This window comes from Natrialba aegyptia DSM 13077, assembly GCF_000337535.1.
GTDB lineage: Archaea > Halobacteriota > Halobacteria > Halobacteriales > Natrialbaceae > Natrialba > Natrialba aegyptia.
In genome coordinates this window covers 1-57059 of the sequence record NZ_AOIP01000012.1, presented here as the reverse complement: position 1 = coordinate 57059, position 57059 = coordinate 1, and the positions used below count along the sequence as shown (strand labels likewise).

Sequence of the window (57059 nt, the reverse complement as noted above, 5' to 3'; positions counted from 1 at the left end):
CATCAACCCGTCGTGGTCGCCGTCGATCCCCGACCCGCGGACCGTTTCGAAGGCGAAGCGCGCGTCCGAATCGACGGTCGCGCTCGAGTAGTGGAACTCGTGGCCCCGGATCGTCTCGCCAGCGCGGGCGGTCAGCGTGTCGTCGACGGCCGCGAGTTCGACGTGATCGAGCGACTGGTAGCGATCGTGCATGGTGACGTCCGCGGGTAGGATGCCGGCCATTTCGTGGGTCGTCCCGGTCCCGGATTCTCGCTCGGCATCGTCTTCGCCAGTCGTGGTCAGCGACTGACTCATCGCCATCAGGCCACCGCACTCGCCGAAGACCGGGAGTCCCTCGCTCGCCCGCGTCCCGAGTTCGGCGAGCGTCCCCGCGGATTCGAGTTCGGCAGCGTACAGTTCGGGGTAGCCGCCGGGGAGGTAGACGCCGTCGCAGTCCGGCACGGGATCGCCGGCGACGGGCGAGAACGTCACGAGTTCGGCGCGCTCGCGGAGGCGTTCGATCGTCGCGGGGTACCGAAAGCAAAACGCCCGATCGCTGGCCACGGCGACCGTCGTCTCGACGGGGTCCGGAGCAGCGCGCTCGCGATCGGGTGCGGACGGTTCGCGGGCGGCCGCGAGCAACCGGTCGGTCTCCAGGGTCTCGGCGGCCTCCCGGAGCGCCGCGCGCGGGAGCGCCGACTCCGACCCCATCTCGAGCCCGAGGTGCCGATCGGGAATTTCGAGGGCCTCGTTCGGCGGAATCCGCCCGAAGAACTCGAGGTCGTCCGGCAGCGCCTCCCGGATCCCTCGTTCGTGACGGCCGCCGTGTGCGCGCTGGGCGATGATTCCCGCCACGTCGACGTCGCGGCCGATTTCCGCGGCGTACTCTCGAAAGCCGAGCGCGGTCGCCGCCACGCTCTCCATGCCCGCCTTGGCGTCGACGACGAGAACGACCGGCAGATCGAGTTCAGCGGCGACCATCGCCGAACTCGAGGCGTCGCCGTCGTACAGCCCCATTACGCCCTCGACGACGCAGATGTCCGGTTGCGCCGTCGAGGTGGTGGCGGCTGCGGTGCCGGCGCGTGCGCCGTCGGCGGTCCCGGCGCGAGCGTAGTTCCGTTCGAGTCCGTCGGCCCCGCAGAGCCACAGGTCGAGCGTTCGCGAGGGGCGACCCGCGATCGCCTCGTGGTGGCTCGGATCGATGAAGTCCGGCCCCGCCTTCGCCGGCTGCACCTCGCGGCCCGCATCCGAGAGCGCCTGTATCGTCGCCAGCGTCGCGACCGTCTTGCCGACGCCGGAGCTGACGCCGCCGAGCACGATTCCCTTCATCGAACTCGTCTCCGGCCCCGGTCCCGGCTCCGTCCTCGGTTCCGTCTTGCACGGGTGCTGCTGTACGCCACGTTTCCGCTCGGTCGCGAACGACGGTCTGCCATTGTGGTTGTCTTCGCGCAACTTCACTTGAACTCGTCGGTGGGAGGGGCGATTCGACGGCGATCGGTCGCTCAAGCGACGTGGCACGCCGGTACCGCCGACGAACTTAACGGCCTGAATCGGTTACAAGGTTGTCCGGGTGCGACTATGACAGACGACCACGACAGCGAGACCGCAACCGAGACCGAGATCGGCGATCACCTGCGCGAGGCGCTTCGCCACCTCGATGCGGCCCAGGAGGGCGACCTTCGGAAGACGAACGCCGTCGCGCTCGAAGAGGTCTCGCGGACGATCACGTCGGTGTTGCGAGAGTACGAACAGGACGGCCACCCCGACCGTTCCGATGACGGCGTCGAGTAGCTGCATCCATCTGATTAGTGACAACAATCGGTACGGCGAAGCGCGAACATCAACACGTCTTTGAGCGCGCTCGCGCGTTATCCGGTGAGTTCACGATGACGGGGGAAGACACAGCAGGGGGGAACGCGGGCGCGGACGACATCGAGTACGGTATCGACGACCAGCCGCCGTTCGGCGAGTCGGCCGTGCTCGGCGTCCAGCACTATCTGACGATGGTCGGCGCGAACATCGCCGTGCCGCTGTTTCTGGCGGATGCAATGGGGATGCCGGATCCACTGTGGCCGCAGTTCATCGGGACCTTCTTCGTCGTCTCGGGAATCGCGACGCTCGCCCAGACGACGTTCGGCAACCGGTACCCGATCGTCCAGGGCGCGCCGTTCTCGATGCTCGCACCCGCGCTCGCCATTATCGGCGTCGTCACCGCCGGCGGCGCGGGCGGGGACTGGCAGGCCGCACTGGTGCAGTTACAGGGGGCGATCATCCTCGCCGCGGTCGTCCAGGTCGCGATGGGGTACTTCGGCCTGGTCGGGAAACTCCAGCGGTACCTCTCGCCGGTCGCCATCGCGCCCACCATCGCCCTGATCGGGCTGGCGCTGTTCGATGCCGACCAGATCACGTCGCCGGAGCAGAGTTGGTGGCTCCTCGGGCTCACGCTCGGACTCATCCTGCTGTTCTCGCAGTACCTCGATCTCAAACACCGGGCGTTCAGACTGTATCCGGTCATCCTGGCAATCGGCATCTCCTGGATCGTCGCCGCGGTGCTGTCGGCGACAGGCGTCCTCAGCAGCGGCCACCCCGGCTTCGTCCCGCTGGGCGATGTTACCAATACGTCGCTCATCCTGCCGATCCGGCCGTTCCAGTGGGGCTCCCCGGAGGTCACGACCGCGTTCGTCGTCGGCATGTTCGCCGGCGTGCTCGCTTCGATCGTCGAAAGCATCGGCGACTACTACGCCGTCGCGAACCTGACCGGTGCCGCCGCCCCCAGCGAAAAGCGAATCAACCACGGCATCGGTATGGAAGGTCTGATGAACGTCTTCTCGGGCATCATGGGCACCGGCGGCTCGACCTCTTACTCCGAGAACATCGGCGCGATCGGATTGACCGGCGTCGCCTCGCGCTACGTCGTCCAGTTCGGGGCGGTTATCATGCTGCTCGTCGGCTTTATCGGCTACTTCGGCCAGCTCATCGCGACCATTCCCGACCCCATCATCGGCGGCCTCTTCATCGCCATGTTCGCCCAGATCGTCGCCGTCGGCATCGGGAACCTCAAACACGTCGACCTCGACTCCTCGCGCAACGTCTTCATCGTCGGCTTCGCCCTCTTCGTCGGCCTCGCGATTCCGTCGTACATGGGCAACTTCGAGAGCACGCTCGCCTTCCGCGAGGCCGTCGGCCTCGCCGGCGCGATCGACCCGCTGCTCGGCGCTGACGCCATCGCCGGCACCGTCCTCGTCCCCGTCATCGAGGGGGCGGCCATCGCCGTCGTCGATACGATCTACATTATCGGCTCGACCGGCATGGCCATCGGCGGCCTCGCCGCGCTCGTCCTCGACAACACGATTCCGGGAACCCGTACCGAACGCGGCCTCGCTGAACTCGATCGGCTGACCGAGGACGAAACCGAGTTCAACACGTTCTGGGACCGCTGGATCGGCGGCACTGAGTCGCAGACCGAAGGCTGACGCTGTTCTCGCGTGTCGCGGCTTCTGCTCGTCTCCGTGTCGACCTGTGCGTTCGACCCGGTCCCGTCCCGTCGTTTCGACGGGCGGGAAATGATGGTGGTGGTGGCGGCGAGACTGGTATTGACGAGGCCGGTATTGGTACGGATACCACGGCCGGTCGTGATCATCGCCGTCCGGGCGGAGACCGTCTCTCGGCACGGACTCGGCTCGCGCCGAGTGCTGTGCAGTGATCACCACATGGTAGTAACGATTCTACATGTTCTCGATTCGTGAGACAACTTCTAATCCATATATACTGTGTCGTAGTCGGTAGTATCATGACAGATGACATATTTGGGGCGGATGAGGATAATCGTGACCGTGGTATCGCGCTCTTGAATCGACGGACGGCCGTACTCGGTGCTGCGGGGATCGCAAGCGGCGGGTTGTTCGGCTACCGAACGTTCTTTGCCACGGACGAGCCAGCGTTCGCGTTCAGTGACCTGCAACTCACCGGTGAGGGAATCACGATTGCCACCGTCGACGGCAACGTTGCGTCCGTGGCTATCGACGGCAGCCAGACCGAAATCGCGTTCGAATACATCAATTTCCAGGAGAGCCAGGTCGGGGACGGCGTCGACGAGTTCGACGTTACCCTCGGGCTCGCCTCCGCAGACCTCGGCGCGAGCGAAGAGACGATTTTCGAAACCACGATCGATGCTGGTGCCCTCCCGAGCGACGAGATCGTCTCCTCGTTAGACGGCGATTTGGGCGTCTCCAGCATCCTGATCGACGACCACAGCCAGATCGAACTCGGGGACTTCGAGCCCGCCGACGGCGTCGGCGAGTCGGCGACGACGACGTTGGAGTTCACGTTAGCGGTCGCCGCGACCAGCTATGACACCGTTTCCAGCGAGGCCACCGTGCAACTCGATGTCACGGTGACGACCATCGACGAGGACGACATCGAAATCGCGGTTGGGGGGCACATCGTCCTCGGCGGTGAAGCCGAGAACGCCCCGCAGACGACCGACTGAGCCGCCATCACAGGATAGCGAACCAGCGTTCGAAATAGAATGACCGACAACACGCCGCCGACGGAGTACGACATCTCTCGCCGAGCGGCGCTTCTCGGGCTGCTCGGGATCGGCGCGACCGGGAGCGTTGGACTCGGGTACGTGCTGCACAGCCGCGGGAGCGAGGACGACCCTGCCGTTACCGTCGACGCGACCGTCTCTCCTGCCGACGTCGTCGCCACCACGCACGGAGGCGACAGCGAGCCGATACGCATTCCCGGTGAGACGATCGAGCTGCGGATCGCCTACGAGCGGTTCAATCGCGTCGCACGAAACGAAAGCGAGTTCGACGTTACGATCGGCGTGAGACCGACGTTCGCCGACGAGAGCGAGCCGCTGGCCTCGGGCACGATCAACGTCGGCGCGACGCCCAGCGGCGTCATCTCCCGAACCCTTCGTTCGGACGGGTTCGACCGGAGCGGGATCGATCTCGCCGACCATTCAGCGGTTTCCGCGGACTACGCGGAGTTCGCGCCGACCGAGCGGTACGAGCGAGCAGAAACGACCGTCGAGATCGCGGTGACGGTCGAATCACAGACGTACGGAACGGTTGCCACGGCGACCGACACGATCACCGTGATCGTCTCGCGGGACGCCGGCTTTACCGTCGCCGCCGAGACGCTTTCCGAGCAGTTCGTCGTCGACGGTGACGCCGGCGGGATCGACGCGATGTACTTCGCGGGCGGCGAGTTGCCGATCACGATCACGTACGACGACGGTGCTGACATCGAGACCGGCACGGAAATCTCCGTCTCGCTCCTCGTCCGACCCGAGTTCGCTTCCGACTTCGAACCGATCGCCGCGGGAACGATCGCCATCGAACCGACGCCGTCCAGATCCGCGACGGGACACATTCACGACGGACCGATGGCACTCGCTGAACACACTGCGATCTCGTCGTCGTATGCGGCGTTTGAACCGACCGGGAACGCCCAGGCGGTCACCGCCCTCGACGTGATCGTTCGCGCTGAACTCGACGACCGGCGAGCCGAGACGACACAGCACTTCGTCGTCGTTGTGACGCCGACGCGAAAGATCGTGCAAACACCCGACAAGCCGTCGGCTCCGTCAGACCCGTCAGACCCGGACTCCCCGTCAAAGCCGCCCGCCACCCGTGGCGTGTCCGCCGGTGGAACGATCGCACTCGACGGGGCAGCAACGACCGAACCGGAGTAACGCGACATGAACTCGACCGACCGACAACCGACCGTGACCGAACCGCTCTCGCGCCGAACGGCGATGGCCGGACTCCTTGGGACGGCCCTCGGGTCCGCGTTCGGATACGATCAGTTTCTCCGCATCGAGGAACCAGCGTTCGCCGCTTCGATCGAGTTCGACGCTGCGGACGTGACGATCGAGACGAACTGCGGCATCGTCACCGAGGCCGTCGTCGCCGAGGAATCGACGATCACCGTCGACTACGCCAACGTTCCCGATAGCGTCCTCACCGACGGGTACCAGTTCCAGTTCACGCTCGAGGCCAATCCACACGTCGATGGCCGGGCCGATCGCGCGTTCGCCGGCTGGAGCGAGCCAAACGACCACGCGCCGGCCGATCTCGGTGCCGTCCTCGACGGAATGGACGGAGACGGGTCCGCGAGCGATCCGTACGTCATCACGACCGATCACGAACTCCAGGCGATCGCTGCAGCCCTCGATGCGCATTACGAACTCGGCAATAACATCAATGCGACGCAGACGGGAGCCTGGAACGATGGAAGCGGATTCGATCCGCTCACCGATACCGACGCGGACGAGGCGTTCGAGGGGACGCTTACGGGCAACGGCCACCGAATCTGCGGGCTCACGATCGACGGGGACGACGACGGCGTCGGCTTGATCGGCGTCAACGCGGGTACCGTCGACCACGTCGGCCTCATACACGGCGACGTTCAGGGTCCCAACGCCGTCGGCACCATCGCCGGGCTAAACATCGGGACGATCGACCGCTCGTACGCGCTCGATTGTGCCGTCCAGGGCACCGAACTCGTCGGCGGACTCGTCGGGGCGAACGTGCGGGAAGAAGGCGAAACCGAACAGGGCCACATCGATCGCTCGTACGCGGAATGTTCCGTCACCGGCGACCGATTCACCGGCGGGTTCGTCGGCCTGAACGTCGCCGATACCCGCGACGCCTACGCACGGGGCACCATCGACGGCGACGCCGTCGTCGGCGGGTTCGCGGGAGCGAACGCACTCGGCGAAGGCGAAGACGCGGGGCTGATCGGCTCGCTGCTCGAACTCGTTATCGGCGTCCTCGACGGATTATTGTCGCTCGTCGGCCTCGGCGGAGACGACATCGAGGAAACCGGGGTCATCAGCGATGCCTACGCCACCGTCGCCGTCCCGGACCACGACAACGCAGCCGGCTTCGTCGCCGTCAACGAGACCGACCGGACGTGTCTCCTGTTTCTGTGCATCGGCGGTGATCCCGGCGATCTCGAACGCACTTACTGGGACACAGATGCCTCCGGAACGGCCGTCGGTCTCATCGAAGCGGACGGCGACGAGGACCTCGATGGACTGTCGACGGGCGAACTGCAAGGCGCTGCGGCGAGCGCAAATACGGCCCTCGACTTCACGGACACCTGGACGACCGTCACGGACCCCGACGACTACCCGCACCTTCTCGATACCCCCATCCCCCACGACCGCGGAACCACCCCCTCCGGCGGGAGCACGACGTTCGAACCGCTTGTCGACGCCCACACCGTTCCCGCGACCGACCTCCTGGACCCCGCCGACCTCCCACACGGGACGCTCACGCCGTCGTTCACCGACCTGAACATCGACACCGTTTCGCTGTCCTCTCACTCAGCTATCGACTCTGATTTCACCCACCTCGAACCCACCGCCGACGCCGCACGGATCGACACCACGATCGAGTTCACACTCACCGTCGAACTCGGCACTGCGACCGAGACGATAGCGACGGCGACCGCGGGACCGGCGACGGCCACGCTCACCGTCGACGTCGACTAACAGACCAATGAAACGCGAACTACTCATCGCCGGCGGCGGATTCGTGCTCATCTGCGGACTGCTGTACGGGCTCTCGCTGGTCGTTGCGATTCACCACGTCCCGACGGGCAGCATGGAGCCGACGATCGAGCGGGATTCCCGGATCGTGGTCTCCGAGTGGGGATCGCACGAGGACCTCGAGAGCGGCGAGATAATCGTCTTTCACGCGGACGGCAACGAATCGAACCGACTCGTGGTGCATCGGGCCGTGACGTACGTTTCGGAAGGAGACGATTGGGTCGCTGCGCTCGAGGGGAACACGACCGACTCGCTCACCTGTGCCGAGGCGGTTCACTGCCCCGCGCCGAACGAGGGCTACATCACGAAAGGAGATTCCAACCCGTCGTACGACCAAGAAACCGGCCTCTCGCGCCCGGTCGAGCCGCAGTGGATCACGGGCACGTACTGGCGGTAGGCGACCGCTCCCCGTTGTAGCGCCGGGACGACAGTGCGTTCGAGCCAGTGTGTCGTCCGAACGCTCCCTGTTTCGTTTGCTCCTTACCGCCGTGCACTGAACTCGATCTACGGAGTTCAGTGCAACGGTCGAGGTTCGCGAGGCGTTCGAGAGCACCGCCTCGCGTTACAACAGCGTCGAGCCGCGAGTTCGGTTCGGATTCCGCGCTGCGGTTTCGAATGGTGGTGGTGCGGTGGTTGTGATGGCTGTGGACAGCTACCCATCACACGCTGCGTGGAATCCGATGTCCCGCCGCGACCCGCTCCGTTCGGCAGACCCGTTGGATGGGTCTGTCCGCGGCTGTTAGGACTCGTCGGGTCGCTCAGGACGCTCGGGACAATCAGCCCGATCCCCCTGCGCTACGTCGTCGGGAACCGGCGGCGCAACGCGACAGCCACACGGCCCCGCAACCGCGTCCGTCGGCCCGATCACCGTCGTTCGGGTGATCGGCTCCCCGCACCGCGGGCACGTTCTGAACTCGTGGTCGGTCTCGCGATCGGGATTTTCGTGTGCGTCACCGGGGTGTTCGTGCGTCTCGCCCGGATTCTTGTGCGCGTCGTCGTTTTCGTTCGGTTCGGTATCCGACTCATTGTCGTCACGCAGCCCCATTGTCACACCCCGAAATTCCGGCGAATTCGACGGATAGCGACGATGCTACGCGGACAGTTCGACTCATCAATCGTGCGGGATGTTTATATCCCGTGAGAATGTACGCAAACATGGCTTGTGAACCCCGGGAGGGTTTGGAAGCCACGTCTCGGGTGTATCAGCACCCGGGGCACTTTCGTACCCGGCGTCGTGGCTTCCGTTCTAATTGTTAACTGGTAGTGACTTATATCTACCGTTGGCTATCGGGAAGGAGTACTGAAATCACTCTCCAGCCACGAAATAGAACGCAACCGCAATCCCGATCCCCGTTCCAAGAGCAGGAATAATCTCTTCTTGCCACGGGTCTCCGACTGCAAAAACTCCGGTTGCTAACCCTACCGTAGTTCCGATGAGAAATCCAATGATCGCCTTTCGATATGGTGACTGCCAACGCGTGGTCATACTGACGAATACTTGTTATGGGTCTTGTTTAGACGAGGTAAGTCAGCCAGATTCCTTGCGCTGGTAACGCTACGAATCAGGCGTTCAGTAAGCCTACGTATGTGTCGGTGGGTCGCTCAGTCAGACTGCATCGCGTTCGGTTCTGATATGCTCAACGTACGTCTCCACGACGTTCTGGATGATCACTTCTCCTGCCTCGGTGGTTGCCTTCGTTGGATCACCAAGGACGCCGTTTTCGGTAATGGATTTGAACCCTTCACTTAGCAGACGCGCTGGCGAGATTTCGCCTTCGGGCCCGAGCTCGACGTTCTCCGTCCTGACGAGACCCTCGTCGATGGCCAGCACCATCGCCGTCTCGGCGGCCCCAGCGTGGATCACGTCCTGTTCGTACTCGATGCCGGCTTCGCCAAGCCCCTCGTTCAGCAATTGCATGTGTTCGTCAAGATCGGCAAGTGCAATCACCGTGGCTTCGAGTTCGCGGGCAATGTCGGGAGCCACGGTCTTGACCGGCCCGAAGTTACCGCCGTGGGTCGGGACGAGGACGATGTACTCGAAGCCATGTTCGTCGAGGGATCGGCAGTACGATCGGATCACGTCCATCAGCGTCTCGGGTGGAACAGTGATCGTGCCGGGGAACTCCATGTGATGGCCCGAGCATCCGGGGCGAATCGTGGGGGCGGCGAGGGCATCGCCCAGCTCTATCGAAATTCGGCGTGAAAGCTCGTCTCCATCTAGAGTATCCATATTCAACGGCAAATGTGGGCCGTGTTGTTCAATCGAACCGACAGCCACGATTGCTGTCCGTGTTCCGTTTTCGAGGGCGGATTCAACCTCTGGCCATACCATCTCCTCAAGGCATACTGTTTTGCGAGAAGACATGCATTTGCATCTATCTTGTCGGAACAAAGAACCTTGTGATGATATATCACCGATCCACACGGAAACTGCTAACCACAGCCTCTATACCGGCCGAAGTCAGGAAGCAAGTTCGACATTTCTTACAGCCGCTTTCAGCACGAGTTCACGGAATTGCCCGAACCACGTCCGTGCCCGGAACGTGTCGCTGTACCGCTGCTTGAGTGCGAAAAACACTGCCTCAACGTTTGAACGTTGGTGATAGGTGTCGTCGTCTTGGCGGGTGTTGTGCGCCATATTTAACGAGGAGAACTCTCGGTGTTTGGTCACTGGTCGAACGTCTGAACCCCGAAGCTCTTTGCGGAGATTGTCCCAGTCATACCTTTGTCAGCGGTAACGGTCTGTAGCCGGTTGAGGTTCCGGGTGAGTACCTGCCATCCAACGGGTGTCATGTGGCTGCTTCATCGAACAGTGAATATCCAACACGGTGCTGGTATCACAGTCACCCAACGCTGTCGTTTTTACCGATCTGAACGTGTAGTTAGTCCGATTTGTGTAATGGCAACTGGCCGAATGGCGGTCAAAGCCAGTAGCATTGATAGCCTGTACGCCACCGGTTTCGTGGAGGTCTGCGGAGAGTCGAAGGAGGGTTCAACAGCGTCTAAACAAGGCCGATAGTTTGTAACCTGCACACCCATAGGGAACTGGTTCGCAGTCGATAGGTGAAATAGTGTGATGATCATAGCATTCGTCAGCAAACCAGACGTGCACGATCCCTGATACCACCCCTCAATACCGCTTATTGCTCGACCTCCGAAACGTCGGAGCCATGACACCGGCGATCCCCCAACTCACCGCGTTTCTCGACCAGGCCGGCACCGACGGCTACCTGATCGACGCCGACGGGAACGACAGCCACCAGTACTACCTCTCCGGCTACCACATGCTCGACGAGTTCGTCACGCTCTACGCCGACGAGCGCGTCACCCTCCTCCTGCCAGGCCCCGAATGTAGCCAGGCCGAACGCGACAGCAACGGCGACGAAATCCGCTCCCGCGCCGAGTTCAGGAACGCGGCTGAACTCGAGGACATGGACCCGCGAAAAGCCAGAAAACGCGTGACCGTGGACTTCCTCCACGCCGCCGGTATCGACTCGGTGTCGGTCCCCGTCTCGTTCCCGGTCGGCACCGCCGATCTGTTGCGCGAGCACGGCATCGAAGTCGTGCCGGAGTACGAGTATGTCCTCGACGAGATCCGCGCCGTCAAGCGCGACCACGAGATCGACCACATCAGGGAGACACAGCGAGCGGCCGAAGACGGGATGGCCACCGCCGAGGACCTGCTCGAACGCGCGACCGTCGCGGACGGCGTCTTGCACCTCGACGGCGATCCCCTCACGAGCGAGCGGGTGCGCGACCGCATCGAACGCGCGGTCCTAAACCGAGGCTGCGGGCTGGATCAGTGCATCGTCGCGTCCGGACCCGCGGGGGCCCGCGCCCACGATCCCGGCACCGGACCGCTGCAAGCGAACGTCCCGATCATCATCGATATCTTCCCCCGACACAAGCGGACGCGGTACTTCGGGGACATGACCCGCACCGTCGTGAAGGGCACCCCCAGCGATCGCACCCGGGAGTGGTACGCCCTCGTTTCCGAGGCCTCCGAGGCAGCACTGGACACCATCCGGGCGGGCGTCACCGGCGAGACCGTCCACGCCGCCGTCTGCGACGTGTTCGAGTCAGCGGGCTACCCCACGGGTCGCACGGCGGACAACCCTGACAGCGGCTTCCCCCACGCGACCGGCCACGGCGTCGGCCTCGACGTTCACGAAGCGCCGCATCTCGCACAGCAAGCCGGTGAACTCGAGGCCGGCCACGTCGTCACGGTCGAACCCGGTCTGTACGAACAGGGAACCGGCGGCGTCCGCCTCGAAGATCTCGTCGTCGTCACCGACGATGGGCACGAGAACATGACCGACTATCCGAGGGACCTTCGCGTCGTCTAACGTGTACCCTGACGCTATTCTCTAAGCGGCGTTCGATAGTGTCCAGAAGAAACCAGGCTTCTCAATTATACATGGTCAAATCGCTCCTCGCGAGTTCTTCTCTGGGGTTAGTTTCCAGTATACTGGATGAGATAGTACATCGCAACCCCGAAAACCAGCCCGCCGACGATCCCCTGGCTAATTGCGTTCGTCCAGTTACCATCAGCAAATACCGTCTCAAAGACGCCTGCTACGACTATCCAGGTGATTATCATGGTGAGGATATACAGTAGCGGGTTGTCCAGGTCGATACTGCGTATGTTGTTCATGCCTCACGCTCCATACTCGGCAGTAAATGTTTTTCCGACCTTCATCGAAAAAGTCACACATATTTTTGAATAACACCTGAATTTGTGTGCGCTATTACACAGTATCGACACTGAATATCCCCATATTACCAACAACAATCGAACTGTCCATCGGAAAGCCGTGAGCGATCACGAACGGCCGCCAAAGAACTCCTCGAGAGAAGACGGCTATTACGATAAAAGTGATCGGTCCTGTCGGTAGTCGCTCAGGCCCGCGTACCGACCATCTCCGTGGTTGTCCGGCGACTCTTGGCCCACGAGCCGATCGCGCCACCCAGTACACCGGGGATGGCGTAGAACGCGAGCATGAGCAAGCCCAGGACGACCATGCTGAACATCGGGACGACGCCCGCAAACAGGAGCGTCGTAAACGCTGCGATGACTAACAGGATGAGCGATCCGAAGACGGTCGCGATACCGCCGTGGAGCGCACCGCTGCCTATTCTTCCACCGACGAGGTAGCCGGCGGTGAGGCCGCCGAGGATACCGATGGTTCCCCAATGTAAGACCGCGACCGAGGCATCAGATCCCGCGTAGATCATCCCGCTGATGAACCCGAGCACGAGGGTCACGACGAATCCAGTTATGACTGCTGACCAATTAATTCTCATAGTCGATTATTAGTATGCTGTCACTGGATATAAGCTTCACTTCACGTGAAATGGAGAGTACTGTTGCCATGAGTAGACAGGTAATTGCGGCGCGAGGCGAGCGAACGGAATCTCTCTAAAAACTGAGACGAACTCTTTACATAATCACAACAACACTAATTGTCGTTGGCGGCCTACTACGCTTCGGGGAGAATCACGGTAATGGTATCCAGTAAATACGCCTCCAAAAATGGAGGGGCCGGCCGGCAGAACAGATCGAATCACGGCGGGTACGAGCCATGAGTTTCCTGGAAGTCCTCCCGTTAGCCATCGTGATGATCGCGGGCCCGCAGATACTCTCCCCGATCTTCCTCGCCACGAGCGACCAGTGGCGGGCGAACTCGACGGCCTACGTTCTCGGCGCGTCCCTCTCTATCAGTCTCGTCGTCGGTATCGCGTACCTCTTCGGGAACAGTTTCGGTGCTAGCGGCGGTCTGTTAGGGGCGAGCGCAAAGCAACTGCTCTATGTTCTCGTCCTCGTTTTTCTTCTTTACGCGGCCGTGGATACCTACCGGAAACGGGACGTGTCGAAGCCGCCGGCGTGGATGGGAAAACTGACCAACGCGACGCCACAACTCTCGTTGAAACTGGGTTTTCTCCTCCTCGGCGTCTTTCCGACCGATATCGTCACCTCGGTTAGCGTTGGAACCTACCTCGCGGCAAACGACGATCCGGTCACGGATGCGACCGGGTTCGTCCTGCTCACGCTGTTTCTCTTGGCGGTTCCATCGCTCAGCGTGTTCCTTCTCGGAGAGCGAGCAGAAGCTGCGCTCCCGCAGGTCCGCAACTGGATGGACGAGAACTCGTGGGTTATCTCCGAAGCGGTGATTCTGCTCTTCGTCGTCCTGACGCTCCAGAACCTCTTCGGATAGGCCCCACAGTGGTCACAGATCGAGTGATCGACCGACGACCACGGCGCAATCGTCACGCCGACCACCCCCGATTTGCGAAGAGAATCGCATGATGTGATGGAGCCGCAACCCGTTTCCTGTTGGGATCATATTTCGACCACCCTTGACAGACCACCAATACCAGCGAAAGTTCCCCCACTATCGCCTCTACAGTCGAATTAGTATTAGTTGAGAATCGAGTCGTCTGCGAGTGGGCGCTACAGGATTTGAACCACGGTCGCAGCACAGCTGCTCCCTGATTCAAATCGTTCGCGGACATGATTTGTTTCTCACGTCCGTTCGTCGCAAAATCATGGGCGCTACAGGATTTGAACCCGTGACAGCTTGGTCCGAAGCCAAGTACTCTGTCCAGACTGAGCTAAGCGCCCGCACCCCTTCGTATCCGGTGGTTCCGTATAAGTCACTCGATTTTCACCGGTTCCGACAGGCCCCACCACACCCCGCCATTCCCACCCACTGAAAACCACCTCGAAGGTCTTGACCTGGGCCCACCAACCTACGGGTAATGACAGCCGAGTTCACCGCGGCCGACGATCACGGTCCGCCAAGTCCCGACGAATCTGAACCCGAACTCGAGTTCAGAACGGACGAGACGGGGGCGGTGACGGTGGTGCCGGTGGACGCGACCGCGCTCGAGCGGGAGGAGGCGTGGCTGACGGTTTCATCTGGCTTGTGTTGTGAGCTTGGGGCTTGGCGGTAGCGGGTCCGATATCGGTGTTGGTGCCGGTGTCGGTGTCGATACCGATACCGGTGCCGACACCGACGATGGCGATACTAATTATGACAGGCGCGCACGGGAGACACACGCCGGCTGCGCCCGCGGATCGTACCGTTTAACCGGTCGGCCTGAGCAGTATCGCCAATGACAGCGGGGGAGACGATCCGCGGGCTGGCCGAGTTGACGCGGCCGGTGAACGTGCTCGCCGCGAGCGTGTTGACCTTCATCGGCGCGTTCGTCGCCGGTGGTGTCACGGCCGAGACGCCGGAGACAGTGACAGCGGTCGCGGCGACGGGACTTGCAGTCGGTGCAGGAAACGCGATCAACGACTACTTCGATCGGGAGATCGACCGGATCAACCAGCCCGAGCGGGCGATTCCACGCGGTGCGGTGAGCCCGCGCGGCGCGCTCGCGTTCAGCCTCGTTCTCTTCGTCGCGGCCGTGGCGCTCGCCCTGACGCTCCCGCGATCTGCGGTTGCCATCGCAGGAATCAACCTGGTGGCGCTGGTGGCCTACACCGAGTTCTTCAAGGGATTGCCCGGGCTGGGGAACGCGCTGGTGGCCTACCTCGTCGGGAGCACGTTTCTGTTCGGCGCGGCGGCGGTCGGCGAGATCGGGCCGGCGGTCGTCCTCTGTGCGCTGGCGGCCATCGCGACGCTCACCCGCGAGATCATCAAAGACGTCGAGGACGTGGAGGGCGACCGCGAGGAGGGGTTGAACACGCTGCCGATCGCGATCGGCGAGCGCCGCGCGCTCTACGTCGCCGCGGGGCTGCTCGCGATCGGCGTCCTCGCGAGTCCGCTGCCCTACGTCCTCGGGCACTTCGAACTCGCGTATCTGCTCGTGGTGATACCGGCGAACGCGATCATGATCGTCGCGGCCTACGAGAGTTTCGAGGACCCGACCGCGGGTCAGTCCCACCTCAAGTACGGAACCTTTCTCGCCGCACTCGCGTTCATCGTCGGCCGTGCGGCGCTCGAACTCGAGTTCGGCTGGTTCTAACGAGATAACGAGACGAGAGGCGGACGCCGAGCGAAAAGACGAAGCCATTCAACTGTCCGGAACTCGTAACCTCGTGTATGCCACTCGAATCGGACGCTGCGCTCCGGGAAATCCTCGGACTGGAGACGATTGCGGTGGTCGGCTGTTCGCGAACGCCGGGCAAGGCGGCCCACGACGTGCCGGCGTATCTCCGGGACCACGGCTACGACGTGATTCCGGTCAACCCCTTCGCGGACGAGATTTTCGGCAGAAAAGCCCTCGATACGCTCGCGGACGTGGAAGACGAGATCGATATCGTCTGTCTGTTCCGGCCGAGCGAGGAAGTCGCCGGAGTCGTCGAGACGGCGCTCGAACGGACGGACGCCGACGTGATCTGGACCCAGCAGGGCATTCGAGACGACGAAGCGGCCGCCCGTGCCGAGGAGGCGGGCCGGCAGGTCGTACAGGATCGCTGTATGAAAGTCGAACACCGGCGGCTGCACGCCGAATCGTCGCGCGTTTGAACACCGAGGGGTACCACCGACAGAGACTTACATACCAGTAGACTACACAAGAGACGTACCTATGTGTGACCGGTCCGGGAACTGCTCGAACGACGGGGTCTGTCAGCTCGTCCTCCGAAACCGGACGACGGGCATGGATGTCGTCGAACACCACTGCAAGGCACATCTCGTCCTTCGGGTGTGGGAGGTCGAACGCGACGACGAACTCGAGGTTGTCGACGCGACGACGCTCCAGCAGTCATCCGCGGCGGATGAGCCCGTCGGTCAGGAACTCCACTCCTCGAACGAGCGGTAGATCCCCTTCGAGAGATAGCGTTCGCTCGAATCCGGAAACACAGTAACGACCGTGTCGTGTGTCGCGTCGAGTTCACCGTCGGCGATCTCCTGGGCGACGTGTTTGGCGGCGACGCTTGCGGCTCCGGCGCTCGAGCCGACCAAATGACCTTCCTCACGCGCGAGTCGCTCGAGTTCGTCGTGGGCGTCGCGGTCGGAGATCGGGTAGACGGCGTCGACGAGTTCGGGATCGAACAGTTCGTTGGTTTCGACGTTGTGGGTGCCGATGCCTTCGATTTTGTACTCGCCTTCCTCGCGGTCGTCGCCGAGGAGTTCGCCGTAGACGGAGCCCTCGGGTTCGACGGCACCGACGACGGTGTCCGGGTCCTGTTCTAACGCGTAGCGGGCGATGCCCATGAGCGTGCCCGCGGTGCCACAGCCGGCGACGACGGCACCGACCTCGCCGTCGAGGGCGTCGTAGATTTCGGGGCCGGTGGTGGCGTAGTGGGCTTCGGTGTTGAGCGGGTTCGAGAACTGCTGGGGGACGACGGCGTCGTCTAATTCGTCGGCCAATTCGTGGGCGCGGGCGATCGCGCCGTCCATGCCGTCCTCGGTCGGGGTGTTGATGACTTCCGCGCCGAGGGCGGCCATGAGTTGCTGTTTTTCGACGCTGAAACGTTCGGGGACGACGAAGATAGCGTCGAGGCCGAGTTGCTGGGCGGCGGTCGCAAAGCCGATACCCGTGTTCCCGGCGGTCGGTTCGATGATCGTGCCGCCTGCGGTGACGTCGCCGCGCTCGAGCATGCGTTCGAGCATGTAGCGGCCGATTCTGTCCTTGACGCTGGCACCTGGGTTGAACGACTCGAGTTTCGCGTAGATCCGGACGCCCTGCGGGCCGTCGCGGATGCGAACGAGCGGGGTTTGCCCGATCGTCTCGAGCACCGAGTCCAACGGTCGCTCGTGGGTCGTCATCGTGCTGGCAAATGTTGCCACTGTTGTTAGGTCTTCCCTTTGTGGTCGACCAGTCGTACTGCTCGTCTGGTGCGGACTTCGCAAGCGGTGAGACGTGCGGGGACGAGGACGGACGGGCGTTACTCGGCGGTTGTTTCGCTCGGCTCGGTATCAACGGTGTCCGTGGCCGTGTCGTCGGTCGCTGTGGACTCCTCGTCGTCGAGTTCAGCTTCGTCGATTGCGGCCTCGGCGAGGATTTGCTCGCCGTCGATGCCCTGCTCCTCGGCGATGGCGAGCAGCAGTTGGCGTTGTTCGGAGAGTTGGTGGTCGATGCGCTCGACCGTGTCGTGCGTGTCGTCGACCTCTCCTTCGAGGTTCGTGATGCGCTGTTGGAGCTTTTGTACCTGCTTGTACATCGCTTCGGCGCGGTCGGAGAGGCCTTGAATCTTCTTTGCGGTGCTGCCGAGTCCCATGTGTCAGTGATGCATCGGCTGGCTAATGGGCTTTTTCCTCCGACCGGCAAACGAAACGAGGTCCCGGGAGCACGCGCTGGCAACGGCCAAGAACCATACCGTCGCCCGGTGTCGACTTTCTATCTGACCGACTACCGACGATCGGCTATCGGCCGCTGGTCACCGGCTGCCGGTCATCGGCCACCAGCCACCAGCTATCGACCGCCGGTACCGACTACCGGTTATCGGATCGCTCGCAGGTGAACGCACATGGTAACACTGACCCGACGAATACTCGTCTACTTGGCGTCGCTGCTCGCCCTGATCGCGCTGTACACGGCGACGTACCAGTGGGGAATGGCCGTTTACGAGGGCGAATCACGCACGTGGTATCAGGCGTTCGAGATCGTCGTACAGTCGATGACGACCACCGGCTACGGCCAGGACGCACCCTGGGAAAGTCTCTGGATGAACGTTCTGATGGTGCTGATCCAGGTGACCGGTATCGCGTACATCGCGGTCGCGATTCCGCAGTTCATCACGCCGTGGCTTCGACAGGTAGTCCAGCCCGCCCCACCCGCCGAGACCGATGCCGTCTCCGACCACGTCGTCATCATCGGCTACTCCGACAACTGTGAGCGACTCGTCGACGAACTCGGGGCAAACGGGACGCCCCACGTCGTTCTCGAGGGCGAAACGGAGCGCGCCCAGACGCTTCACGAGGCGGGACTGAGGGTCGTCCACCGCGACCCGTCGACGGCGGCCGGACTCGAAGCCGCCCGACTCGGGGACGCCCTCGCCGTCGTCGTCGACGCCACCGAACGAGAACTCATCAGGGCCGTCCTCGCGATCGAACGGTACGAGCCGACCGCGACCGTTCTAGTGCTCGTCGCCGCTCCTTCCGACGCCCGATACTTCCGCTACGCCGGCATCGATGAGGTCCTCTCGCCGAAACACCGGCTCGGAAAGGCGCTCGGCGACAAAGTCCGCGACGTCGTCACCCTCGACATCGAGGAGGAGGCCGACTTCGAAGCGGCGTTCGATATCGTCGAGTACCACGTCGATCCCGGGTCGGACCTCTTCGGCGAAACCGTCGCCTCCACTCGACGGCTCGAACAGACCGGTGCGACGGTCCTCGGCGCCTGGATTCGGGGTGATTTTGTGACGCTTCTTCCGGAACGCGTCCGCGTCGACGAGAACACGTCGCTGCTGGTCGCCGGCACCGAAAGCGAACTCGACGGCGTCGCCGAGCGAACCGGCACGCCGGGCAGCCACTATCAGGAGATGGGAGACCCCGTCATCGTCGTCGGGACCGGCCTCGTCGGCACCACGGCCGCCGGCACCCTCGTCCGGGCCGGTCTGGAGACGACCGTCGTCGACACCGAACCCGCAGAACGGGTCGACGTGGTCGGCGACGCCACCGAGGAGGAGACGCTGCTCGAGGCCGGTATCCGGAACGCGCGAACGCTCATCCTCGCGCTCGATAGCGACGAAAGAGCTATCTTGACGACGCTCACCGCCCGCGCACTGAACCCGAATCTCGACATCATCGTCGGCGCGAACGCGACGACCAGCGTGGCGGTCCTGCACACCGCAGGAGCGGACGACGTCCTCGCCCTCCCCAACGTCGCCGGGCGAATGATCACCCTCCGCATTTTCGAACACGAAACGATGACCCTCGGTGATCGTCTCCGCGTTGCCCGTATCAGCGCACCGGCCCTCGCCGGCGAGGAACTCTCGGCCGCGGATGTCCGACTCGAAACCGGCTGTACCGTCGTCGCGCTCGATCGGGACGGAACGTTTTTCTCCACCCCTGACGGGAGAGAACTCGAGCCGACGGACGTACTCGTCGTCTCCGGCACCGGGAGACAGATCCGCGCGTTCCGGGAGCGATACGGTGCAGAGGAGGATTGACCGCGTCGTTTGCGGTCGCCTCCGCGGCGGGGATCCTCGCGCCGTCTCGGGGTTCTCGAGACGAAAGGTCCTTAAGTACCAGTCACATACAGACAAATGGATAGGTCGGGCAGTTAGGCCCTGCTCACTACCCGCAGTATGGCCTTTAGCGGGGACCAAACACCGCGGGCGTCCGGTCAGACCGGCCGGGGCCTCGGGAGCCAACGTGGAAGCCTCGTCCGTCGGGGACAGCGGTCTACGGTGGCCGTCCGCAGGGACGTCCCATCGTGGTTAGTCGGCGACAGCCCATCAGGCGCGGAAGCGAGCAGTGGACCGCCGGACACCTGTCGCTCGACGGGTCGCGGGGTGGAGGAGGCAACCGAGATTCCCCCGGCCGGAACGCCGGGCAATCGCGGCTTCCACATTCATACTTCATCTGCCGTCACATCGATCCGGAGGCGGTGGCGCTGACGAGTGCCTGCTGTGTCTCCGGTTCGACCCGCGCAGTCCTCCAGCCGTAGCATTCGCCGAGACCACAATACGATTAGTTCCCCGGGGCGTGGCGTCCGTATGATCAGTCTCGCGCTCTCGATTCGACAGGCCGATTGCCCGTTGAGCGCGGCGAGTTCAGCGGCCGAGGTCGCGTTCGTCACGCCGCACTGGCACTACGATCACGACCGATCGCAGCTCGAGTTGCGCATCCTCGCCGACGGGAGCGACCGCGCGGCCGTCGAACGCGGCTTAGACGTGATTCGGAGCCACGACGAAACCGACTCGTTCGAACTGCTGGCAAAGCGGGACGGCACCGCCCGCGTTCACCTGACGATGGGGACGACCGACACGATGGGGACGGTCATCGCCAACGGCGGCTACCTCACCGCACCCTTCGAAAACGTCGACGGAAGCGAGCGCTGGGAGATCGGCTTCGACGACGCCGCCGCCGCGGAGCGAACGCTCACCGTCCTCGCCGACCTCGACGACGAGTACGAGATCCGCAGTCGAGAGCGGGTCGATCCGACGACCGTCCTCGAAGACGTTCGCGCCGACACCATCGGCCGAACGGTCCTCGACGGTGCCCGGCGACTTACTCCGACCGAACGCGAAACCATCCACCGCGCCGTCACCGACGGCTACTACGACGTCCCGCGCGAGGCCACGCTCGGCGACCTCGCAGCTGAACTCGGGGTCTCGGACGCCGCCGTTTCGAAGACGCTCCGTCGGGCCGAACGGAAGCTCCTCGTTTCGGCCGTCTCGGCCATCGGACCGGTCGACCAGTCCGACCACGCCGAACCGGACGGCGGGCGCTGAGCCGACCGGGGTTAACATCCTAACGAGAGCAGCCATTCTCGGGCAGTCCATACTCCTCCGCGTTCACACTGTGTACCGGAACTCCGTTTCGCTGCCGTCGATATCGACGTATCTGTTCGCACTGGCACCGCTTACCGCCGCAGCGCTCTGGGGCGGCCTCTACGGCGTGAGCAAGTGGGGCTTCGACGCCATCCCGCCGCTGACGCTCGCGTTCTTGCGCGTCCTGGTCGGTGCAGCCGCACTGTTACCCATCGTCCGCCTTCGGTATCCCCGGCGCGAGTTCACTCGCCGTGACTGCCTCGGCTTTCTCACTCTCGGGGCTGTCGTCGCCGCCTCGCTCGCAACCCAGTTTCTCGGCACCGCCTTCACGACCGCGAGCCAGGGATCGCTCATCACCGTCCTGACGCCGATCTTTACCATCCTGCTCGGCGTCGCCCTCCTCGGCGAAGAGCTCTCGCCGCGACTCGTCGCCGGTATTGTGACCGCGACCGCCGGAACCGTCATCGTCCTCTCCGGGCAGTACCACCTCACTGAACTCGCGGGGGTCGCGACGACGGGGATTCTCATGCTCTTGCTCGCGAGTGCGACCTGGGCGCTTTATACGGTGCTGGGAAAGCCGTTAATCGAACGCTATTCGGCGTTAGAAACGGCAACGTACTCCTGCGTGGCTGCCGTGCCGATGCTCGCGGTTCTCGTCCCGGTCGAGTTCACCCGAACGGGGACCTCGCTTCGCGCGATCGAGTTCACGCCTCAGGTGATCCTCGCGGTGCTCTATCTCGGGGTTCTGGGGACGGCAGCGGCGTGGTATTGCTGGTACAAGGGGTTGGAGTTCGTCGACGCGAGCGTTATCTCGGCGTTCTTTTTCATCCAGCCGATCGTCGGCGCGGTCTTCGGAGCGACGTTGCTCGGCGAGTCGCTCGGCTCGCGGTTCGTCCTTGGCGGGGTCGTGATGGCTGTCGGCGTCTATTTCGTGTCGACGGAGTCGAATCCGTAATCGCCAATCGTGTGAGTCTGGCGACTATCGGCCGCCAGCACCATCGCTTTCGATTGATCCGAACACCTACCGGTGCATGACGGCCGTATGCCCGCGTGTCTCGATAAGGTCGGCACTGACGCGATCTGCAAGCGTCCGTGCTTTCTCCTCGGTCGGGTTCCCGGCGCGGGCCGCGCGGAGGAACTTTACCTTCACGAGGTTGCGGTTCGAAAGCTGATCGTTGAGTTCGTCGACGACGGCATCGATGCCGCTTTTGCCGACCCAGACCGTGACATCGACATCGTGGGCCTGCTCTTTGAGTCGCTGGTTGTCCATACGCCACGTATCGTATCCAGGTGGTTAATCCTCTCGAAGGAGCGCCGCTCGAACACCGCTCGAACACCGCTCGAACACCGCTCGAACACCGCTCGAACACCGCTCGAACACCGCTCGAACACCGCTCGAACACCGCGAGTTCGGTAGTTCGAAAGTTCGTCACTCGGGACTCGCGTCGGCTGCCGACTCCGAATCGGCTGTCGCCGTCCCGGCTTGCCGATCGCCGTACGGATATCTGGCGTGTGCGCCGCACTCGCAGGTGATCACGACGTGGCCGTCCTGAAGCCGAACGCGGGCGTTCGCGCCCGGCCGAAGATACGCATCGCAGGCATCGCAGGTGAACCGCCGGAATTCACAGGGCAGCGTCAGACGGTTTCGTTCCGCCACACGCCGAGCCAGGCGCACGTAGTACCGCGCCCGGTCGTCCTCGCCATCGGCTGCTGCCGCTCGAGCGAGTTCGTGTAGCCGGTCGATCCGTTCTGCGGCGACGGTCATACTGCTGGTTGGACGCCACAACCTATTGGTGTTGTGTTCCGCCACTAATCCGGGCTGTACCGATGCTGATCCCTGGGAACAGCGCGGTCACACACGTCTAGTTTCAACCAACGTTCAAGAGAACATGGTTTCGAAGCGTTTTATACTGGGGGTGTTGACCCTTTGAAGTGTACGACTGATCGAACCGTCCTACTACGGAACCGAACTCGTGGCACGAAGGTCCCCCACAGTTTAACGAGATGAACCGTGATCGTTTCCCAATCCCTCCCTGCACGTTCGACGATTGGCTCTCCCGCACTCGACTCACCGGTCCGACTTGCTGGGTCCGGTCGCTCGATGAGACGTGACGTGCGAGCGCGCACAGTGTCCACAGATTCTTTACACTCGAAACCGATGTCCAACCGACTGTTAGCCGATACCCGACCGAGGTGCACCGAATCGATATGAACTCACCACCAGACGAGTCCGACGAGTCCACCGACGGGATTAGTCGGCGGGCGATGCTGGCTGCCGGCGCAACTGGCCTCGCGATCGGAGCAAGCGGCTGTATCAACCGCGTCCAGAGCGTCGTCGACCCGAACAGTTCCACTGGGATGTCCGTCTCCATTCTCACACTGCCCGGTGCGGATGGGGACAGAGAAGGAGCCCAGATCGCACGCCATCTCGAGGAGAATCTTCGCTCCGTCGGCGTCAACGCAACGATCAACACGCGATCGCGATCTGAACTCCTCGAGACGGTCCTGCTCGAGCAGGATTTCGATATCTACGTCGGGCGTCACCCGGCCGACTTCAATCCCGACTTTCTTTACGAGGCGTTACACTCGACGTACGCGTACGAAAGCGGCTGGCAGAATCCGTTTAAGTTTATGGACCCCTCCTTCGATAGCGAGGTTCGATTTACGGACCCCTCCTTCGATGGTGCCCTCGAGCGACAACGCACCGTCGAGGGAGCCGAGCGCGAGGAAGCTATCGCCGAACTCCTCTGGCGGTTCGCCCTCGAACAACCGTTCATTCCGGTCTGTATCCCGAACGAGTATCGGCTCGTCCAAACGGATCGCTTTAGCGGATGGGAAGATGGACATCTCGCAACCCGACTTGGTTATCTCGGACTCGAACCGGCGGCGGATGTCGAGCAGCTACACGCGCTGATCACCGACGCTCGACCGACGCGAAACCTCAATCCGCTCTCGGCGACGGCCCGCGAGCGAGGGACCGTTACCGACTTGCTGTACGACTCGCTTGCGACCTACGAAGAGACGGACGACGACAGCGAGAGCAACCTGAGACCGTGGCTCGCAGCCGACTGGGAGTGGAACGGCTCGACCGCGACGATCGAATTGCGCAAGGATTGTACGTTCCACAACGGCGATCCGCTGACGGCTCAGGACGTCGAGTTCACCTATCGGTTCCTCGCGGACACGACGCTCGGTCGCGCGCCGGAGGCCTCGCCGGCACCGCGCTATCGCGGCCAGGTCGCTGCGGTAGACTCGATCACCGCCGAGGACAACTACCACCTGACGATTTCGTCCTCGACCAGTCCCGAAGTTGCCGAGCGTGCGTTTACGGTACCGATTCTGCCACGGCGCATCTGGACGGAACGCGTCGATACACGTGTGACCGGCGCCGACGAGTTCTCACCGCCGCAGGGGACCTGGTCGCTCGTCACGGCCAACAATATTCCGCCGGTCGGAAGCGGCCCCTTCCAGTTCGCCGACCGGAGTAAGGGAGAGTTCTTACTCCTCGAACGCTTTGAGGACCACTTTTCCGTGGGTACAGACGACGTTCCGGAACCGACTGTCCCCGAACTTCGTCTCGAAGTCGACCCGGGGACGGCCTCCTCCATCGACCGGATCACAAGCGGCGGGGCGGACATGACGACGGCCCGCCTCGAGACGTACGCTCTCGGTGGAATCTCGGATGACGATCCAGTCGAGCGGGTCGAGGATACGTCTTGGACGTTCTACCATATCGGGTTTAACACCCTCAAAGAGCCGTTTAGCAACCCCCGCTTTCGCCGTGCCGTCGCCCGACTGGTCGACAAGGGTTGGATCACCGAAACGGTCTTCAATGGCCACGCACGACCTGTCGCCGCGCCCGTCGCCGAGAAATGGACTCCCGACAGTGACTCCGAGGTCGACTCGCTCGTCTGGGAGGACAAAGACCCCGTCACCCCGTTCCTCGGAACCGACGGCGAACTTGATGTCGAGGCCGCCAGGTCACTGTTTGCCGAAGATTACGAGTACGACAACGACGGAAACCTGCTGAGGTAACACAATGCTCACGCAGCTTCTGTTGCAGGTCGTCGTCGCTGTTTCGATCCTCCTTTCGGTCGGACTCGCGGGCGTCGTTGGTCGGGACCGCCTCTCACTGCTCCGCGAGGAGTGGAAGTCTCGCCTTCGTACCAGCGCCCCTGCAATCGCCTTGCTCCTTGCAATCTTGTTGCTCAATCGAATCATGCGACAGCAGGGACGCAGTCTCTCTCAGGAATACGGCGTCCACATGACCGAGGTGTTTTACACCATCGAGGGCGAGTTCGTCTTACACTTTCAGAAGATCGCCTCGCCCGAAGCAAACGCGTACTTCTCGATGAGCTACGTCTACGGCTACGTCTTTTTGCTCATCTTTCCAGTCATTGCGTACGCGGCACGGTCGAAGACGATCGACTTTCGGCGGCTCCTGATAGCCTACTCGCTCAACTATGCGATCGGCCTCGTCTTCTACATTCTGTTTATCGCCTATGGCCCGCGAAACGTGTTTGTCGAAGAGCTCACTCAAACAATGCTGTACGACAACAATCCGCAAGTACAGTATCTCACCACCGAGGTCAACCGGAACACGAACGTCTTTCCCTCGCTTCACACCTCCCTCTCAGCAACCGTCGCCACGTTCGCCTACCAAACCCGCTCGACGTATCCTCGATGGTTCCCCATCGCTGTCTGTCTCAGTATCAGCATCATGATCTCGACGATGTATCTGGGCATTCACTGGGGCATCGACGTGCTCGCCGGACTCGCACTCGCCGGCTTCTGTGTTTCCCTCTCGACCTACCTCGTCGATCGGTGGTCGCTCACAGCGATCTTCGAACAGGTCCGCGAGCGAGTTCACGAGTACCGTGATACCGTGACGACGCCATCGCAGGAGAACTCGTGAGACAGCGATCGGATACCGTTTCGTCCGTCGGCCGTTCTGAACCGCCACGGATTCCGACAGTGGAACAGGGGACAGCGCAATACTGTTATATCGTCCCCGGCGAACTGTGGCAACGGACGATATGAGTGATCCCCCACCGTCCTCCAGTCCGGACCGCCGTCGTACCCCGTCCGCAGGTCGTGATAGCGCCGGTCTCAGCCGTCGAGCAATGCTCGCCGCGTCGGTCGGCCTTTCCGCATCGACCAGTGGCTGTCTCCAACATGTCCGCAGTATCGTCAATCGAAACGAGGTCGAACAGCTCTCGCTGACGATCACGACGCTTTCCGCCGACGGGGACAGAGAGAGTATCCAGCTCGCACAGGATATCGGCGCGACGCTGGAAACTGCCGGAATCGACATCGAGATCGATATGCAGTCACGGGAGGCGTTTCGCCGCACGGTCCTGATTAACCACGACTTCGATATCTACGTCGGTCGCCACCCCGGCGATATCCGCCCGGACTTTCTCTACGAAACCCTCCACTCGAAATTCGCCGACGAATCGGGCTGGCAGAATCCGTTCGGCTTTACGAATCTCACGTTCGATACGTACCTCGATCGCCAGCAGCGCGCCGGCGGCGAGGAGCGCGAACAGGCCGTCAGCCGGACCCTCGAAGCACTCGCGCTCGAACAACCGTTCGTCCCCATTTGCGTTCCACACGAGTTCAGACTCGTTCGAACCGATCGGTTCGACGGCTGGAAGCAAGGCCATCTCGCAACCCGTATGGGGTATCTCGGACTCGATCCGCCGACGACGGAGGAGGCCGTGCTTCGAGCGGCCCATACGGATTCTCGGCCGTCGCAGAATCTCAACCCGCTCGCAGTGGAGTTTCGAAATCGTGGGCTGGTCACGGGATTGCTGTACGATTCGCTTGCGGTACCGAGATGGAGTGGGGATGGGACGGATGCTGGAGGGGGCGACGAGGAAACGGACGGTGTCGAGGAAGACGGCGATCGGACATATTCTCCGTGGCTCGGGACCGATTGGACGTGGAACGAGAACGAGAACGAGACCGAGGCCGAGAACGAAGAAGGGGACGAACGTACCGGAAACGGTAGTGGCATCGATACCGATACTGATACTGATACTGATATCGAACTCAATCCCGATACCCAACTCGAGCCCACTGGCACGCTGACCGTCACGCTCCGAGAGGACTGCCAGTTCCACGACGGCCACGAACTCACCGCCGACGATGTCGCCTTTACTATCGACTTTCTGTCCGATACGACACGGGACGACAGCGAGTTCCCCGCGCCGTCGCCACGCTACCGCGGTCACGTCGATCCGATCGCGGACGTAACCAAGCAGGGCGAATACGAACTCGAGTTCACCTGTACGGCGAGCGAACCGGTCGCCAAACGCGTCCTCGAGATTCCGATCTTGCCCGCGCACATCTGGACCGAGCGGACCGAGACGGCGAGTATCCCTGCGATCACCGTCGCAGACGGAACGACGGAAGCTCTCATCACCGAGAATCTGCCGCCGGTCGGAAGCGGCCCCTTCCAGTTCGAAAACCGGACCCAGCGCGAGTTCGTCACACTAGAGCGCTACGACGAGCACTTTACGCGACGCGAGTCCGTCGCGCTCCCCGAGCCCAGCGCCGAGACGCTCCGAATACGGATCGATCCGCGGAGTACGTCCGCGATCGAACTCGTCGAGAGCGACGAGGCGGACGTGACGAGTCTCGCCCTCGAATCCTACGTCGTCGACGACGTGCTCGCAGCCGAAAGCGAACGCGAGCAAACCAGCGACTCGGATCCGATCGAAGTGATCGAGTCGTCCACGGGATCGTTCTACCACCTCGGTTTCAACGCGCGGACCGCGCCGTTTTCCAATCCGCGGTTCAGACGGGTGATCGCCCGGTTGATCGACAAAGAACAGTTAGTCTCGGACGTCTTCTACGGTCACGCACGGCCGATCGCGGCACCCGTCACCCGAGAGTGGACACCCGACTCGTTGGCGTGGACGGGAACCGATCCCGAGACGCCGTTCCTCGGGACTGACGGTGAACTCGATGTCGAGGCGGCACGAGCGGCGTTCGAGGAGGCGGGCTTTCGATACGACGACGAGGGGCGGCTTCGGGTGAGATACTGATGCTCACGCAGGTTCTCGTCCAGTTGGTCGTCGTCGTCACGCTCATGATCGCCGTCTCCGTGGCACTCTTCGTCGGCCGCCGCCGACTGCAAGTGACGCGCACGGAGTGGCGCACCCGGCTTCGCGCTACGGCACCCGCGCTGGCCGTCCTCACCGTCGCCTTGCTGTTCAACAGTATCGCCAGACAGCTCGTTCCCGACCTCTCGTGGATGATCGGCTGGAACCTCACCTGGGCCATCTACGACATCGAGGGCCAGTTCATCCTCTGGCTACAGTCCTTCGAGACGCCGGCCGTGACGGCCTACTTCTCCTTTATCTACATCTACGGCTACGTCTTCGCGCTCACCTTTCCGGTCGTCGCCTACTTCGCCCTCGCTGATACGCGCCCGCTTCGCGAACTGTTGGCCGCCTACACGCTCAACTACACCCTCGGACTCGTCCTCTACGTCTTCGTCATCGCCTTCGGACCGCGGAACATGATGCCTGAACTCGTCGAGGCGCTGCTGTACGATACGTATCCGCAGTACCAACACCTCACGCGACAGGTCAACCGAAACACGAACGTCTTCCCCTCGTTGCACGCCTCCCTCGCGACGACCGTCACGCTCCTCGCCTACCGAACTCGAGACCAGTATCCGACGTGGTTTTACGTCACTCTCGGATTGGGAACCTCGATAGCGCTCTCGACGATGTATCTGGGCATCCACTGGGCGATCGACGTGCTCGCGGGCCTCGGACTCGCCTACATCAGCGTCAGTCTCGCCCGCGTACTCGTCGACCGCTGGTCCGTCTCCGCCTGGATCGCCTCGATTCGGGGTCGGGACGCGGACGACGATCGCGAGATGGATTCGAGTTCGGATCACACCTGATCGGTGTCGTCGCTGACGGTCGAGGGTACGCCGATGTCGGGTTAGCATTCGGCATTTCTGTGAGGTGTGAGGTGTGGGGTGTGAGGTGTGAGGAAACGGGCTGTCGTAGGAGGAACACACACTGACTGTGAAAAGTGGGCTCGAGTGTGAGTCTCGAGGGAGTCGCGTACCGAACCGTGGCTTCCGGCAACCGTGAGCGATCAGCTATCAGTTATCTTCGAGCGCGTCCGCGATCCGCTTGAGCGCGCGCGTCTGGTCGCGCATTTCGTCGCGGAGTTGGCGCACCTCGCGGACGAGTTCTTCGTTGCCGACTTCGTCGCTGCCGCCGGGGCCGCCGCCCATGCCGCCGGGACCGCCGGGGCCGCCTCCCATCATGCCGCCCATCATCTGTGCGAACGGGTTCCCGCCGCCGCCCATGCCGCCGGGTCCGCCGCCACCGCCGAACGGACTCTCCGGGGGCTCGCCCTCGCCTTCGCCCTCTTCGGCGCGCTTTTCGCGGATTTCCTCGACTCGTTCGCGGAAGGACTTTTCTTCGCCGTCGTTTGCGTCGGCGTCACCGTTGTCGTCGACAGCGGTATCGGGTTCGTTTTCGTCCGTCATACCCTCAGATTCTGGACCGCCGGGGAAAAGGATTGTTATGTTTTCGGGGCTGCTGACGTGTTTCGTGGCTGCGAGGGCGAGGACGAGAGCGAAGGAAACCAGACTGTACGCCGGAACCGAACGCAGGCGTCGCGAGGAAACCGAACGACTATCTCGGTGCCGCCACAGACTACCGTATGGCTGGTCGCATCCACGCGATTCATATCGCGCCCGAACAGGGCGCGCCGATGGAACGAGTCGACCGTGTTATGGCCGTCGCCGACCGCGGACTCGAGGGCGACCGCTACTACCGCGCCGAGGGCACGTTCGACGCCCGCGAGGGCAGCGACCTCACGCTCATCGAACGCGAAACGCTCGCAGCCGTCGAACGCGAGTACGACATCGAACTCGAACCCGGCGTTCACCGGCGGAACGTGACGACGACAGGAGTGCCGTTGAATCACCTGGTCGGCAGCCGATTCCGTGTCGGCGATGCCATCTGTGAAGGGACTGAACTCTGTGAGCCGTGTTCGTACCTCGAGCGCCACCTCGACGAAGCGGGAATCCGCGAGGCGTTGGTCCACCGTGGCGGCCTCCGGGCGCGGATTCTGGAGGGTGAATCGATCGCCGAAACCGACCGGATCGAGTACTCACTTCGCGAATCCGTGGCGGAATATGACGAATAGCCACGTTCGAGTTAGATATCCGAACATAGTCGGGACAGATCGGAACACCTTCCGGAACCAGTACAGTTTTCCCCGGCTACTCCTGAACACCCAATACGTCATATAGGGGATCGATCATGAACGAGCCAGGGACACAATCGCTGCTAGATCAGGACACACTCGACCGGCGAGTGCGGGCCGGAAAGACGCCACAATGGGTCGCCGATCACTGGGAGACGTTTCAGTCCGGGCTGCTCGGCGAGCGAAACGATTCGCCGTTCCCCTGTTTCTTCGGCGCCGAATCCGTCAGCAACGGGGAACCGCTGTACACGACGGTACCGTCGATGAGCGACGCCGACGCGCTGTTGACGCTTCGCGATCGCATCCTCGAATACCTCGACGTGTATCGGGATCACGCCGACCGCGCCTCGCTCGTCACCTTCTTCAAACCGCCCGCGGACCCGCTCTCGGAGCGAGCGTACCACGACGCGCTCTGGCACATCCTCCAGACGCTTCACCTCCACGACCCCCACCCCTGGCCCGAAGACATCCCCACGGACCCCGACGACCAGTACTGGGAGTTCTGTCTCGGCGGCGAACCGATGTTTCCGACCTGCCGAGCCCCGTTCTACGACACGCGCAAGAGCCGCTACTGTCCGGTCGGGCTCGAAATCACGTTCCAGCCGCGCGCACTCTTCGAGGGGCTGAACGTGACCGCCGACGACGAGGCCGGACAGCGTGCGCGCGACATCATCCAAAATCGGCTCGAAGACTACGACGGCGTTTGCCCGCACGCCGACCTCGGCGACTGGGGCGTCGACGGCGACCGGGAGTGGCCCCAGTACATGCTCTCCGCCGACGACGAACAGGCACCCTCGGAGTGTCCGATGACGGTGACCCGAGACCATCCCAAGCCGGCTGCGAGACTACCATGACAGAGGATCCCGATTCCGCTATCCCCGACGACGCCGCGTTGCTCCTGATCGACTTCCAACGGGGGTTCGACGACCCGTCGTGGGGCTCGCGGAACAATCCCGACGCCGAGAACCGCGCCGCCGACCTGCTCGCACACTGGCGCGAGACCGACCGACCCGTCGTCCACGTCCGCCACGACTCGACCGAAGCGGCGTCACCGCTTCGCAGCGACCAGCCGGGGTTCGCGTTCAAACCCGAGACGGAACCGCGCGCGGACGAGCGGACGTTCGTCAAATCGGTCAACGGCGCGTTCGTCGACACCGAACTCGAAGCGTGGTTACGCGACCGCGAACTCGAGACGCTCGTCGTCGCCGGATTGACCACGGACCACTGCGTCTCGACGACGACGCGGATGGCCGAGAACCGCGGGTTCGACGTGCGTCTCGTCGCCGATGCGACCGCCACCTTCGGACGGACGTTCGACGCGGAAACGTTCGACGCGGAGACGATTCACCGAACCGCTCTGGCCCAGCTCGAGGGCGAGTTCGCAACAGTCGTTCGAACGGCGTCGATCGTGTCCGAGTGAGTCGGTGAGCTGGCGTTTCGGAATCGACACCGTTTCGCGTTGCGGACCAGTTCTCCACTGATCGGCTATCGTCGGCGGGCGGTCCGTCTCCGTCGTCCGGAAAGAGCGCCGCGGGACGGGTCCGCACCCACGAGCAACCGCCATCAACGGGTCACGAGCGCTCGTCCCACTCTTCGCGGAGCAGTCCGTACTGGATCATATCGCGGTGCTCCCCGTCGACGAACATGTATTTGCGACGGCGACCTTCCTCGGCGAACCCGAGCGACTCTAGCAGGCCGCGGGAGGCGTCGTTGAAATCGTAGGCCTCCGCGCCCACCGCAGGGGTATCGTACGCCCGGAAGACGTACTCGATGGCGAGCGAAACGGCCTCTTTGCCGTAGCCCTCGCCGTGAACCGACGGCACGAGCCAGTAGCCGAGTTCGGGACGTTTGTAGTTCATATCCGCCACGGTCACCTGGCCGATCCGCGTCACGTCGTCAGTGCTCGGCGATCCGGGGGGAACACCGTCTTCGAGCGTGACGAGAAGTCGGTCCGTCCCCGACTCAGCGATATCGAACGCTTCCTGACTTCTGATCGGGTTCCCGAGCGGATACCGAAGGTCGGGGTTGGCGCTTGCCCGCTGTAAAAACGGTATATCTTCACTTTCGACGATCCGAAGGGCGACCCGCTCGCCGCTCGTGACTCGCGCACCTGGCATGACTGCAGCCAGGCGGAGACGCCGCATCAGTTTTGTGCGAAAACGGCGGAATCGGTTCGGGATTCGCTACTGCGATCGGCGGCCGCCGCCTCACCCGAAGGAGCCGAGCGACGACTGCAGATTCCGCTCTGACTCACCCTCGGTGAACTCGTAGCCGACGAGATCCCGCATGTCCACGGCGTAGGTCGTCCCGCCGTTTTCGAGGACGAGCAGCCGCCCCTTCACGCCGACGACCGTTCCCCTCGCCATCGTCTCCTGAACCGGGCGAGCGTCGAGTTCACCGTCGGCTGCCAGTTCGTAGTCGAACGCGAACCGATCGATGACGTCGAACGGCTCGAGAACGGCCTCCCAGGCGTTCTTGTCGACCTCGGCTGCGAGTGCGTCGACCTTCGGGTCGGTTCGCACGCGGTCGACGAGTCGAGTCGCGATCTTCGCCTCGATCTCGCGGGCGATCTTTCCGTTGGGGACGGTGTGGACGTGGGCCGCGCGGTCGGCCCCCTGCTCGCGGAGGCGGGTTTCGAGTCGCCAGTGGCGGGTGACCCCGACCTTGAACGTGTCGGGGGCGAACGCGGCGATGTAGACGGCGTGCTCCTCGTAACAGTCCATTTCGTCCTTCAGACAGGTGCCCGTACAGCGGGCACAGACCCAGGTGCTCGTGTGGAACTCGCAGTAGGGTGCTGACGGGCGGTCGCAGGCGATGTGCTGGCCGTCGTCGATGGTGCCGGCGCAGTGGCGCTTGCCGAGCGCGTAGGTGAGTTCGTCCCCGGGCTCGAGTTCGCGGCGCTCGACGGCGTCGCCGTTGGCGAGCAGGAGCGCGGAGCCCCGGGCGCTGGGTTCGTAGCCGACCAGTTGCACGCGTGCGCGTTCGCAGCGCGAACGGATAGGCGTAGCGTTCCGGGCGAATCAGTCGTCGAGTAGTTGTTTCGAACCGAGGTGGTTGTGGTGGTTGTGGTTTGGTAGCACACCAGAAGGAGAGGGCTGATTTTGTCACAATTAGGATTCTAGCGAATTGGAACCCGTTTAATCTCCTCAGAATCGTCTCCGCTGACATCAGTATTCGGACGATTCTCTCGGGAGCACTACCGAGCACTTCGGTCTGCTTCTCGGCGAAGTGAACGTCCCAATACACCTCATATCTAACATGTTTATATTTATATAAAATATATAAGTTATTGAGCGAGTTCGGTGCCGGATTTACTGCGACATGAGAGACACGCACGCAGCCACGGAGGACGCGGCGGCAGATGATCGACGGACGTTTCTGCGGGCGATCGGCGCGGCCGCGACGGTTCCCGCCCTCGTGGGGACCGCGGTCGGAGACGCGAGTTCGGAATCGAACGCGCCGGAGCCGATTCGCTCCAGCGACGAAATCGTGCCGATCACGCACGGGGTCGCCGTCGGTGACGTGACGGCGACGACGGCGGTCGTCTGGGCCCGCGCCGAGCGCGAGGCGACGATCCACGTCGCGTACGCGCCGATCGAGTCGGCCGACAACGCCGGCTACGAGCGAGTCAGCGTCGACGGGGAGACCGACTACACCGGTCACGTCCGCCTGACTGAACTCGCGTCCGGCACGGAGTACCGGTACTTCGTCTGGGCGATGCCCGCCACAGCCGGGCCGATGTCGAAACGGCCGCTCGACGTCGACGAACTGACGGCCGACGCGATGCCCGATGCGATCGAACACGGAACGTTCCTCACGGCACCGTCGGCGACCGAAGAACGATCCGTCACCTTCGCCTGGAGCGGCGACACGTGGGGCTACGGCGACGACCCGATCGAACCGCCGTTCCCCGGCCTGCGATCCATCGCGGAACGCGAGCCGGACTTCTTCCTCTATCACGGGGACACCATCTACGCCGACGCGCAGACGCCGGCCGGAAAGATTACGGAGAACACGCCGCTCGACGAGGCGCTCGAGATCTACCGGGACAAGTACAAGGAGATGCGAGACCCGCCGGCGAGCGTCGCCGAGCGGACGAACCTCCGCGAACTCTTGGAGTCCACGTCGGTCTACACCGTCTGGGACGACCACGAGGTCATCAACAACTTCGCCGGGCCGATCGAACCGCTGATGCCCGAGGGGCGGCGCGCGTTCCGCGAGTACTGGCCGCTCGACCGGGACGAGGACGCCGCACCCGGCGACTCCAACCGGTTCTACGACTCGTTCCGCTGGGGGAAACACGTCGAACTGTTCCTCATCGACACCCGCCAGTACCGCGACCCAAACGTCGAACTCGACTCGAAGACGTTGCTCGGACGCGAGCAACGCGAGTGGCTGAAGGACGCGCTCGCCGACTCCGATGCGACCTGGAAGGTACTCGCCTCGCCGGCCCCGCTCGGGTACCCGTCGGACTCGTGGGCCACGCCGGCGGATCGAACCGGCTACGAGGCGGAACTCCTCGAACTCGTCGAGTACGTCCAGACGGAGGAAATCGCGAATCTGGTCGTCGTCGCCGGCGACGTTCACAAGTCCGTCGTCGGCGCGTTCGATCCGGACGACGACGGCGAGTTCGAGTTCGTCGAGGCGGTCGCCGGGCCGCTCGGCGCGCCAAGCGGTCCCGCGGACGAACAGTACGCGCCGTTGAACCCGACGACGTTCTTCGCCAAGGGCGAGTACGCGAATTTCGGGACCGTCGAAGTGGCCGAATCCGGAGAGGCGATCACGATCGGCATCTACGACGAGTTCGGCGACGAGCAGTTCACGACGGAGGTGCAGGCGACCGATATCGATCCCGGGTTGACGCCGACAGACAGCATCGAGAGTTCGTTCGACGAGGGGACCGACGGCTGGCTCGTCTCGCAGAACGGCGGCAGCGACCAGCCGGAATACTACGAAACGGGCGGCAATCCGGGCGGCCACATCGGCGACGAGGAGAATCAGGGCGGTATCGCCTGGTACTACCAGGCGCCGTTCTCGTACCTCGGCGACCGCGAGTCCTTCTACGGCGGGACGCTCTCGTTCGACCTGCGACAGGAACAGCCCGATCAGCAGTTCGACGCCGAACCGATCGAGGGCGGGGACGTGCTGCTCGCCGGCGACGGCACGCAACTCGTCTACGAGTTCCGCGACCCCGAACAGGTACCGGGCGAGGAGTGGACCTCGTTCGAGGTTCCGCTGACTGCGTCCGTGCCCTGGATCGACCTGACGAGCCAGGAGCCCCTGGCGACCGAAGAGCGGTTCCGCAACGTGCTCGCCGATCTGACCGTGCTCCGCATCCGCGGGGAGTATCGCTCGGGAGACGACGCGAGCTACCTCGATAACGTGGTCCTCTCGAAGTGACGCCGCACTAAGCAGCGGTCCCGCCCGCCCGTCGAGCACCGACGCCGGACGGACAACACCTATCACCAATGGTGACCAAGTGGGCCCAATGACACCATCGCTCACCGGCTCGCTCGAGGCGGCGACTCCCGACGCGGACGCCGGCGTCGAACTCACGTTTACCGTTCGGAACGAAGGCACAGATACGGTCACACTCCAGTTCACCGACGCCTGTAAGGCGGATTTCGCCGTCGCGGACGAGGAGACGGGCCGGGAGGTCTGGCGCTTTACCGACGGGCGCATGTTCGCCCAGCTGCTCAGCGCGGACGAACTCGAGCCGGGCGAGGCGACGACCTACGAGGCCGAATGGGAGACTCCAAAATCGGGCGAGTTCACCGCGGTGGCCGAGTTGCGAGCGCGGGAGACGACGTGTGAGGCGCGGACGGCGCTGAGCGTGTGACGCCATCGCGCCGCGCTGCCGGTCGGCTGTGGCGACGGCTGTCGCGAACAGCGAAGTCGATAAACCGTCCCTCTCCTAAGGGTTCGACATGCAAGCGCTGGTCATCGCGGCGCACGGATCGCACCTGAATCCGGATGCCTCGAACCCGACGTACGCCCACGCGGATACCGTCCGCGAGACGGGCGCGTTCGACGAGGTCCGCGAGGCGTTCTGGAAGGAGGAACCGCACTTTCGCGAGGTGATCCGCACGCTCGAATCCGAGGAGGTGTTCGTCGTCCCGCTGTTCATCAGCGAGGGGTACTTCACCGAGCGGATTATCCCCCGCGAACTCCGTCTCGACGAGTTCGAGCCCGAGCAGTGGGAGTCCGACGGGACGAGCGCCTCGCAGGTGACGCTCGAAGCCGAGGACGTCGGGAAGACCGTCCACTACTGCGGGCCGGTCGGTACCCACGATGCGATGACGGACGTGATCGTCCAGCGCGCCGAGAGCGTCACCGGCGACCCATCGGTGGGCGAGGGAGTCGGCCTCGCGGTCGTCGGCCACGGCACCGAGCGCAACGAGAACTCGGCCAAGGCCGTCGAGTACCACGCCGACCGCATCCGCGAGCGCGGGCGCTTCGACGAGGTCGAGGCGCTGTTCATGGACGAGGAGCCTGAAGTCGATGACGTGACCGACTTCTTTGCAACCGAGGATATCGTCGTCGTCCCGCTGTTCGTCGCCGACGGCTACCACACCCAGGAGGACATCCCCGAGGACATGGGCCTCACCGAGGATTACCGCCTCGGCTGGAACGTCCCCGCCGAGGTCGACGGCCACCGCATCTGGTATGCCGGTGCCGTCGGCACCGAGGGACTGATGGCGGACGTGATCCTCGAGCGCGCGGCCGACGCCGGGGCCGAACTCGGCGACGCGATCGAGCGCGTTCGCCAGATCACGAGTTCGGCGACCGAATCGGAATCGGACCCCGAACGAACCTCGCAGGCGGGTGACTGACGATGGTCGCGACGGGACACGTCGAGGAGTTGGTACGGCGCGTCACCGGCGACGGGGACGACAACGATATCGAATTCGACGGACTGCGGATTACGCGCGACGAGTCGGCCGATGACGAGTTCACGTTCACCCTCGCGATCGACGGGGAGCGCGTCGAACGAACTGGACTGGACGCGGACGGCCTTCGGGCGGTTCTGGCGGGTGAGGCGGGCGAGGGAGACGAGACCGTCGACGCGTACGTCACGAACTGGCACTACTGGCAGGAGACGGTCGGCGGCGAGGGAACGGCCCGGCGGGCGTTCCTGCGGTGGTGTGAGGACGCGCCGCTTGCCGACGACGACGGAGCCGCCGTTCCGGCTCGCTACGCGGACTTACGCGACGGTATCGACCGCGAATGGGGGCAACTCCGTATCACCGCCCGCTTCGTCGACGGCGACGGACTCGACGGCGAGCGCGCCTACGACCTCTGGCACGTCGACGACGCCGACGCGGACCTCGACGACCTCGAAACCTATGACGAACCGCGTGCGGCCCGCGAGATCGCGACGTACGACGAGGACGGTCGCTACCGGCCGCTCAAGACCGCGCCGACGCTCGACACCGGCTGGGCGTTCACCGGCCTCTCCGGAACCGAACTCGTCGACGCCGTCGGCTTCTTCTACCCGGCGACGATCGCCAACTGGCACCGCGAGCGGGAGGGCACTCTCGATGTCGATCACTGGAGTGAGACCGCGTCCCGCCAAAGCGGCATCTACGAGGTCGTCTCCGAACTCCCGCGCGAGGCCGTCGACTGGCTGGCGGAGGCCTGCTGCGTCGATTCCCAGTGTCTGCGCCGGCGCGAGTGGGAGTACGAGGAGGGCGACGACCTCGACCCCGACGGCGGCGACGGCCCCTTCCCGTGTCGGGAACCCTGTTCGCTCGTCATCGCCGCCGCGCGCAAGTGGGCGATCGCGGAGTCCGAAACGGAGCGCACGTACGAACTCGAGTTAACCCCGAGCGAGCGCAACCAGCTCGAAGAACTGATCGACGCGGTCGCAGACGATCGAACGGACGAGATCCGCGAAGCCGACGTCAACGACGGCGCGAATCGCTACCGCGCCCGGTATCTCCGAGCGAAGCGATTCGCCGACGGCGAACTCGAGATGCGAGAACAGTAGACCGATCCGCGTGATCGGCACGGACTACGTCACGAGCAAGAACAGCGCGACGATAACGCCGACGACAACGACGCCGACGCCGAATGTCGCCACCGGACCGCCGATACTCGCCGCCGTCGTCGTGGCGAGAATCAGCGCGAGTGCCCCGAGTGCGAGCACGGCGAACGTGGCCGGTTCGAGCCCGAGTTCGGTTCGGAGACGCGCAATCGATGAGCGGTCCGCGGTCGTGCTTGCGTTTGCGTCACCGGCGTCGGCTCGCGGTGAACTCGAAAGCGACTCGTCGATGTCGACATCCGGTGGAGTCGGTGAAATCGTAACGGTAATCGAGACTGATTCGGACCCGTAGCCGGTCAGGATCTCCAGGTTACCACGGATCGGCTCCTGAAGCGAGTCGGCGCTAACGCTGATGGGGATAGGGGTTACGCTGTCCGCCTCGATGTAGTAGTTCGGGCTATCGAGCGTAGCGACGCGGGCGAGCGTATCGTCGAGTCGGCAGTGGACGTGTGCCGGTGCCGCGTGGCCGTGCAGTTCGAGGACGAACGAGTCGTTCGTCTCGAGAGCCGTCGTTTCGGCGGTGAGCGTGTCGGGTTGGTTGCGGTTGACGTGAACGTGGACGGGTGTCGGTACGGAACTCGACGGGGATGAGGGAGATGATTGTGGACGCGAGGAGTCGGCGGGCTGTGTCCGATCGGTATCACTACGGGCTGACGATGCAGCTGTCGGCGACTCGGACTCGCGGGCGGAAGTGGGGTCGGAACCAGTCACGAGACGATACAGGTAGTGGTATCGGGCCAGTCTCAAGTAGTTACCGTCGATCGACTCGACTGTCTCAGGCCGGGGATTCCTCGCGCATGTCCGGCGGGAGCAGGTTCGGAATCCCGTCGTCGATGGGATAGTGCTCGCCGCAATCGGTACAGACGAGTTCACCGGAAACGACTTCGGCAGCGTCAGTATCGCCGTCAGTGTCCGCGTACGTCGCGTTTTCGAGCTCCAGTTCGTGCTTGTCGAGCGGACAGCGGAGGATATCAAGCAACGACTCTTTCATACTTCGTAGGCGTATCGCATACAGCAAAAGGCTTCGGGAACGGACGCACCGAAATGGGCAACCAGTGAACATATATACGACACTGTGTATCTCATTCCCAATGAGACAACGAGTTGCACGGAGCCGAACACTATCCAGCGAGGTGATCGTGGTCGATGGGGGCCGCTCATCTCGGAGATAGTGTTGCCCAGCTGGGCCGCCTCGCGACCGATCTCGAGGCCTGTGAGTCGGTCGCGGAAGTCTATACGCGCGCCATCAGCGGCGTCGATCGCATTATCGAGTTCGATGCCGCGAGCATCTGTACCGTCGAGGACGGCGCGTTCGAACCACAGGCGGCAAACACTGCGGGATTGATCCCGGCCGAACCGCTCGCGGCCGACGCGGGTATCGCGGGGAAGACATACCGCGAGGACAGGACGTACGTCGTCGACGATCTGACGACGGCTCCGGACGCCGCACCCACGAGCGACGCGTTTCGATCGGTGCTGTCGATCCCGCTCGAGTTCGGTGGCGTCGTCCAGTTTCACGCCACGGAGCCGGCCGCGTTCTCGGAGGCCGATCGCCACCTCGGCGAACTCTTCGTCGCGACGGTCACGAACGCTCGCAACCGGGTCACCTACCAGAGCGCGCTCGAGACCGAACGGGATCAGTTCGCGGCGCTGTTCGAGAACGTTCCCGACGCCGCCTTGCAGTATCGAATCGAAGACGGCACGCAACTGGTCGATGCTATCAACTCTGCGTTCATCCGCGTCTTCGGGTACGACGCCGCAGACGCCGTCGGCGAACCGCTTACGGAACTCCTCCTCCCGGCACGGATGACGGCGACTGAGGGGGCTGACACGACGGAAGGGACAGGGCCGGGAACAGGAACGGAAACGGAACCGAAACCGGAATCGGCCGATACCGCCGGTGTGCCTGGGCAGGAACGGACACGGGCACAGACACAGATACAAACGCAAACGCAAACACAGTCACACCCGACACACCTCGTCGAAACCGAACTCACCGAACGCGCCGACGTCGAGGTCGTCCGCGAAACCGCCGACGGGCCACGACCGTTCTTGCTTCGAAACATCCCCGTCGCAACCACCGACGGCACGACCCGCGGCTATCTGATCTACACCGACCTCACCGAACTCAAACTGCGCGAGCGCGAACTCCAGCGCAAGAACGAACGCCTCGACCAGTTCGCGAGTATCGTCAGCCACGACCTCCGAAACCCGCTCGGCGTCGCCGACGGCTATCTCGAACTCGCACTCCAGAAAGCCCGGGAGAGCCAAACGGACGAGGCCGCGGCCGCTCCAACGGCAACGGCTGAACTCGAGGAAATTCAGCGTGCACACGACCGCATGAAGCGGCTGATCGAGGACGTGCTGACGATGGCCCGCGGCAAGCGCGTCGAGGACCCACCGCCAGTCGATATCGACACGATCGCCACAACCGCTTGGAACAACGTCGACACCGACACGGCCTCGCTCGAGGCCACGAGCGACACCCAACTCGCAGCCGACCGCGGCCGCCTCCTCCAACTATTCGAGAACCTCTTTCGGAACGCGATCGAACACGCCGGCCCAGCGGTCAGCGTGCGCGTCGACTCCCTCCCGAACGGCTTCGCCGTCGAGGACGACGGCCCCGGCATTCCGCCGGGCGAACGCGACTCGGTCCTCGAACCCGGCCAGTCGAGTACGGCCGACAACACCGGCCTCGGCCTCGCGATCGTCGCACAGATCGCCGCGGAACACGGCTGGACTCTCGACCTCTCGTCGGCAGCGAATACTGCCGATACCGCGACGCCCGGCGCACGATTCGAGTTCAGCGAAGCGTCCAGTCCGCTCGAACGGCCGAGCGAACTCGACCGCGAACGGGGTTCCGGAGCGGCGTTTGGAAGCGAGTCGACTGCCGGTTTGGTTGATGGATTGGAAACGCGCTCTCGATTCGAACCCGAATCTGACTCTGATTCTGACTCTGGTTCTGATTCTGAGGCGGACCCTGAACCCGACTCCACGACCGAGCCGGAGCCGGACAGTGGTAGTCCTGCCCACCGATTGAAACCGACCGGCGAGGCCAGTGACGGGGACGGTAAGGGGGACAACGGCGGAGGCGGAGACGGAGACAGTGACGGAGACGAAACCGAGGACGAGCACACGAACGCGACTGGTGAGGACACACGATGAGTCACTCCACAGATACCGATCCCGTGACCGTTTCGATACGCGGGACAACGCTTCGAGCCAGTGATATCGCTGGAAACACCGTTTCGTTCGGTCTCGTCGGCTGGGATCGACTGGACGATCCCCACGCGTTCGACGAACCGATCGACGCCACGGCCGTCGGTCGCGTCTCCGAACTCCGATACGACCTGTTGAATATGGTCGATATCACGCGCCTGGACGAGGCCGGCGACCGACGCGGCACCGGCGGTGACGGCAACGGCGACGCAGCCGCCGATCACAGCCCCGACTCGGCGTTCGAATCGGTTACGAAGCGGGACGACTCGTCGTTTCAGAACTCGCGGCTCTCCGTCGAGGCCGGAGACGAGGAGTTGACGCTCTCGGACGGTTCCTACGTCTGCCGGTTCGAATCGAACATCTTCGTCCGGCTCCGGTTCGATGGCCCGGCGACGCTTCGAAACCGCTCGCGCGGCCCGCTGACGATTTCGTTTCCCCACCCGACGCGAGTGACCGTGGGCTTCAAGTCACCCGTCGATTACCCGCGCGACGAGGTGACGGTCGCTCCGACGCCCGACGGCGTCGCCACCGCACTCTCGCACCTCTCCGCCTCGATCGAGACGACGACCGTCGACCGCGTCCACCGCAACTATCGGGGCTACCCGCCGCTGCTCTCGGTTGACGCCGATGCTGACGAAACCCGCGTTCCCGACGCGGTTCGCGACGCGACGCCCGAGACCGATCTCGAACTCGTCGTACCGAACGAGCTATCAGCACTCTTTACGGTGGCACCGCTTGCGTACTATCTCAGTGCGCGCGTCCGAACACCGGCCCGTACCGACCGAACCGCGACAGACGCACCTGTTCTTCGGTCTCCACAACACGGACTGCTCCACGAGTTCAGTGCCGGTCCCGCGTTCCCAACGGACGTTCGAGCGCTCCTGCGGCGGACGTTTTTCCTCGACCTGCTGGCGTCGTGGGTCGAGCCAACTGAACTAACGGTGGTCGAATCCGAGCAGCTTCGAAGCGCCGGAATCGAATTGACGGACTGTCCGGGGAAGCCGATCGCCGAGCGCGTCCGGACGTATCTGTCCTTTTCCGACGGGACGATCGAGGAGATCCTACCGCGATGGCCCTATCGGATGACCGTCGACCCGACGATCGAGCACGTCAGCGCGCTCCCGCATCTGCTCTATGACCTCGCTGCGATCGAGCCGCCATCGGCACGGGCACGGGCACGGGAGCGGAAACGGGAACGGGAACGGAATCGTGAGCGGGCTGCCGAGACGGCAACCAGTGTGGACGAACTGGCTGTGAGGCGACGAATACACGGCGTGCTCGGATCGCGTTCGGCCCTGAAGACGGAGACGGGGACGGGCAGCGAGACGGAGACGGGGACGGAAGCGGACGCGACCAGGGCGTCGACGGAAACGAACGCGGACGCCACCGAGGCCCGCCAACAGACCCGTTCCACCCCCGCTACTTCCGCCCGGCGGACGACCTTTACAGCCACCCTCACAGCCTACGAGAACCGGCTCTCCGATCTCGAACACCAATCGGACGACCGCACCGTCGTCATCGTTTTCGCAACCGACCGCGTTTCAGAATCGACACGAACCGCCGTCGTCGACACCTACACCCGCCGATCGGACGCCGTCTCGCCCCGCGTCGAACGCGTCGACGAACCGACGCGCGCTGAACTCGATGCCGTGTTCGAGACCGGAGCCGATTTCCTGCACTACATCGGCGAGTGCGACGAAACGGGGCGCGGACTGGCGTGTACCGACGGCGCGCTGCAGCCGGCCGATCTCTCCGGAAACGAGGTCGGGCTGTTCCAACTCGATGCGACGAACGCCACGACGGTCGCGACTGAACTCGTCGAGACGGGAAGCATCGCCGGTGTGGCGGGCTACAGCACGCCGGAAGCGCCGACCGAGGACAGCGGTGACGAGGAGGCTGCAATCTCGACGACGATCGGCGAACTGCTCCTGTACGGCCAGAGCCTCGCGACGGCACACACCTGTGCGACCGTCAGTTCCGGTGATGACGGTGGTGGCGGCGGTGCCGGTGGTGACGGCGGGATCGTCGTCGGAGATGGAACGCACCGGTTCGTCGCGAAGTGGCGTCCCTCGGAAATTCAATCCCTGCACACGTCTGATGACGGCACTATTAAAGGAGTCTCCGTCCCGTTCCCGGTTGATCCGGTCGGCGCCCACTGGCGAGGAAACCGGCCGGAACGAAAGCGCTTGATTCCGGCGACGATCACACACGAAATCGAACCGGACGGTCTCAACGAGTACATCTCGAACACGATCCGTCCGATATACTACGACGGACAGTTCTACTGGCCGGAAGAACAAAAACAGTTGCTGTACCCGATCTCGTAGCCGTCGCTGTCACGGGAGCGGCTGTGACCGGAGGTAGATCGGAGACGGATTGAAGACCGTCGAGTCGCTACTCGTCGGGCGTCTCGACGATGACGGTTTCCTCCCGACCCGGCCCGACGCCGACCGCGTAGATCGGCGTCTCGAGTTCATCGCTGACGTACTCGAGGTAGGTGCGGGCGTTCTCCGGAATCGCGTCGTAGCCCTCCTCGGCCACGGCGGCCCAGTCGACGTCCTCCCAGCCGTCGAACGCCTTGAACGTCGCCTCGCAGCGGCCCCACTGTTCGGTGGTCGGGGGCATCGTCAGGAGTTCGTCGCCGTCATCGGAACGGGCTGCGTTCTGATTGCTCGCCGAGTCGGCGGCGTCGAACTCGTAGCTGTGGCCGACTTTCACCTCGTCCAGACCGGCGAGCACGTCGATGTGGTTGATCGCGAGGCCGGTAAAGCCGTTCGCGCGCGCGGCGTGGCGCAACATCGGCATGTCGAGCCAGCCGACGCGGCGGGGGCGGCCGGTGACGGTGCCGTACTCGCCGCCCTCGTCGCGGATGTAGGTCGCGAGTTCTTCCTCGTCCGCACTGGCCCCAGCGGGATCGTAGTCGGGGGTCTGGCCCTCGACGCCGCCCAGTTCGGTCGGGAGCGGGCCGGTGCCGACCCGCGAGAGGTAGGCCTTGATGATGCCGATGACCTCGCCCTGGCCGACGACCGTCGGGCCGAGTCCGGTTCCGACCGTCGCCCCGCCCGCGGTCGGGTTCGAAGAGGTGACGTAGGGATAGATGCCGTGGTCGATGTCGATCGAGGTTCCCTGTGCGCCTTCGAGCATGACGCTCTCGTCAGCGTCGATGCGCTCTTGGAGGAAGGTACCGCAGTCGACGGTCATGTCCTCCTCAGCGAGGCGCTCGCCGAACTCGCGGTAGGTGTCGTATAGATGGTCGATATCGAACGCCTCGCCGGTTTCTTTGCCGAAGACCTCCTCGGCGAGGGCTTTCTTCTGGGGGACGACGTACTCGAGTCGGTCGCGGAGGGCGTCGGGATCGAGCAGGTCGCCGATGCGGACGCCGCGTCGGCCGGCCTTGTCCTCGTAGGTGGGACCGATGCCGCGCCCGGTCGTGCCGGCGGCGAGGTCGTCCTTTTCTTCCTCTTCGATCCCGTCGAGTGCGCGGTGGTACGGGAGGATCACGTGGGCGCGCTCTGCGACGCGAACGTCCGGGTCCAACCCGCGCTCGCGAAGCGCGTCGATCTCCTCGAACAGCGTCTCGGGGTTGACGACACAGCCGTTTCCGAGGACGCCGACCTTGCCCCGGACGGCTCCCGACGGAACGAGCGATAGCTTGTACTCTTCACCGTCGTGGACGACGGTATGTCCAGCGTTGTCGCCGCCCTGATAGCGGGCGACGACATCGGCGGTGTCGCCGTAGAGGTCAACGACGCCGCCCTTGCCTTCGTCGCCGAGTTGAGCCCCGACGATTGTGACGGTCATAACAGCGGCGGATTCTTGCCGATCCGATAAACAGATTACGGTATCACCGGGGCGTCACCCGGAACGAGACTGCCAACATATACACAGTTATGGGTATATTTCCGCCACCTGAGCGCGAGAATACACGCATCCATCCACGTTTGCAGCGACCGACAGAGGGGGGGGGGTAAGCTGATAGCTGCGCCTGATTCGTCCGCACGAACTCGCTACCCGGCAAAATAGATCATCATCATTCATGTGTGTGCCTCGCAAGCGGAAGCGTTAACTACTCTCAAAAACGACCACCGAGTTGAGAGTGGACGGCTCTCTCCTAGAGAGTAACTTTTAAAAGCTACAAAGACAAGTTAACAAATGCCATGATAGACCGACTTGAGAAGGAAGTCGATATGCTCGAACGACATCTGCAGGTCCTGAAGATGGTCATCGAAAACGAACCCATCGGTATCGTGAAGATGTCCAACGAAACCGGCTACCCCCACCACAAGGTTCGCTACTCCCTCCGCGTTCTCGAGGAAGAAAACCTCATCGAGCCCTCCAGCCAGGGTGCCATCAAAACCGAGCGTACCGTCGAGTTCGTCGACGAACTCGACGGCAAAATCGACGACATCGTCGACAAGCTCGAGGGCATGAAGATCGAAGACGTCGCAGAGGCCGACAGCTAACGCCTGGAAACTGATCAGTCGACAGCGCTAGCTTGCCTCGAACAGAGTAATCTCGATCCTTCACCGCTCCGCACGACTATCTCCGGTCGGTGAAGTATCTCTCGATCCGTACTGTTCTCGGCAGTGAGAACTCGTCCGCGTTCACCTGGTGGTAGCAGTGGACGCTACTGGTTCGTTTCGGAGAAAGCAAATGCTGTCGACTAGAGTTCTGGAACGTTCATGTGGAACCCCTCACTGCGCGATTCGACCAGACAGAGGTGGTAGCCGCTCTTTCGCGAGAGGTTGACGTAACTCAACTTCGAGCCGCGGCTGAGAAAGCCGCTGCTCGTTGCCTGTTCTGCAACCTCGAGTGCACCGGGCTCGAAGTAACTCGACGTTACGGCGACGGCGGCTGCGAGATCCGGATAGTTCGCCTTCACTGCCGAAGCCGCCTCTTCGAGTTCTTCGAGCAGTGCCTGGCTGGCGGGTTCGCGCGAGTCGTTGAACGTCGCGAGGACGAGCGGGTTCCCCATCTTGTCGAAGGCGACGACATCGAACGTCACCTGGTCGGGGACGTCGTCGGTATCGTCGTCCGCGAGCGAGATCGTCGCCCCGAGTTCGGCGCGGTCGATGCGCGGGATCGCATCGTAGAGGTCGGCCAGACCGTCGGCGTGGCCGGTATCGCGGATCTCGTAGAGAACTCGTTCGGTGAGCCAGTCGACGAAGCGGTGCTCGATCGTCTCGGTGAGAAACGCCTCGTAGGGTTGGTCTTCGACGGCGACGCTCGCGGCGTCGAACTCGGTGTGGTGTTCGAGGCGCAGGTTCGTCGCGACCTCGCTCCGGTCGGCACCGCCGTCGTGTGCGGTTTCGAGGGTCGGTTGGCTCTTGGAGGCGTAGCGCACGAAGAGGTTCGTCCCCGAGAGCGCCTGTGCAGGAGAAAGGTGGGTTTCGGCGTCGACTGGTCGGGAGCCGGTACCCGATCCTGCACGAGCCTGCTCGAGTTCGGTCTCGAGTTCCGAAACGCGCCCGCGAAGCTGTTCGATCGTCGCCGCGAGTTCCTGGTTTTCGGCCCGTAACTCGTCACGCTCGGATTTGAGTTCGCGAGCCTTGTTCGCGAGCGCGTCGTGTTTCGATTCGAGTTCTTCGATTCGGCGCGTATACTGGGTGAGCTGGCGTTTGTGTCGGTCGTCAGTTGGGGTAGCATCAGCCGATGCCGTGTCCGAACTGTTCGATCGTCGCGTTCCTTCCGTCGAGTGCGATCCCCGAGCAGACGACGATGAACTCGATTGGGTTTCAGTGTTCGTCTCTGGAGTCTTTCGATCGCCGTTTGAAGGGGCTTGCTGGGCGTTGGTGGTTCGGGATGGGGCTGTTACAGCGGATGTGGACCGAGAACCGGCAGTGGAATCTGTGTCTGTATCCGCGTCCACGTCCGCGGTCGCCGAGTTGTCGGGATCGAGCGAGGGGATCGACCGGGTTTCGCGCCACTGCTCTTCGGCTTCGAACTGCTGGTCGAGTTCTGCTGCGTCGGGATCGTCTGCGTCAGGATCGACTGGACCGGCAGGGTCGGCAGAGGCGGCGGGGTCGGCGGACCGGTGTGGAGTCTGGGGCGGGTCCCGTGATCGAGACGAGGGGACGTTGTGATCTCGATCCGGATTCCGTTCCTGGGGTTGGGGCTGGTTCCGGTGCTGCCGGCGGCCGTTCGACTGTTCCTGCGTTCGTTCCTGGGGCTGGGACTGGGACTGGGACTGTGATTGGGATTGGGTTCGGGGTTGAGCCGAATCCGCTGTCTCCGTGTCGGGATCGGCGGATGGCGTTGTTGTCTCCGAGTCGTCAGCATCGTCCCCCTTGTCCCCCTCGTCCCCGTCGTCCCCGTCGTCTTCGAGCCACGAAATATCGTTCTGGTCGAGTTCCTCCGCTGCTGCTTCGACCGTCTCTGGGTCCGGATTGGCCGTCATCCCGCCCTGGGCCGGGGACTCGTCCGGAGCACCTGACCGTGCTTGTGTGGGGTCAGTTGGTGAGTCGGCATCCGTTGTACTGACACCATCTGCCGGTGCCGTGATTCCGTCCGAGTCGTCGGAATCAGGCGCTGTAAGTTTCGAATCGCCGCTCTCGGTGATACCGCTTCCCGAGACGGCCGACTCGGTGCCGGAAACGTCGATCGGATCGATCGCTGACTCGGTCGGGTCAGCGGTCGGCTCCGCCGTGCTCGTGTCGTTGACGGATCCGTAGTCGTCCGCCGCCGGGTCGGATACGTCTGCGTGGTGGCTCGTCGCCGCCCTGCCTTCGGTAGTTTCGCTGTCGTCCGTGTCCGTCTCCGTCCCGGTCTCCACTGCTGGCGCTTCTGTTCCCGGCACGTCAGTGACCTCGATTTCGACATCGATGACCTCGTAGATGCCGACCTCATCGTCGGCTCGATCGAAGGCCTCGTCGCCGGTAATAAGCCGTTCTGCGTTCCCGATGTAGGCGGCTGCCATCCGACGACCACCGTAGTAAACCGCGTAGTAATCGCCGCTGAGAACGTTCTCGCTCAGTTCGATATAGCCGGTAAACGATCCGCTCTGGAGCGTCTCGTCGACCTCCCGGAGCGGCGTTTCGTTCGTGTAGTACTTCGCCTGAACGTCGCCCCCGTGCGCTTTCATCGTACAGAGCAACGGTAACGACGGGTGCGGTGCCTGGTAAACGGTTCCCGTAGCATCCTCGAAATCCGTGATTTCACCGCCGAGAACGCCGACGATGCGGCCGTTAAGCATATACAGCCACGAACCACCCGCAGCGACGGCTCCCGAAAAGCCACCGTCAGCGAGATCAGAGAGGCCGTCGAAACCACCACTGAACGAGCGAGAATCCCACTCCTCAACGCGCTCTTGCGTGCGCGAGTCCATAGTTCAACAAGCGGCAAGTGCAACAAATACGTTTCGCCTATATTTTCGACTCGGCATCCTCAGCAAGTTCTTTCATTCGCTTGCCAATTCGGCCCGCGCTCGAGAACTCGTCTTCGCTCATCGCCCCCGCCAGTGCGTTTCCGAGGACGAAGACGGCGTGTTTGTGTTCACTCTTTGATTTATGGACATGCGAGGGATCGACATCGAGCTGGTGGTACGCTTCGAACAGGCTCTCGTCGACCTCCTCGCGCTCTTCGAAGTACTCCATAATGACGACGAGTTCTTCGTGTAGCTCGAGGAGTTCGTCCTTATGCATACCCACAGGTACGAACGGTTTCGGCTTAAGGATTGTGTGGCGGTCGGTCGCAAAACTGCCGGTGATAGGCACGCGCTCGGATGTACAAGCGCCGGCAGTGTGTCCCGTGACTGGCGCGACTGACCGCGGAGTCGGCTTCGAACGTAACGGCGCAGTCCGATTCGGATGGGGGAGAATTGGCGCGTTCGACTAGAGTTCGACGCCGCTCGGGATCAGGCTGTGCTGTCGGAGGAGACTGCCTTCGTCGTCGTAGACGAGAAACGTTCGTTTGTCGTAGGTGACAAAGGAGTCGCCATCGAGCGTGATTTCGACCTCGTATCGGCCCTCGTCGTCGGCCGCACCCTCGCCGTACCCACGGGCCGCACGAATGAACTGAAGGACGTCGGCTGCGTCCTCGTTGAGTTCGAGAATGAAATCGCCCGTGATGCGGTTCGTGACGCTGACGACGCCGGTGGTGTCGTTTCCGAGCGGTTCCTGGAGCCGCAAGGCGACGTCGGTTTCGCCCGCGTCGAGGATTTCGTCGTCGGGGCCAGTAAGGCGCTCACGGAGTGTCGCTGCTGGGCCGGTAAAGTCGATCGATACCGAGGGTTTGCTCGGGTTCTCGCCAGTTTCGACCCAGTCAATATTGCTGACGTGTAACGTGAAATGCTCGCGCCTCATTCCGTACTCACGGTTAGCGCTCCCATCGTATGAACGTAACGCACAGCTAATCACGTCGGTTGACAGACATGATCTGCAGATACTCTCTTCGGCAGAACAATCTGTCCTACTGGTACGAACGGTCGAACGCAACGCTTTTTGCGCGCCCGGGGCCGACACCCGCTAATGGAGGAGGACGACAGAGCGACCCCCAGCACAGTCCGTGACACCTACGATCACATCGCGAGTCACTTCGCAACGACCCGCGAATACGCCTGGCCCGAAGTCGAGTCGTTCATCGAAACGACCGAGCCACTCGCCGAACGGACTGCACCAGCCGATTCGGCGACCCGGCCGCTCGTCGGTCTCGACCTCGGCTGTGGCAACTGTCGCCACGCCGAACTGCTCGCCGCGACCGACGCCGTCGACCGCGTTCTCGGTCTCGACATCAGCCGCAACCTCCTCGAAACCGGTCGGGAACGCGCCCGCACGAACGAGTTCAGCGTCGCTCTCTGTCAGGGCGACGCCGCCACGCTCCCGCTTGCGACGGATGCCATCACCGTCGGCATCTACGTTGCAACGCTCCACCATCTGCCAACACGGAAGCTGCGACGGCGGAGCCTCGACGAACTCGGGCGCGTCCTCCGACCCGACGGCCGAGCGCTGGTCAGCGTCTGGTCGACCGCTCACGACCGCTTCGACAGCGACGCCGCCGCCGAGACGGGATTCGATACGACGGTCGAGTGGACCCTCCCCGGCGGCGAGACCGTCGACCGCTTCTATCACATCTACTTGCCGCCCGAGTTCGAACGCGACCTCGAACGGAGCGCGCTCGATCTCCGCGAGTGGGAGCTCTCGAGCGGGAACTGCTATGCAGTCGTCGCCGGAGCTCAGGAGTGAACTCGTGGGTGCGACCCCGCTCCGGGCGGGCGATCGGATCGAAAAGGAAGAGCCTTAAACGTGGAGCCAAAACCGGGGAGTGCGCGCGGATGGTCTAGTGGTAGGACCTGAGCCTTCCAAGCTCATGGCCCGGGTTCAAATCCCGGTCCGCGCATTTTTGACGAACAGACGTGGGGAGAAAATGCGAAGAGGGATTTGAAGCGCGCGAGTCGCAGCGTCCGAACGAAGTGAGGACGACCGTCTTGCAGTCGGGTTCAAATCCCGGTCCGCGCATTTTTTTGACGAACGGATGTGCGCATTGCTGCTGCGAACAAATTCCCGAGCAGCAGCAATCCCGCTCTGAGCAATCCCGGTCGACACTGTTCTGGTGGGCGTTCCACCGTACGCCGCCGTCTCCGACTACCCTTCGAGTGGCGTCCCGGGCGAGCGCGAGCGAAGGTCGGTGACGAGCGCGAAGACGAGACCGAGAACGGACCCGAAGATGACGTGCCCGAGCATGCTCTCGATCGCAGTGGTCGGAAACTCGGTCGCGGTACCGGTGCCGATCGCTTCGATCCAGACGGGGAGGACGAGCAACGGCAGGATCGCCCAGATAGCCAATCCGAAGACGAACCCGGCCCCGATGAGGCGAAGTGTGAGGCCGGTTCGCGAGAGTGCTCCCGTTTCGGGACTCGTCATGATCACGCCGAGGAACACGTTACGAGTGACGAGCAGCCCGAAGAGGAGCCCCAGCAGGATTCCGTGAACGATGTGGATGCCCCAACCGACGACACCTACTGGATCGAGCCCGTATATGCCGGGGATCGCAGCGGACACGGTATCCGGGTCGTAGACCCACATGAGGAGCCCGAACGCGAGCGCACCGATTGCGCCACCGAGCGCGCTCCCGATCGGCCAGCCAATCGAGTTCTCGATGCCGACCGCAGACTGGGTGTCGGATTCAGCACTCATACTGGTTCTGGCTGTCGTACCACAACCGGCGCTATAATGGTTTGTCCAACTGGAATATCTACTGGTAATTCCCCAAGAACGCATCACTCCGGTGTCTATTAGTGGCTCTCGTCCCAACGACCGTTCGATTCCACCGTGGACTACGAACTGCTCGCGTGGCCGCCGGACGGACCGAAACTGCGCCTCGATCACACGCGGTTCAGCTACGCCGGCAAGTTCGTCATGACGAATACGGGGAAGGCTGTCGCCCGCGAGGACGACACCACCGTCGGAGCTATCGCGTTCAACGAGGACCGAACCGACGAAAACACGCTCTGGTTGCGATACGTCACGGTCGCCCGCGACCGCCGCGGCGAGGGGATCGGTCCCGAACTCGTCGCCCTCGTCCGCGACCGCGCGAGAGAGCACGGCTACGACCGCCTCCGCATCGCCGTCAACAACCCCTTCGCCTACGAGGCGCTCTACCGCGCCGGCTTCGGCTACACCGGCGAGACGACCGGCATCGCCGAACTCGTACTCGAGTATCCACCGACGGTGACGATCGATAGCGAGACCGCTCCCCCCTCCGACATTGCGGCCGATGAACCCGCTGCTTCGGAAGTCGCTGGCCGAACTCGAGACGCGTATCAGGCCGGTCTCGACGAGTTCCGCAGCCGCGACCTCTCCGACGCCGAACACTCGTTTCTCGACTCCCGGTGTGGAAGCGAGCCACCACCGGAAGCGACGGGAGAGACTGACGCGGAATCGCCGCGCTAGCTGTCGGCCGACCAGCAAACGTACGCCGCTGCAACGACGATTGCGTGGAGTGTCCCGCCGACGGCGACGCTCGTGAACGTTCCGAGTGCGACGCCGATCCGCGGGGACGGTCCGCCGTGAAAGACGCCGGTCAGGACGGTGCCGAGATAGCCGGTAGCGAGGAGTAACGCGACGACCGAGAGCGGACGTCTCACGGCGTATGCGGCGCTCTCAATCGCAGCCTCGATCGGGCGTTTGCCGCCGATCACGATCGCTGCGGGCGTTAGAAAGAGTCCGCTCGCGATGGGAACGACGACGAACAGCCATCCGAAAAGCGGACCGAGTCCGGTCGATCCGGGTCCGGGTCCGATTCCGAACGCTCCAACCACGAAAAGACCGGCGAGCAGCACGATCTGGATCCCGAGCACGTACGCGAAGAGCCAGCCGAGTCGGACGGGTGACGGGACGAGACTCGGAATGAGTCCCTTGCTCTCGTCAGCCCCGACTTCGGATGTCGCCGATGGCGATGAGATCGCGTGCGTTTTCGAAATTAAACGAGCCGCCGCCCGAACGACCCCCGCAAACGCCACCGTCACCGCGAGCGCGAGTCCGACCTGCCAGCCGATGAGTACGGCCAGGAACGCCGGTTTCAGCCCGAGAACGAGACCCGAGTTCACCTCGACCATCGGCTCCAGTGCCGGTACCAGTGCGACCGAAAGGTGGACGACGCCGTTGGCGGGAAACGCCACCATATCGACGGGATACGGCGATTCGATCCTGGCGACTGCACTCGTCGCTCCGACCACGCCGGCGAGCGCGAAGGGGACGAGTAACGACGGTCGAGCGCGGAGCACGGCGATGGTGATTCGGATGAGGCCGATCAATCCGACGGAAGCATCGTCCGCCGGCTGCTGTGACGGTTCGGTGCCAGTCGGCGTCCCGTCGTTCGAATCGTTCGGTGTCGACATACTATTCGAGTCCGTAGAGCGCGAGCGTCGTTCCGATCACGATGCGGTCGTCGGTGACGACGGCCGGCGTCATCCCGCTGCGTTCGACCGACCCGCCGCCGCTGGTCGGGACCATCTCTGTGAACGTCCACAGGATCTCGCCGGTTCCCCGATCGAGTGCGTGAAGTCCCCGCTTGCCGGGAACGAGCAGGTGCTCGTCGGCGACCGTCGGCGGTGCCCCGTACGGAAGTCGGGGATCCAACGGCGCATCGTCGATCGTCACAGCCCACCGTCGGGAGCCACTGTCGCGGTCGAGTGCGACGATGCGGAACGTCTCGGGTACCTCCTCGCGGTCGATCAACCCGACGTGATAGAGCCGCGCCTCGTCGACGGCGACACCGATGTGTTCGGTTCGATCGAGCGATTTCGTCCAGCCGAGTTCACCGGTCGCAGCGTCGAGTTCACAGAGACGAAGCGCTCGGGTCGATGTGTTCCAGTCGATCGTGTAGACAGTGCCGTCGCGCGTTGTGAGACTGTCCGCGGGTTCGACGCCCGGGTTCGTGTCGCCGGATGAGACTTCGTCCGTGGTCGTTTGCCATTCGAGCGACCCGTTCTCGCTGGAGATTCCGACGAGCAGCGGGACGACGACGGCGGCCTCCTCCCGCCGCGTCCGGAGTTTGACGACGGCGGTACCGGTTGTCGTATCGACGACGTGGCCGACCGGGGAGGCGACGTATCCGTCGGCGGCGACCGTCTCGAGGTCGAATCGCCAGCGGTTGCTTCCGTCGTCGCTATCGCTCGCAGAAAGCGTCGCCGACCGTGGATGCAACGAGACGAGCGTCCCGTCGACGACGAGCGGCGAGCCGAGCCACTCGCCGGCGGAAGCTCTGGGGGGCAGTCGAGACGTGCTCGTCGAGTCGCCGTCGAGCCACCAGCGAGCGCGTTCCTGGCCGATCCCCGAAACCGAGTCTGGCCAGCCGTCGCGGCCGGCAGCGTAGCCGCCGATGACGGTGTCATACGGAACGACCAACACGCCGTCCCGGTAGAGTTCGGTCGAGGCGAACGCCATCGGCAAGATATCGCGGCCGAACGGCCCGTAGGTGCTCGCACGCGTCCCTTCCCCCGTCGCGGCGTCGAGGACGAAGAGTCCGTTGCTGTACTGGCAGTAGACGGTTTCGTTCGCGACGACCGGCGGGTACCAGCCGGAGGCGCTGACCGAGCGTTCCCAGGCGATATCGACGCCGTCGCGCGGGAGGGACGCGTTCGGGACGAACCGCGTCCGACCCGGGTCGCGGCCGTACATTCGCCAGTCGAGATCACTGGTCCCGGGCGTCCGCTCAGCGCCGAGACAGCCCGCGACGAGTAGCGATCCCGCCCCGGCGAGAACTGCCCGTCGACTGACGTTCTCGACGGAGTTCTTCACAGTACGTATCGAATCTGTATGAGTGGAAATTAAAAGTGTTTCTATCGTTGAGGAATTCCGACGGCGAGTGAACTCGCGACGGAAGCCAACGATTCAAAACCCGCTCGCCCGAATAGAGAGGCAATGGGAAACGCTGCTTTGCGCGACATCGCCGTCATCGAGGAGGTTCCGTTCGCGGACATCGAGGGCGTCGTCGCCGTCGACGCGCACAACTGGCTCTACCGCTATCTGACGACGACGGTCAAGTGGACCAACAGCGCGAAATACACGACCGGGGACGGGACCGAGGTCGCCAATCTGGTCGGCATCGTCCAGGGACTGCCCAAGTTCTTCGAAAACGACGTGACGCCGGTGATGGTCTTCGACGGCGGCCCCTCCGAGCTCAAGGAAGACGAGATCGAATCCCGGCGGGACCAGCGCCGAACCTACGAGGAGCAACTCGAGACCGCCCGCGAGGAGGGCGACGAGGTCGCCATCGCCCAACTCGAGTCCCGAACCCAGCGGCTCACCCCGACGATTCAGGAGACCAGTCGCGAGCTCCTCGAACTGCTCGACGTGCCGATCGTCGAAGCTCCCGCCGAGGGCGAGGCCCAGGCCGCGCACATGGCCCGGCGCGGCGACGCCGACTACGTCGGCTCGGAGGACTACGACGCCCTGCTCTTCGGCGCGCCGCTCACGCTCCGCCAACTGACGAGCAAGGGCGACCCCGAGCGCATGGATCTCCAGGCGACGCTCGACCACCACGGCCTGACCCTCGAACAGCTCATCGACGCCGCCATCCTCATCGGCACCGACTTCAACGAAGGTGTCTCCGGTATCGGCCCGAAAACGGCCATCGCGGAGATCACCGAGCACGGGGACCTCTGGGGCGTGCTCGAGGCCCGCGGCGACTCGATCCGGTACGGCGACCGCGTCCGCGAACTCTTCCGCGAGCCGAACGTGACCGACGACTACGAGTTCAGCACGACGCTCGATCCGGATCTGGACGCGGCTCGGGAATACGTCACCGACGAGTGGGGCGTCGATCCGGGGGAGATAGAGCGCGGCTTCGAGCGCATCGAAGAGAGCGTCACGCAGACGGGGCTCGATCGCTGGACGTGACACATGATGTGAGTACCAGGAGACTATCGCAGAGCCAGCAAAACGGTCGGTAAGCGGAGCACCGAAGTTGGGCCGTCCCGTCCATCCGGCTATGTACGCCTACGAGGTGCAAGACGCGACGAGTGACTACGCGGGCATCGTCGAAACCGAGCGCGACCGACCGGAGCCGGACGCCGACGAGGCGCTCGTTCGAATCCACGCCGCCTCGCTCAACTACCGGGATCTGGCGATCGCCAACGACGAACTCGCCTACCCCGGCTCGGAATTGCCGGTCGTTCCGCTCTCCGACGGTGCCGGGGAGGTCGTCGCGGTCGGCGACCAGGTCGACCGACTCTCGGACGGCCAGCGGGTCGCGACGCCGTTCGCACCCGACTGGATCGACGGTCCCGGAACGCGGGAGAAGATCGCCCGGACGACTGGCGGCAACGTCGACGGTGTGCTGGCCGAGTACGTCACGTTTCCCGCAGCGAGCCTCACGACCCTGCCCGATCACCTCTCATACGAACAGGGGGCGACGCTCTCGTGTGCCGGGCTGACCGCCTGGCGCGCGCTGGTCGAAGACGGCGGGCTCGGCGCGGGCGAGCGCGTCCTCGCGCTCGGAACCGGCGGCGTCTCGACGTTCGCCCTCCAGTTCGCAGCACTCCACGGAGCCGAGGTCTTCGTGATCTCCTCCAGCGACGACAAACTCGAGCGCGCCCGCGACCTGGGCGCGACGTGGACGTGCAACTACGAGGAAACGCCCGACTGGGGTGAACTCGTCCGGGAGCGAACCGGCGGTGGCGTCGACCACGTCGTCGAGGTCGGCGGCCCGGGAACGCTCGAACGGTCACTCGCGGCGGCCGCTCCGAGTGGGCACGTCCACCTCATCGGCGTCCTCGCCGGGCAGGAGGGACAGGTTCATCCGGGCCCGATCCTCCACAAGGCGCTCACCGTCGAGGGCGTGATGGGCGTCGGCAGCCGCGCGATGTTCGACCGGATGACCCAGGCGATGGCCGCCTCGGAAATGGAGCCGGTGATCGACCGTACCTTCGACGCCGCCGATGTCCGCGAGGCCTACCGATACGTCGAGGCCGGCGAGCATCAGGGGAAAGTCGTCATCAGCCTCGAGTAATCTCCCGTTGACAGTGGACCGTTTCGTCTGTCAAACAGTGCAATTTCGATTCGGCCGCAGGGAGGGGATCCCAGTGCGGGGAAACCGGTAGACCCGTTCTCAACCGTCCGTCCATGTTATTCGGGCTATAATAATCCGTTCCTTGCGGCTACAGGAGATCGGGG

General features: G+C 63.5%; 54 protein-coding genes, 2 tRNA genes, 1 other RNA gene and 1 pseudogene (1 of these 58 running past the window's edge). 35 read left to right on the top strand and 23 right to left on the bottom strand.

Features of this window, described 5'->3' with window-relative positions; genetic code table 11:
* Positions 1–1308 carry the 5' portion of a cobyrinic acid a,c-diamide synthase gene (locus C480_RS02660; RefSeq protein WP_006664076.1) on the bottom strand. 93 nt of this gene lie to the left of the window's left edge, so only the first 1308 of its 1401 coding nucleotides appear in the window; its start codon is at positions 1306–1308; the stop codon falls past the left edge of the window.
* Between the two features lie 249 nt (positions 1309–1557).
* Here C480_RS02660 and C480_RS02655 point away from each other — a divergent pair, with 249 nt between their 5' ends.
* From C480_RS02655 to C480_RS02630, 6 genes are all read left to right on the top strand, one after another.
* Positions 1558–1770, top strand: coding sequence for a hypothetical protein (locus tag C480_RS02655; RefSeq protein ID WP_006664075.1), 213 nt, complete (start codon positions 1558–1560; stop codon positions 1768–1770).
* A 95-nt stretch (positions 1771–1865) separates the two neighbouring features.
* Positions 1866–3452, top strand: coding sequence for a uracil-xanthine permease family protein (locus C480_RS02650; RefSeq protein WP_049903121.1), 1587 nt, complete (start codon positions 1866–1868; stop codon positions 3450–3452).
* 317 nt (positions 3453–3769) lie between these two features.
* Positions 3770–4468: a hypothetical protein gene (locus C480_RS02645; protein WP_006664073.1), complete on the top strand. Its 699-nt coding sequence runs from the start codon at positions 3770–3772 to the stop codon at positions 4466–4468.
* 39 nt (positions 4469–4507) lie between these two features.
* On the top strand, positions 4508–5683 hold the full coding sequence (locus C480_RS02640; protein WP_006664072.1) for a hypothetical protein: 1176 nt from the start codon (positions 4508–4510) through the stop codon (positions 5681–5683).
* Between the two features lie 6 nt (positions 5684–5689).
* The gene (locus tag C480_RS02635) at positions 5690–7489 is read left to right on the top strand and encodes an autotransporter outer membrane beta-barrel domain-containing protein (protein WP_006664071.1); all 1800 of its coding nucleotides are present in this window, start codon (positions 5690–5692) and stop codon (positions 7487–7489) included.
* Positions 7490–7496: 7 nt separating this feature from the next.
* Positions 7497–7943 (top strand): S26 family signal peptidase, encoded by a 447-nt coding sequence (locus tag C480_RS02630; protein ID WP_006664070.1) that lies wholly within the window; start codon positions 7497–7499, stop codon positions 7941–7943.
* 342 nt (positions 7944–8285) lie between these two features.
* Here C480_RS02630 and C480_RS02625 read toward each other — a convergent pair whose 3' ends face one another.
* From C480_RS02625 to C480_RS24145, 3 genes and pseudogenes are all read right to left on the bottom strand, one after another.
* Complete coding sequence (locus tag C480_RS02625; RefSeq protein ID WP_006664069.1) at positions 8286–8591, bottom strand: hypothetical protein; 306 nt, start codon at positions 8589–8591, stop codon at positions 8286–8288.
* 561 nt (positions 8592–9152) lie between these two features.
* A complete protein-coding gene (locus C480_RS02620; RefSeq protein ID WP_049903106.1) occupies positions 9153–9911 on the bottom strand; it encodes a creatininase family protein in 759 nt (252 codons plus the stop codon).
* Between the two features lie 96 nt (positions 9912–10007).
* Positions 10008–10535 (bottom strand): annotated as a pseudogene (locus C480_RS24145) (transposase); the annotation flags it as partial.
* 181 nt (positions 10536–10716) lie between these two features.
* Here C480_RS24145 and C480_RS02610 point away from each other — a divergent pair.
* Positions 10717–11892: a M24 family metallopeptidase gene (locus tag C480_RS02610; RefSeq protein WP_006664066.1), complete on the top strand. Its 1176-nt coding sequence runs from the start codon at positions 10717–10719 to the stop codon at positions 11890–11892.
* Between the two features lie 107 nt (positions 11893–11999).
* On the opposite strand, the gene C480_RS02605 is transcribed toward C480_RS02610, so the two are convergent.
* Both C480_RS02605 and C480_RS02600 read right to left on the bottom strand, forming a co-directional pair.
* Positions 12000–12200 carry a hypothetical protein gene (locus C480_RS02605; RefSeq protein WP_006664065.1) on the bottom strand — a complete coding sequence of 67 codons (201 nt, stop codon included), beginning with the start codon at positions 12198–12200 and terminating at the stop codon, positions 12000–12002.
* A 245-nt stretch (positions 12201–12445) separates the two neighbouring features.
* Positions 12446–12850: a DUF5518 domain-containing protein gene (locus C480_RS02600; protein WP_049903102.1), complete on the bottom strand. Its 405-nt coding sequence runs from the start codon at positions 12848–12850 to the stop codon at positions 12446–12448.
* Between the two features lie 278 nt (positions 12851–13128).
* Between C480_RS02600 and C480_RS02595 the strand changes: the two genes are divergently transcribed.
* A complete protein-coding gene (locus tag C480_RS02595; RefSeq protein WP_006664063.1) occupies positions 13129–13761 on the top strand; it encodes a GAP family protein in 633 nt (210 codons plus the stop codon).
* A 332-nt stretch (positions 13762–14093) separates the two neighbouring features.
* On the opposite strand, the gene C480_RS02590 is transcribed toward C480_RS02595, so the two are convergent.
* Positions 14094–14168, bottom strand: a tRNA-Arg gene (locus tag C480_RS02590).
* A gap of 137 nt (positions 14169–14305) precedes the next feature.
* Here C480_RS02590 and C480_RS02585 point away from each other — a divergent pair.
* The 4 genes from C480_RS02585 to C480_RS02570 all read left to right on the top strand — a co-directional run bounded on the left by C480_RS02585 (position 14306) and on the right by C480_RS02570 (position 16318).
* A complete protein-coding gene (locus C480_RS02585; RefSeq protein ID WP_006664062.1) occupies positions 14306–14500 on the top strand; it encodes a DUF7511 domain-containing protein in 195 nt (64 codons plus the stop codon).
* Positions 14501–14662: 162 nt separating this feature from the next.
* The gene (locus C480_RS02580) at positions 14663–15520 is read left to right on the top strand and encodes a geranylgeranylglycerol-phosphate geranylgeranyltransferase (protein WP_006664061.1); all 858 of its coding nucleotides are present in this window, start codon (positions 14663–14665) and stop codon (positions 15518–15520) included.
* Positions 15521–15597: 77 nt separating this feature from the next.
* The gene (locus C480_RS02575; RefSeq protein ID WP_006664060.1) at positions 15598–16023 is read left to right on the top strand and encodes a CoA-binding protein; all 426 of its coding nucleotides are present in this window, start codon (positions 15598–15600) and stop codon (positions 16021–16023) included.
* Between the two features lie 61 nt (positions 16024–16084).
* A complete protein-coding gene (locus C480_RS02570) occupies positions 16085–16318 on the top strand; it encodes a hypothetical protein (protein WP_006664059.1) in 234 nt (77 codons plus the stop codon).
* Here C480_RS02570 and C480_RS02565 read toward each other — a convergent pair.
* Together C480_RS02565 and C480_RS02560 are read right to left on the bottom strand one after the other, a co-directional pair.
* Positions 16288–17268 carry a PLP-dependent cysteine synthase family protein gene (locus C480_RS02565; RefSeq protein ID WP_006664058.1) on the bottom strand — a complete coding sequence of 327 codons (981 nt, stop codon included), beginning with the start codon at positions 17266–17268 and terminating at the stop codon, positions 16288–16290. The two genes, C480_RS02570 and C480_RS02565, sit on opposite strands and share 31 nt — an antisense overlap.
* Before the next feature lie 119 nt (positions 17269–17387).
* Positions 17388–17720, bottom strand: coding sequence for a DUF5798 family protein (locus C480_RS02560; protein ID WP_006664057.1), 333 nt, complete (start codon positions 17718–17720; stop codon positions 17388–17390).
* A gap of 249 nt (positions 17721–17969) precedes the next feature.
* Here C480_RS02560 and C480_RS02555 point away from each other — a divergent pair, with 249 nt between their 5' ends.
* The 4 genes from C480_RS02555 to C480_RS02545 all read left to right on the top strand — a co-directional run bounded on the left by C480_RS02555 (position 17970) and on the right by C480_RS02545 (position 21894).
* On the top strand, positions 17970–19613 hold the full coding sequence (locus tag C480_RS02555; protein WP_006664056.1) for a potassium channel family protein: 1644 nt from the start codon (positions 17970–17972) through the stop codon (positions 19611–19613).
* 93 nt (positions 19614–19706) lie between these two features.
* Positions 19707–20018, top strand: an RNA gene (ffs, locus tag C480_RS22000) — signal recognition particle sRNA.
* Positions 20019–20162: 144 nt separating this feature from the next.
* Complete coding sequence (locus C480_RS02550) at positions 20163–20900, top strand: helix-turn-helix domain-containing protein (RefSeq protein WP_006664055.1); 738 nt, start codon at positions 20163–20165, stop codon at positions 20898–20900.
* A 70-nt stretch (positions 20901–20970) separates the two neighbouring features.
* Positions 20971–21894 (top strand): DMT family transporter, encoded by a 924-nt coding sequence (locus C480_RS02545; protein ID WP_006664054.1) that lies wholly within the window; start codon positions 20971–20973, stop codon positions 21892–21894.
* Positions 21895–21960: 66 nt separating this feature from the next.
* Here the strand turns inward: C480_RS02545 and C480_RS02540 are convergent, their stop codons facing one another.
* Together C480_RS02540 and C480_RS02535 are read right to left on the bottom strand one after the other, a co-directional pair.
* Positions 21961–22209 carry a YhbY family RNA-binding protein gene (locus C480_RS02540; RefSeq protein ID WP_006664053.1) on the bottom strand — a complete coding sequence of 83 codons (249 nt, stop codon included), beginning with the start codon at positions 22207–22209 and terminating at the stop codon, positions 21961–21963.
* Between the two features lie 159 nt (positions 22210–22368).
* Positions 22369–22704 carry a ribonuclease P protein component 4 gene (locus tag C480_RS02535; RefSeq protein WP_006664052.1) on the bottom strand — a complete coding sequence of 112 codons (336 nt, stop codon included), beginning with the start codon at positions 22702–22704 and terminating at the stop codon, positions 22369–22371.
* Between the two features lie 443 nt (positions 22705–23147).
* On the opposite strand from C480_RS02535, the gene C480_RS02530 reads away from it, so the two are divergent.
* The 4 genes from C480_RS02530 to C480_RS02515 all read left to right on the top strand — a co-directional run bounded on the left by C480_RS02530 (position 23148) and on the right by C480_RS02515 (position 28860).
* Positions 23148–24974 carry an ABC transporter substrate-binding protein gene (locus tag C480_RS02530; RefSeq protein ID WP_006664051.1) on the top strand — a complete coding sequence of 609 codons (1827 nt, stop codon included), beginning with the start codon at positions 23148–23150 and terminating at the stop codon, positions 24972–24974.
* Positions 24975–24978: 4 nt separating this feature from the next.
* Complete coding sequence (locus C480_RS02525) at positions 24979–25854, top strand: phosphatase PAP2 family protein (protein ID WP_006664050.1); 876 nt, start codon at positions 24979–24981, stop codon at positions 25852–25854.
* Positions 25855–25975: 121 nt separating this feature from the next.
* Positions 25976–27991 carry an ABC transporter substrate-binding protein gene (locus C480_RS02520; protein WP_049903119.1) on the top strand — a complete coding sequence of 672 codons (2016 nt, stop codon included), beginning with the start codon at positions 25976–25978 and terminating at the stop codon, positions 27989–27991.
* Entirely contained in the window at positions 27991–28860 is an 870-nt protein-coding gene (locus C480_RS02515; RefSeq protein WP_006664048.1) for a phosphatase PAP2 family protein, read from the top strand. The genes C480_RS02520 and C480_RS02515 overlap by 1 nt, the downstream gene beginning before the upstream one ends.
* Before the next feature lie 207 nt (positions 28861–29067).
* Here the strand turns inward: C480_RS02515 and C480_RS02510 are convergent, their stop codons facing one another.
* Entirely contained in the window at positions 29068–29499 is a 432-nt protein-coding gene (locus C480_RS02510) for a hypothetical protein (protein ID WP_083873330.1), read from the bottom strand.
* A 137-nt stretch (positions 29500–29636) separates the two neighbouring features.
* Between C480_RS02510 and C480_RS02505 the strand changes: the two genes are divergently transcribed.
* The 3 genes from C480_RS02505 (at position 29637) to C480_RS02495 (ending at position 31605) form a co-directional block, all read left to right on the top strand.
* Complete coding sequence (locus tag C480_RS02505) at positions 29637–30125, top strand: MOSC domain-containing protein (RefSeq protein WP_006664046.1); 489 nt, start codon at positions 29637–29639, stop codon at positions 30123–30125.
* Positions 30126–30241: 116 nt separating this feature from the next.
* Positions 30242–31039, top strand: coding sequence for a YqcI/YcgG family protein (locus C480_RS02500; RefSeq protein ID WP_006664045.1), 798 nt, complete (start codon positions 30242–30244; stop codon positions 31037–31039).
* The gene (locus C480_RS02495) at positions 31036–31605 is read left to right on the top strand and encodes a cysteine hydrolase family protein (RefSeq protein ID WP_006664044.1); all 570 of its coding nucleotides are present in this window, start codon (positions 31036–31038) and stop codon (positions 31603–31605) included. Before C480_RS02500 ends, C480_RS02495 begins: the two co-directional genes overlap by 4 nt.
* A 151-nt stretch (positions 31606–31756) precedes the next feature.
* On the opposite strand, the gene C480_RS02490 is transcribed toward C480_RS02495, so the two are convergent.
* On the bottom strand, positions 31757–32302 hold the full coding sequence (locus C480_RS02490) for a GNAT family N-acetyltransferase (protein WP_006664043.1): 546 nt from the start codon (positions 32300–32302) through the stop codon (positions 31757–31759).
* A gap of 90 nt (positions 32303–32392) precedes the next feature.
* Positions 32393–33157, bottom strand: a complete 765-nt coding sequence (locus C480_RS02485) for a DUF2797 domain-containing protein (protein ID WP_006664042.1) — start codon at positions 33155–33157, stop codon at positions 32393–32395.
* Positions 33158–33506: 349 nt separating this feature from the next.
* Between C480_RS02485 and C480_RS02480 the strand changes: the two genes are divergently transcribed.
* From C480_RS02480 to C480_RS02465, 4 genes are all read left to right on the top strand, one after another.
* On the top strand, positions 33507–35585 hold the full coding sequence (locus tag C480_RS02480) for an alkaline phosphatase D family protein (RefSeq protein WP_006664041.1): 2079 nt from the start codon (positions 33507–33509) through the stop codon (positions 35583–35585).
* Between the two features lie 88 nt (positions 35586–35673).
* Entirely contained in the window at positions 35674–36024 is a 351-nt protein-coding gene (locus C480_RS02475; RefSeq protein WP_006664040.1) for a BsuPI-related putative proteinase inhibitor, read from the top strand.
* An 88-nt stretch (positions 36025–36112) separates the two neighbouring features.
* Complete coding sequence (locus tag C480_RS02470) at positions 36113–37018, top strand: CbiX/SirB N-terminal domain-containing protein (RefSeq protein WP_006664039.1); 906 nt, start codon at positions 36113–36115, stop codon at positions 37016–37018.
* 2 nt (positions 37019–37020) lie between these two features.
* Positions 37021–38175: a DR2241 family protein gene (locus tag C480_RS02465; RefSeq protein WP_006664038.1), complete on the top strand. Its 1155-nt coding sequence runs from the start codon at positions 37021–37023 to the stop codon at positions 38173–38175.
* Between the two features lie 24 nt (positions 38176–38199).
* Here the strand turns inward: C480_RS02465 and C480_RS02460 are convergent, their stop codons facing one another.
* Complete coding sequence (locus C480_RS02460) at positions 38200–38940, bottom strand: DUF7524 family protein (RefSeq protein WP_006664037.1); 741 nt, start codon at positions 38938–38940, stop codon at positions 38200–38202.
* 64 nt (positions 38941–39004) lie between these two features.
* Positions 39005–39220, bottom strand: coding sequence for a methytransferase partner Trm112 (locus C480_RS02455; protein ID WP_006664036.1), 216 nt, complete (start codon positions 39218–39220; stop codon positions 39005–39007).
* A gap of 155 nt (positions 39221–39375) precedes the next feature.
* Between C480_RS02455 and C480_RS02450 the strand changes: the two genes are divergently transcribed.
* Both C480_RS02450 and C480_RS02445 read left to right on the top strand, forming a co-directional pair.
* Positions 39376–41394: an ATP-binding protein gene (locus tag C480_RS02450; RefSeq protein WP_006664035.1), complete on the top strand. Its 2019-nt coding sequence runs from the start codon at positions 39376–39378 to the stop codon at positions 41392–41394.
* The gene (locus C480_RS02445) at positions 41391–43775 is read left to right on the top strand and encodes a hypothetical protein (RefSeq protein WP_006664034.1); all 2385 of its coding nucleotides are present in this window, start codon (positions 41391–41393) and stop codon (positions 43773–43775) included. The genes C480_RS02450 and C480_RS02445 overlap by 4 nt, the downstream gene beginning before the upstream one ends.
* A gap of 67 nt (positions 43776–43842) precedes the next feature.
* Here the strand turns inward: C480_RS02445 and C480_RS02440 are convergent, their stop codons facing one another.
* Positions 43843–45249 (bottom strand): adenylosuccinate synthase, encoded by a 1407-nt coding sequence (locus tag C480_RS02440; RefSeq protein ID WP_006664033.1) that lies wholly within the window; start codon positions 45247–45249, stop codon positions 43843–43845.
* Between the two features lie 356 nt (positions 45250–45605).
* On the opposite strand from C480_RS02440, the gene C480_RS02435 reads away from it, so the two are divergent.
* Positions 45606–45911: a hypothetical protein gene (locus tag C480_RS02435; RefSeq protein ID WP_006109505.1), complete on the top strand. Its 306-nt coding sequence runs from the start codon at positions 45606–45608 to the stop codon at positions 45909–45911.
* A 200-nt stretch (positions 45912–46111) separates the two neighbouring features.
* Here C480_RS02435 and C480_RS02430 read toward each other — a convergent pair whose 3' ends face one another.
* From C480_RS02430 to C480_RS02420, 3 genes are all read right to left on the bottom strand, one after another.
* Complete coding sequence (locus tag C480_RS02430; RefSeq protein ID WP_006664032.1) at positions 46112–48772, bottom strand: DUF7527 domain-containing protein; 2661 nt, start codon at positions 48770–48772, stop codon at positions 46112–46114.
* 37 nt (positions 48773–48809) lie between these two features.
* Positions 48810–49088, bottom strand: coding sequence for a UPF0058 family protein (locus tag C480_RS02425; protein ID WP_006109503.1), 279 nt, complete (start codon positions 49086–49088; stop codon positions 48810–48812).
* Between the two features lie 189 nt (positions 49089–49277).
* The gene (locus C480_RS02420; RefSeq protein WP_006664031.1) at positions 49278–49748 is read right to left on the bottom strand and encodes a DUF5793 family protein; all 471 of its coding nucleotides are present in this window, start codon (positions 49746–49748) and stop codon (positions 49278–49280) included.
* A gap of 165 nt (positions 49749–49913) precedes the next feature.
* Between C480_RS02420 and C480_RS02415 the strand changes: the two genes are divergently transcribed.
* Together C480_RS02415 and C480_RS02410 are read left to right on the top strand one after the other, a co-directional pair.
* Positions 49914–50627 (top strand): class I SAM-dependent methyltransferase, encoded by a 714-nt coding sequence (locus C480_RS02415; protein WP_006664030.1) that lies wholly within the window; start codon positions 49914–49916, stop codon positions 50625–50627.
* Positions 50628–50710: 83 nt separating this feature from the next.
* Positions 50711–50781, top strand: a tRNA-Gly gene (locus C480_RS02410).
* Positions 50782–51026: 245 nt separating this feature from the next.
* Here C480_RS02410 and C480_RS02405 read toward each other — a convergent pair.
* Entirely contained in the window at positions 51027–51578 is a 552-nt protein-coding gene (locus C480_RS02405; RefSeq protein WP_006664029.1) for a hypothetical protein, read from the bottom strand.
* 135 nt (positions 51579–51713) lie between these two features.
* Here C480_RS02405 and C480_RS02400 point away from each other — a divergent pair, with 135 nt between their 5' ends.
* Positions 51714–52334: a GNAT family N-acetyltransferase gene (locus tag C480_RS02400; protein ID WP_006664028.1), complete on the top strand. Its 621-nt coding sequence runs from the start codon at positions 51714–51716 to the stop codon at positions 52332–52334.
* Here the strand turns inward: C480_RS02400 and C480_RS02395 are convergent.
* The gene (locus C480_RS02395; RefSeq protein ID WP_006664027.1) at positions 52331–53281 is read right to left on the bottom strand and encodes a hypothetical protein; all 951 of its coding nucleotides are present in this window, start codon (positions 53279–53281) and stop codon (positions 52331–52333) included. The two genes, C480_RS02400 and C480_RS02395, sit on opposite strands and share 4 nt — an antisense overlap.
* A 1-nt stretch (position 53282) precedes the next feature.
* Positions 53283–54683, bottom strand: coding sequence for an outer membrane protein assembly factor BamB family protein (locus tag C480_RS02390; RefSeq protein WP_006664026.1), 1401 nt, complete (start codon positions 54681–54683; stop codon positions 53283–53285).
* A 123-nt stretch (positions 54684–54806) separates the two neighbouring features.
* On the opposite strand from C480_RS02390, the gene fen reads away from it, so the two are divergent.
* Positions 54807–55784, top strand: a complete 978-nt coding sequence (fen, locus tag C480_RS02385) for a flap endonuclease-1 (protein WP_006664025.1) — start codon at positions 54807–54809, stop codon at positions 55782–55784.
* Positions 55785–55875: 91 nt separating this feature from the next.
* Positions 55876–56895, top strand: coding sequence for a zinc-dependent alcohol dehydrogenase family protein (locus tag C480_RS02380; protein ID WP_006664024.1), 1020 nt, complete (start codon positions 55876–55878; stop codon positions 56893–56895).
* Positions 56896–57059 lie beyond the last annotated feature (164 nt).

Coding starts and splice junctions, on each gene's coding strand:
- C480_RS02655 (WP_006664075.1), top strand. CDS start 1,558: ATGACAGACGACCACGACAGCGAGACCGCAACCGAGACCGAGATCGGC.
- C480_RS02650 (WP_049903121.1), top strand. CDS start 1,866: ATGACGGGGGAAGACACAGCAGGGGGGAACGCGGGCGCGGACGACATC.
- C480_RS02645 (WP_006664073.1), top strand. CDS start 3,770: ATGACAGATGACATATTTGGGGCGGATGAGGATAATCGTGACCGTGGT.
- C480_RS02640 (WP_006664072.1), top strand. CDS start 4,508: ATGACCGACAACACGCCGCCGACGGAGTACGACATCTCTCGCCGAGCG.
- C480_RS02635 (WP_006664071.1), top strand. CDS start 5,690: ATGAACTCGACCGACCGACAACCGACCGTGACCGAACCGCTCTCGCGC.
- C480_RS02630 (WP_006664070.1), top strand. CDS start 7,497: ATGAAACGCGAACTACTCATCGCCGGCGGCGGATTCGTGCTCATCTGC.
- C480_RS02625 (WP_006664069.1), bottom strand. CDS start 8,591: ATGGGGCTGCGTGACGACAATGAGTCGGATACCGAACCGAACGAAAAC.
- C480_RS02620 (WP_049903106.1), bottom strand. CDS start 9,911: ATGTCTTCTCGCAAAACAGTATGCCTTGAGGAGATGGTATGGCCAGAG.
- C480_RS02610 (WP_006664066.1), top strand. CDS start 10,717: ATGACACCGGCGATCCCCCAACTCACCGCGTTTCTCGACCAGGCCGGC.
- C480_RS02605 (WP_006664065.1), bottom strand. CDS start 12,200: ATGAACAACATACGCAGTATCGACCTGGACAACCCGCTACTGTATATC.
- C480_RS02600 (WP_049903102.1), bottom strand. CDS start 12,850: ATGAGAATTAATTGGTCAGCAGTCATAACTGGATTCGTCGTGACCCTC.
- C480_RS02595 (WP_006664063.1), top strand. CDS start 13,129: ATGAGTTTCCTGGAAGTCCTCCCGTTAGCCATCGTGATGATCGCGGGC.
- C480_RS02585 (WP_006664062.1), top strand. CDS start 14,306: ATGACAGCCGAGTTCACCGCGGCCGACGATCACGGTCCGCCAAGTCCC.
- C480_RS02580 (WP_006664061.1), top strand. CDS start 14,663: ATGACAGCGGGGGAGACGATCCGCGGGCTGGCCGAGTTGACGCGGCCG.
- C480_RS02575 (WP_006664060.1), top strand. CDS start 15,598: ATGCCACTCGAATCGGACGCTGCGCTCCGGGAAATCCTCGGACTGGAG.
- C480_RS02570 (WP_006664059.1), top strand. CDS start 16,085: ATGTGTGACCGGTCCGGGAACTGCTCGAACGACGGGGTCTGTCAGCTC.
- C480_RS02565 (WP_006664058.1), bottom strand. CDS start 17,268: ATGACGACCCACGAGCGACCGTTGGACTCGGTGCTCGAGACGATCGGG.
- C480_RS02560 (WP_006664057.1), bottom strand. CDS start 17,720: ATGGGACTCGGCAGCACCGCAAAGAAGATTCAAGGCCTCTCCGACCGC.
- C480_RS02555 (WP_006664056.1), top strand. CDS start 17,970: ATGGTAACACTGACCCGACGAATACTCGTCTACTTGGCGTCGCTGCTC.
- C480_RS02550 (WP_006664055.1), top strand. CDS start 20,163: ATGATCAGTCTCGCGCTCTCGATTCGACAGGCCGATTGCCCGTTGAGC.
- C480_RS02540 (WP_006664053.1), bottom strand. CDS start 22,209: ATGGACAACCAGCGACTCAAAGAGCAGGCCCACGATGTCGATGTCACG.
- C480_RS02535 (WP_006664052.1), bottom strand. CDS start 22,704: ATGACCGTCGCCGCAGAACGGATCGACCGGCTACACGAACTCGCTCGA.
- C480_RS02530 (WP_006664051.1), top strand. CDS start 23,148: ATGAACTCACCACCAGACGAGTCCGACGAGTCCACCGACGGGATTAGT.
- C480_RS02525 (WP_006664050.1), top strand. CDS start 24,979: ATGCTCACGCAGCTTCTGTTGCAGGTCGTCGTCGCTGTTTCGATCCTC.
- C480_RS02520 (WP_049903119.1), top strand. CDS start 25,976: ATGAGTGATCCCCCACCGTCCTCCAGTCCGGACCGCCGTCGTACCCCG.
- C480_RS02515 (WP_006664048.1), top strand. CDS start 27,991: ATGCTCACGCAGGTTCTCGTCCAGTTGGTCGTCGTCGTCACGCTCATG.
- C480_RS02505 (WP_006664046.1), top strand. CDS start 29,637: ATGGCTGGTCGCATCCACGCGATTCATATCGCGCCCGAACAGGGCGCG.
- C480_RS02500 (WP_006664045.1), top strand. CDS start 30,242: ATGAACGAGCCAGGGACACAATCGCTGCTAGATCAGGACACACTCGAC.
- C480_RS02495 (WP_006664044.1), top strand. CDS start 31,036: ATGACAGAGGATCCCGATTCCGCTATCCCCGACGACGCCGCGTTGCTC.
- C480_RS02490 (WP_006664043.1), bottom strand. CDS start 32,302: ATGCCAGGTGCGCGAGTCACGAGCGGCGAGCGGGTCGCCCTTCGGATC.
- C480_RS02480 (WP_006664041.1), top strand. CDS start 33,507: ATGAGAGACACGCACGCAGCCACGGAGGACGCGGCGGCAGATGATCGA.
- C480_RS02475 (WP_006664040.1), top strand. CDS start 35,674: ATGACACCATCGCTCACCGGCTCGCTCGAGGCGGCGACTCCCGACGCG.
- C480_RS02470 (WP_006664039.1), top strand. CDS start 36,113: ATGCAAGCGCTGGTCATCGCGGCGCACGGATCGCACCTGAATCCGGAT.
- C480_RS02465 (WP_006664038.1), top strand. CDS start 37,021: ATGGTCGCGACGGGACACGTCGAGGAGTTGGTACGGCGCGTCACCGGC.
- C480_RS02455 (WP_006664036.1), bottom strand. CDS start 39,220: ATGAAAGAGTCGTTGCTTGATATCCTCCGCTGTCCGCTCGACAAGCAC.
- C480_RS02450 (WP_006664035.1), top strand. CDS start 39,376: ATGGGGGCCGCTCATCTCGGAGATAGTGTTGCCCAGCTGGGCCGCCTC.
- C480_RS02445 (WP_006664034.1), top strand. CDS start 41,391: ATGAGTCACTCCACAGATACCGATCCCGTGACCGTTTCGATACGCGGG.
- C480_RS02440 (WP_006664033.1), bottom strand. CDS start 45,249: ATGACCGTCACAATCGTCGGGGCTCAACTCGGCGACGAAGGCAAGGGC.
- C480_RS02435 (WP_006109505.1), top strand. CDS start 45,606: ATGATAGACCGACTTGAGAAGGAAGTCGATATGCTCGAACGACATCTG.
- C480_RS02430 (WP_006664032.1), bottom strand. CDS start 48,772: ATGGACTCGCGCACGCAAGAGCGCGTTGAGGAGTGGGATTCTCGCTCG.
- C480_RS02425 (WP_006109503.1), bottom strand. CDS start 49,088: ATGCATAAGGACGAACTCCTCGAGCTACACGAAGAACTCGTCGTCATT.
- C480_RS02420 (WP_006664031.1), bottom strand. CDS start 49,748: ATGAGGCGCGAGCATTTCACGTTACACGTCAGCAATATTGACTGGGTC.
- C480_RS02415 (WP_006664030.1), top strand. CDS start 49,914: ATGGAGGAGGACGACAGAGCGACCCCCAGCACAGTCCGTGACACCTAC.
- C480_RS02405 (WP_006664029.1), bottom strand. CDS start 51,578: ATGAGTGCTGAATCCGACACCCAGTCTGCGGTCGGCATCGAGAACTCG.
- C480_RS02395 (WP_006664027.1), bottom strand. CDS start 53,281: ATGTCGACACCGAACGATTCGAACGACGGGACGCCGACTGGCACCGAA.
- fen (WP_006664025.1), top strand. CDS start 54,807: ATGGGAAACGCTGCTTTGCGCGACATCGCCGTCATCGAGGAGGTTCCG.
- C480_RS02380 (WP_006664024.1), top strand. CDS start 55,876: ATGTACGCCTACGAGGTGCAAGACGCGACGAGTGACTACGCGGGCATC.